Below are 57671 nucleotides of genomic sequence, written 5' to 3'. Positions count from 1 at the left end.
AAGTACCAAAAAAGCTAGTTGTAATTGGAGCTGGAGCAATCGGGCTTGAAATGTCTTCCGTATGGAGCAGGCTAGGATCTGAAGTTACTGTAGTAGAATTTCTCGATAGAATTGCTGCAACAATGGATAAAGAATTAAGTAAGTCTTTACTTTCTAGTTTACAAAAACAAGGAATAAAATTTTTGCTTAGCACTAAAGTTGAGGAAATACAACAAAACAGTAATTCTTTGAGTGTAAAAGTTTACTCTGTTAAAGATGATCAAACAAGTACTATAGAAACTGATAAGGTGCTCATTGCAGTAGGACGTAAACCATACACCGAAGGTCTTGGTATCGATAAAAAAATAGAGAAAGATAACCATGGTTTTATTCAAGTCAACAATAGATATGAAACTAATATGAAAGGAATATTTGCCATTGGTGATGTGATCAATGGAACAATGCTTGCTCATAAAGCAGAAGAAGAAGGAGTGGCAGTTGCAGAGATAATAGCTGGGCAATCTCCTTATGTTAATTATAAAATTATACCTTCGGTCATTTACACTTACCCTGCAGTTTCTTCAATTGGCAAGAACGAAGAAGAATTGAAAAATGCTGATCGAAAGTATAAAATTGGTAAATGTCAATTTGCTGCAAACGGCAGAGCAAAAATTACTGATGATGCTGAAGGATTCGTGAAAGTGTTAACTTGCAGCACAACAGATACAATATTAGGCGTGCATATCATAGGTGCATATGCCGATGTGCTAATTAATGAAGCAGCAGTGGCAATGGCATATGGTGCAGCAGCAGAGGATATATATAGGATTTGTCACTCTCATCCTGATATAAACGAAGCTTTTCGTGATGCGTGCATAGATGCTTTCTTTAAAAAGTAACTGTGGACTTATGTTCAATCATTAAAAATTAGTATAAGTAGCTAAGATGTTGCAGGTCTTATTCACCAATACTTCAGGATCATATATGAGACATTTGAAAGATTTTATCAATTTTCTTGGCTCTCACATTGGTGAAGAAGTAAATATTAGCTCTTTGGAAAAATTGAGTGCGCCTGGAGCTCAGAAGTTAATTTAGTTTTCGCTTTACAAGAGGTGTAAACGCAAGAATTTATGCCAATTTCCACTGTATAAGAAACAGATGACAACAATGAGAAAAAAGCCATACTGAAGTAAGTAAAATAGCGAGGTTTAAATAGCATTAAAACCAAAATTATTGAATGAAAAAGTTGTGGAATTAGAAAAATAAATATTGAAGAAAGTGTAAAATAACATACACGTTAAAAAAAAACTAAATGCTGTAATTGCAGCAAAAAGCACAATATAACAGCCGTAGCAAAAATATGCTGCATTTCAAGAACAGCATCAACTTTATGAATAAAGCACATAAAATTTGAGAAAGAAGAAAAATTATTTACTCCTTAACGTTATAAAAAACTAGATCGAATCTAGGTCAATTTGAATAAATTGCAGTATGGATACAAGAAAATCACAATATTACCATTAAAGAAATAAAATAAGGTCAAGAAAAAATTTAGCTTGAATGCCAGCAAGTTTATAGTACACCGTGACATGCAAAAATGAAATTTTCATGTATCATGTCAAGACTAACTCACAATGAACAGGATAAAAGTAGACAGAAAAAGGTAAAAAACTTAATGCTTATTGGCAAGTATTCTGAACAAAAATTATTTATCTTTGATGAATCGTAGTTTAGCACATATTCAAAAGTTGGATATTTATGTTTATAAAGGGCACTAGAACACAGATTAAAGTAAAATTAGGTAGACAAACTTTTGTCTCTACAGAGTAGTAGATCCTAGAAATGGAGCTAGTTCTAGTTTATTTGCATCTAATATCAATACTGATTATATGAATATATTTCTCACACAAATATCACAGTATTTAAGAACTAAGAAGCCTTTCTTATCATGGATTGTGCTAATTGATATAAGTCAAAAAACTTAAAGGTACCTAAAAATATCGAGATTATATACTTACCACTACTCACTTGAACTTAATCCTATTAAGAGACTTTAGTTATATTCTAAACAGAACATTTTACATAATAAAGTCTATAATAGAATTACTTTGCTTGAAAGCACTTTTGCAAATTTATCATCTCTCTTTCTTATCGCACAATTAAACAATTTTGCAATGTCACTTATTGACTCACTAATAATGAGAATTGGTATAAATTATAATATTTAAGAAATTTACTAAATAGAAAAAAGGGAAAGAAAAGCCATGTAGTAGCTAGTCACTAGCTCTTTAATTTTAAAAATTTGACGTTAAGTGATTTCTTAAACACTTTATAAAGTGCGTTTCAGTTTGAATTAAGTAAAAACCTAAAATTTTATAAAGAAATATGATGCATATAATGCAGAAAATTAAGTAATAGTACACCAAATATAAGACCTCCTTTTCGTTTTAATCTGCACAAAAACTAAGAAAGAAATAAAATAGCCTAATTTTATAGCGTAAGAAAAATAGCAAGGCTTGTCAAGTAGTTTTTAGCCCTGTTTCTGTGACTAAAAAGAGCTAGATCCTAGTTTTAGCTATTTAGGTGCAAGAGGTAATACGCTATTGATTGCACAAGTTCCATCTGTTATATATAGCTTTTTGAATACAAGTAAGTTAATGAATGAGTATGATATTGTAGTTGTAGGTAGTGGTCCTGGTGGTTTTATAGCAGCAATTAGAGCAGCACAGCTTGGGTTTAAAACTGCAATTATTGAAAAGGAAGAAAATTTAGGTGGTATATGTTTAAATTGGGGGTGTATACCAACAAAATCTCTACTAAGAGCGTCCGAGGTCTATAGACTTATAAAAAGATCAGAAGAATTTGGTATAAAAGTAAAGGATGTAAGCTTTGATATACAATCTATAGTAAAATCCTCAAGGAACATTGTTGGTAAATTGTCAAGCGGTGTTGCGTATTTGATAAAAAAAAACGGCATTAGAGCTTATCAAGGTTTTAGTAAACTTGCAGGTAACTGCACTATAAAAGTTTCTAATGATAAAGAGGAACAAGAAATTTCTTCTAAACATATTATTTTAGCAACAGGTGTAAGAGCACGTAATCTGCCTGAAATAGAAGCAGATGGAGATTTAGTATGGAATGCACAGCATGCTATAACCAAGAATAGATTGCCAGAATCGCTGCTAATCATAGGATCTGGTGCGATAGGAATAGAATTTGCAAGTTTTTATAGTACTTTTGGGGTTGATGTAACGATTATAGAGGTAAAAAATACTATTTTGCCGCTAGAGGATAAAGATATCTCAAATTTAGCGCAAGAGATATTCATAAGACAGGGAATAAAAATATATACAAACAGTAGTGTAAAAGCCTTTACTAAAAGTAAGGACTCTATCAAAGTACAACTAAGCAGTGGTGAGAGCAGAGAGTTTGATAGGGTAATTGTTGCAGTTGGTGTTCAAGCAAGCACTGAAAATATAGGTCTAGAAAATACAAAAATTAAATTAAGTACTTCTGGTTTTATTAAAACAAATGAATGGTATGAAACTGATGAATCGAACGTATATGCAGTAGGTGATGTAGCTGGTCCTCCGTGTTTAGCACATAAAGCAAGCCACGAAGCCGTGATTTGCATTGAAAAAATCGCTGGTAAAAATGTTCATGCGTTAAGAAAAGAATGCATACCAAGTTGCACTTACTCTCATCCGCAAATAGCAAGTGTTGGCCTTACTGAAGAACAGGCAATAAAAGATGGATATGATATAAAAATAGGAAAGTTTCATTCCAACTTTAATGGTAAATCTATTTCACTTGGTGAAACTGAAGGGTTGGTAAAGGTGATTATGGATAAAAGAACAGGGGAGCTTCTTGGAGCTCATATGATAGGAGCAGAAGTAACAGAGTTAATTAGCAATTTTGTCCTTGTGAAGCAGCTAGAAGGAACAGACTGTGACATAAAGTCTGCGATCTTTCCTCATCCAACTCTTTCAGAGATGATATACGAATCAGTACTTGCTGCAGATAATGAGTCGTTAAATAGTTAAATCAACGTTTAGTTGTTTTTAGACTATCAATATCTTGAATAGTAGCTTGACTTGATACTTTAATTCCAACAGATTGATTGCTAGCATCAGATCTTTTTATACCTTCTTTCAACCATGCAGCTGCTTCTTTCACTTTATGTTTTTTCTCTGGTTTTAGGCATTCTAGGCTTTTTTCTTTACTATCTAATACTAATTATCATTGTTAGTGACTCAAATAAGCAACATTGCAAAGTTGTTTAATTGTGAAGTGAGTGAGAAGAGAGGTAATGAATTTGCACAAAGCACTTTCAAGTAAAGAAACTTTATTATAGACTTCATTACCCAAATCTCCTATTTTATACACAATTAAAGCCCCTCAATGAAATTGAACTCTTGTGAATATAGTGATAAGTATATAATCTCTATATTCTTGGTGTCTTTAAATTTTTTAACTTATTCTAGCTGATATAATCCATGATAAGAAAGACTTATCGCGTTCTTACATATTACAAACACTTATTTAAGAAATATATTCATATAATCAGTGTTAACATTCTGTGTAAATAAGCTAGAGTTATCTTCACTTCTAAGATTACTATATCGTAGGAGGAAAAAATTCTGTCTACCTAATTTTACTTCAACCAGTGTTCTAACACCTTTTTTAAACTATCCATGTCTAACTCTCGAATATGTGGCCAAACCGCAATTTATCAAAGAAAAATGACTCTTGCTCAGGACACTTACCAATAGTCTCATTAAGTTTTCTTAATTCTTCTTGTCTACCTTATTTTGTTCATTGTAAATTGGTCTTGACGTAGTATACGAAAACTTCATTTTTGTATATTACTGTAGAATTACTGACATTCAAGCCAAGTTTTTCTGGATTCTTGTTCTTATTTTTTAAATAGTAATATTATGGCTTTCTTGTATTCATGCTTCAACTTGTTCAAGTTAACTTGACTCAATCTAGTTTTTCTATAACGTTGACGGGTAAATAACTTTTCTTCTCTTCCAAATTTTAGGCGCTTTATCTATGCAATTAGTACTGTTTCTCAAATAAAACATGTTTTTACTATGCATGTTATGCTGTACTTCTTACTGCAATTACAGCATTTAGTTTTTTGCAACATATACGTTACTTCACACTTCCTTTAGCATTTCTTTTGTTAATTTTATGATTTTTTATCCAATAGTTTTGATTTTAATGTCATTTAAACCTAGCTATTTTACTTACTTTAATATGATTTCCTTTCCATTATTACCTATCCGTTACTTGTGCAGTGAGAATTGGTATTAATAAGATTCTGTGTGTAAATTATTAAATAATAGTTGATAATCTAACATCATTTTGTTATTTACAGATGGATATCATTCTAGCAACAGGTGGTACAGGGGGACACATTTTTCCAGCTATAACCTTAGCAAGAGCAATAAAAAGGCGAGGATACGATAGCATATTATTTACTGATAGAAAAATAGATAAAAATACTGACGTAAAGAACTATATCCTGCCACTAAGTAAACCGAGCGGCAGTAAGTTTAGGTTTTTTCTCCTGTTGATGTACAGCTGTGTGTTAGCATTATATCAAATAAGAAAATTAAAACCAAAGCTTGTCATTGGTTTTGGTAGCTATGCTTCTTTTCCAACTCTTTTTGCAGCAAAAGTTCTTTCTATACCTATAATTTTACATGAACAAAATACAATTTTAGGAAGAGTAAATAAATTCTTTTTCAATAATGCAGAATTAATTGTGACTAGTTTCCAGGAAACTAAGTATGCAAAGGGCAACAAATGTGTTTATATAGGAAATTTTATTGATATAAAAGCAAAGAGCCATTCTGGCAGTGAGAAAGTCCTAACCTTATTAATCATAGCAGGTAGCCAAGGTGCAAATTTTTTTGACAATGTAGTAAGTAGCGTAATTTGTAACCTACCTATTGAAATGAAAAAGAATATTAGAGTAGTGCAGCAATGCACGAAGAAAAATATGAATAAAATATGGAACTTATATAAAAAAGGAAAGGTTAGTTGTGAATTGAGTGAATTTTTTGATGATATAAGAAGTAGATTAATTAATGCTCATTTAGTAATTAGCAGGGCAGGTGCAACTTCAATAGCAGAGATCACTCTTGCTAGACGCCCTGCTATATATATTCCTTACCCTTACTCAAAGGACGATCATCAATTTTATAATGCGAAATGTATTAAAGATTCTGGAGCAGCTGTAATAGTTGAGCAAAATAGTGAGGCAAAAGAGAATTTAGCGAAGTTATTAGTTAATCTATTAAGTGATTCTCAAAAACTATGTGATATGGCTAATAATACTAAGAAAGTAAAGATAAAGAATGGGGTTACTGAATTTACTAGAATAGTGATTCACAAACTTGGTTGATGAATATGGTTGCTGGCTTTTTCTTCAAATACATCCCATAGGTCTTTTTCTAGTGATATATTATATAATTTATTAATATAAACTACCCCTGTGGGTGAAGTTGTGTTAATTTCAAGAAGAAAGTCATCTACAATATCAATACCAACAAATATTAGCCCCCTTTTCTTTAATTCAGGACCAATTTTGTTACATATTTCGTCATCTCTACTGTTCGTTTCAGCTTGTTCAAAACTTGCTCCAAGTCGCAAATTTGTTCTGATTTCTCCACTAATTCTTGGAACTCGTTTCATTACTCCAATTAGTTGACCATCCATCAACAATATTCTTTTATCTTTCTCTAAGTTTTTGCAAAACGCTTGTGCAATTACAGGACATTCATGCTTTGCGATCATGAGTTCCACTACTACTTGAATAGTATTTTCATTTTGTATTCTTATTACATCGCTTCCTCCATAGCTGTACAATGGTTTTAAAATAATATCTCTGTAATCATAATAAAAATCTCTGATCATTGATATATTTTCAGTAATCAAAGTTGGAGGAATTAGTTCAGGAAATAATGAAGTTATCAACTTTTCAGGGCAATTTCTCATTTCTGTTGGATTATTAATTACCAATGCCCTAGTTTTTTCTAAAATATAGGTAGTTGTAATGTAACGCATATTAAAAGGTGGATCCTGTCTAATAAATATGATATTCATTTCATTTAAGTTAATTGCCACATTTTCTTTAGAGGTAAAACCGCAATCATCAACACTAACTTTCTGAGCAAGGGCAATTGGCTGATTTAACTTTAGTGCTAAATTGCTAGGGGCATAAACGAAAACTCTATGCTTCCTTCTTTGCGCTTCTTTTATTAATGCAAATGTAGTATCAATTTCAAAATTTATATTTTCATCCATTTGAAAAGCTACTCTCATTTGCATATTACTTTTAACATAAAAATTACTATCGAAACTAAGTTTTGAAGAAGTTCGTTAATGACGCAACTTGCTATGTCTGTATCGTACATAGCTCACAACTTGTTTTACTCCCTTTACTTTTCTTGCAATTGCTGTTACAGCTTTTAATTCTGCTTTATTTTGGGCTATACCCATCAAGTAAACAACTCCTTCAACTGTATTAATGCTATAGTTAATTGATTTGATGTTTCTTTTCCCAAGAAGTCTTGTTCTTATTTCTGCCGTTATCATGCCATCTACAGTAGTGTCAAGTATGGAAGTAGCTTGAATTGGTGTCACTCTTATCTCATTTATCACTTCTTTAACTTCTTTTTGCTGCCAAGCTATTTTTTCTGCTGTGAGTTGTTTATCAGGAGTATCAACGTTCCCAATAAGCAATACCCTTCCTTCACTTACTCTAACCTTAATAGATGAAAATAGCCCATGTTTTAAGAGTTCCTTATTTATTCTAATAGCCATGGTTGTATCATCAACGATATTTCCCAAAGATTTATCTTGCATTGTTATTGCTGTCGCTGTGGCCACTACACCCCCTATCATAAGGGTCGTACAGCCACTCTGTGTGATCAGAAAAATTGCAAGTGATAAACTTATTATTAATCTCATTATTCGTTTTTAGAATTTAGAGCTCTCACTAAGAAATGTTAATAAGCTTTTTTGATTGTGTAAATATCATAAATTAAGTAAGACTTTAAATCTTGAATATTTTAATAATGTGCACTATAATAGAATGCTAAAGATTTTTGCGGATATGGCGGAATTGGTAGACGTGCCAGGTTTAGGTCCTGGTGAGCTTGCTCATGGGGGTTCAAGTCCCTCTATCCGCACTTTAAGATCATGTGACTTAGGTTTTAAGAAGAAATTTCTAATTACTAGATATACTTTATAATTGTATGAAAAAACCTGTTCTTAAAGATTGTATTTAACTTAAATTCTGATAGAATGACTTTGTTAGAATATAAATTAAAATGTTGATAAATGGATTATAATGTCTAGCAGTATATCTCAAAATGCAGTCGAAGTAGATACATCAAGTAGTATATATACTTATAAGGAACTCAGTGTAGATAAATTAAAGCACGAGTATGAAATCACGATTGGTAGCGATTGTATAGAACAAAAAGTGAATTCTAGACTACAAGAAATAGCAAGAAGTGCAAAGTCGCCTGGATTTAGATCTGGAAAAATGCCCTACGATCTTGTTGTTAAAAATTATAAGAACGAAGCTTTAGAATATGTAGTAAATAATACAATTGACTATTGCTCAAGTGATTTAATGAAAAAAATTGAAGTAAAGTCTCACTTTTGTCCTAAGGTTGATATTATATCGTTACCAAATCTGAACGAAAAGGCTGAGAAGAGCAATTTTGTGTACAAACTGTCTTTTGAATCAATGCCGGAAGTACCGGTAATAGATCTTGATAAGATAAACTTGAAGAAAACTGAAGCAAAAATTGAAGAGGAGGATATAAAAGAGTTTGTCGATTCTATAAAAATAAGATTCCCTAGTTTTGTTTCTATTGATGATCCTTCTTACCAGGCAAAAAATGGAGACAAATTGGTAATTGATTTTGAAGGACGAATTAGGAACAAGATTTTTCAGGGTGGGAGCAATAAAAACTTTAAAGTTATTTTAGGGTCTGGCACATTTATTGATGGCCTTGAAGATCAATTAACTGGTATGAAAAAAGGGGAAATAAAAAGTTTTAAATTAAAATTTTCTAAAGACTATCAAGTTATTTCCCTTGCTGGACAAGAGGCTAATTTTTCTGTTCTAGTTAATGATATTCAAGTTGCTGAAGATTTTGGAAGTGATGATGAAATGGCCAAGAAAATTGGATTTGAAGATTACTCTTCACTAAAAAATCATGCAAAGGAAGTAATTAGTGATCAGTGTAAAAAAATGAGAGATCTCTTAGTTAAGAAGGAGCTATTTGACTATTTAGGTGCTAATTATAGCTTTGATTTACCTACAGATGTAGTAAGACAGGAGCAACAGAGAGTGGGAAGTGAATTAGGTTCTAAGGATGATTCTTGTAAAGAAGCCGAAAGGCGTGTAAAACTTGCAATGTTATTTATGAAGTTTAGTACAGAGCACAAGATATCGTTAACTCAGAATGATATTTTAAATGTCATTATAACTCAATATACCAGTAAAGATGTGCCATTTGATAGAGTGTTAAAGCATTTTAAGTCAGACAGACAATTTCAAGAGTTAGTTAGAGGGCAAGCTCTGGAGTATAAGGTTACGAATTACATAATAGAAAAAGTGAATAAAGAAGAGCAAGTTGTTTCTGTGAAAGAGTTAAAGGAATTATTTGGAAATAATATTTAGTAGAAAAAGGTATGACTCTTATACCAATTGTAATTGAGCAAACTAGTCGTGGTGAGCGTGCTTATGACATATATTCTAGGTTAGTAAAAGAGAGGATAATTTTTGTAACTGGTCCTGTTGAAGACAATATGGCCAGTGTAATAGTAGCACAGCTTTTATTTTTAGAATCGGAGAATCCTGATAAAGATATTTATATGTATATTAATTCACCAGGTGGTGTTGTAACTGCTGGTTTGTCAATTTATGATACAATGCAATATATAAAGCCAGATGTTTCAACTTTATGTATAGGTCAAGCTGCATCTATGGGTTCTTTATTACTTGCAGCTGGCACAGAAGGTAAACGTTACTCTTTACCTCACTCAAGGATTATGATACACCAACCATCTGGTGGTTATCAGGGCCAAGCAACTGATATAGAAATACATGCTAATGAAATTTTGCGAGTTAAGAGAAAACTGAATCAGATTTATGAAAAACATACTGGAAATTCACTAAAAAAAATTGAAGTAATGATGGAAAGAGATAAGTTCATGGACCCTGAAGAAGCAAGAAAAATTGGCTTGATTGATAGGGTAATAGCTGAGCGTAAAGATATTAAAGTCTAGAATATTAAAATTGAACAAAAGGTGAGTTAATGGATAACAACAATGATGATTTACACTACTGTTCTTTTTGTAACAAGGCACAAAACGAAGTAGATAAGTTGATTACTAATTCTTCCGACAGTTTAAAAGTGTTTATTTGCAATGAGTGCATAGAATTATCCCATAAAGCAATAAGTCAAAAAAAAGGTGGATCTTTTCATTCAGATTATATATCTGATGTGAAGTTGTTACTAAAAAAGCCTGAAGATATAAAAAATTTTCTTAGCAAGCACGTTGTAGGTCAAGAGCATGCACAATATGTTTTGTCTGTGGCTATGTATAACCATTGTCAGTCCATGGCACAATTTAATGCTATAAGTGATATTGAAATTGAAAAATCGAATGTGATGCTCATTGGTCCTACTGGTTCTGGTAAAACTTTACTAGCCAAAACACTTGCTAAAGTTTCAGATGTACCATTCGCTATGGCTGATGCAACAACTTTGACCGAAGCAGGTTATGTAGGTGATGATGTGGAAAGCGTGTTATCACGTCTATTGCAAGCTGCAAATTATGATGTTGCAAAAGCACAGCGTGGTATAGTGTTTATAGATGAGATAGATAAAATTACAAGAAAATCTGAAAGCACTTCAATAACACGTGACGTTTCAGGTGAGGGAGTTCAGCAAGCTTTGCTCAAGATCATGGAAGGAACAGTTGCTTATGTTCCACCACAAGGTGGAAGAAAACACCCACAACAAGAGTTTATACAAGTAGATACCAACAACATATTATTTATTTGTGGAGGAGCTTTTGAAGGTCTGGATAAAATTATTGAAGCAAGAAAAAAGGGAACGTCAGTTGGCTTTGGAGCAGATATAAGTCAATCTAAAGAGCAAAAGAAAAAGAATGCTTTGCATGATGTTCAACCTGAAGATTTGATCAAATTTGGTTTAATACCAGAATTCGTAGGGCGGGTTCCAATAACTGCTGTTTTAGATGAGCTAGATCATGAAGATTTAGTACATGTATTAGTAGAGCCAAGAAATGCACTAATAAAGCAATATAAAGCTCTACTTGCTTTTAGCAAGGTAAATCTTGAATTTTCAGATGAAGCAATATCTGCTATTGCTGAAAAAGCAATGAGTTATAAAACAGGTGCAAGAATGTTACGTGCTATCTTAGAATCACTTTTACTTGATGTTATGTATACAGCTGGAAATGGAGGCTTTGAGAGCAGTACAATAATAATCACTAAGGAAATGGTAGAACTAGGAAAAGCAGTGATTAATCATAATAACAAGGGCAATGTTATAACAGTTAATGATTAACTTGAGACATGTATTATGAACGTTGAATGTGCTGTAGATTCTGGTTTTGCTACATTGCCAGTATTACCTTTAAGAGATGTAGTAATTTTTCCAAATATAATGGTACCTTTATTTATAGGCAGGGAAAAATCTATTAATGCACTAGAGTATGCAATTAATAATTGCAGTCGTCAAAATGAGATTTTTCTCGTAGCACAGCAAGACAGCTCTATTGATAACCCAGAGCCAAAAGATCTGTATGGAGTGGGTGTGTTGGCAAATATTGTACATCCGTTGATAAAATTACCTGACAATGCAGTAAAAGTTATAATCCAAGGAATAAGGAGGGGAAGAGTTATAGAGTATATTAACTCTCATGCTTTACTACAAGCTAGAGTAGAGTTAGATAGTTATCATAAATGTGAGGAAAGTGAGGATAATGTTGATCTGGAAGCTTTAAGGCGTGCTGTTATAAATGCGTTTGATAGCTGGTGTAAACTAAATAAAAAAAATCATCCTGAAATTATTGTTAATCCTGTTGAGCAAATTAAAGAAATTGATCAACTTGTGGATACGGTAATTTCGTATTTAAATATAAAAGCATCAGATAAACAAAGTATACTTGAAACTTATGATCTGGGAGAGCGTTTAGAAAAAGCTTTTGCTTTTATTGAAAGAGAAATAAGTATTTTAAACGCACAAAATCGTTTATGTAAAACGATTAAGTCACAAGTTGAAAGCACTCAGAAAGTTTACTACCTTAATGAACAGTTAAAAGCCATACAGAAAGAACTTGGCGAATTTGAGAATGGGGATGATGGAAATATAATAAATGAATTTGAAAAAAAGATAAATGAAACAAAGCTTTCTCAAGAAGCAAAGGAAAAAGCTATGACTGAGTTAAAGAAATATAAAAAAATGAATCCTATTTCTCCTGAAGCTACGGTTATATCTAATTATCTGTATTGGTTGCTTGATCTGCCATGGGGAAGGTACAAAGATACGAAGATTAATTTAAATGCAGCTAAAAAGATCCTAGATGAAAATCATTATGGTATAGAGAAAGTAAAAGATAGGATAATAGAATTTTTAGCGGTATTAAAGAGAGTAAAAAAGATAAGAGGTCCTATACTTTGTTTAGTTGGACCACCTGGTGTTGGTAAAACTTCTTTAGCTAAGTCTATGGCAAGGGCAGTAGGAAGGGACTTTGTCCGCATAGCTCTTGGTGGTGTACGTGATGAATCTGAGATACGTGGCCATAGAAAAACTTATATTGGTTCAATGCCTGGCAAAATCATTCAGCATATGAAAAAAGCTAATTCATGTAATCCACTTTTTTTGCTTGATGAAATAGATAAGATGGGTTCTGATTCGCGTGGTGATCCTGCATCTGCATTGCTTGAAGTTTTGGATACTGAACATAATAAGCACTTCACTGATCATTATTTAGAAGTTGAGTTTGATCTTTCAAGTGTAATGTTTGTAGCTACGGCAAATAGTTTAAATTTACCACACCCTTTGCGTGATAGGATGGAGGTTATACAATTATCTGGTTATACCGAAGATGAAAAAATTAGCATTGCTAAACATCATCTAATTCCCAAATTAAAAAAAGAGCATGGCTTGCGTCAGAAAGAATGGAGCATAACTAATGATGCACTATATGAATTGATACGCTTATATACACGTGAAAGTGGTGTCCGTAGTATGGAAAGGGAGCTTGCAAAGCTCATGAGAAAAGCAGTTAAAGAAATACTAGCAGGTCAAAATAAGAAGATATCTGTAAGAATTGATGACTTACAAGATTATTTAGGAGTGCGTAAATACACCTTTGGTACTGCAGAAAAAGATAATTTAGTGGGAGTAGTAACTGGACTTGCCTATACTGAAACAGGTGGTGATATTTTAATGATAGAATCAGTCCTAATTCCTGGCAAGGGAGAAATAAAATACACAGGAAAGCTTGGAGAGATCATGCAAGAATCTATAAAGGCTGCATATAGTTATATTCGATCAAATTGTCTGTTTTTTGGTATAAAACCTAAAAAATTCCAAAATAATGATATACATTTACATCTACCTGAGGGTGCTGTACCAAAGGATGGTCCTTCTGCTGGTAGTGCAGTATGTACGTCTATTGTTTCTCTTATGACAAACATACCAGTTAACAAAAATGTTGCTATGACAGGTGAGGTGACATTACGTGGTAGAGTTTTAGCTATTGGAGGACTAAGAGAAAAGTTACTTGCAGCGCTCAGAGGATCGATCAAAACTGTGATCATACCTAGCGAAAATGAAAAGGATATACAAGAAATTCCAGCAAATATTAAAGAAAAGGTCAACGTAGTTTTTGTTAAGAACATTGATGAAGTTGTAAAAATTGCTTTAATACGGCCTACTACTCCAATTGAAAGTAATAGTGAAAGCAGTGCACCTTCTTCCTCTATAAAAAATAGAGAAGATGATTTTCCTAAATTAGAAATGCTCAAACATTGAAACACTACTATTTGAATATATAGTATTTTTACTATAATAAACAGTACCGGCGTTTTGCTATTAGTTGTTATACTAATTCTCACTATTATTAGGTCAAATAAGTAACATTGCAGAGTTGTTTAACCAATTTTCACTACACAAAAAAGGAACGAGTAGACAGTAATGAAAAAGAAGCCATATTGAAGTAAGTAAAATAGCGAGATTTAAACAAAAATAACATTGAAACCAAAATTATTGGATAAAAAATTCGTAGAATCAGCAAAAAGAATATTGAATAAAGCTGAAATAACGCATATGTTCAAAAAAACAAATGCTGTAATTGCAGCAAAAAAGCCTAATATAACAGGGCATAACAAAAATATATTTCATTTTTAAGAATGACACTAACTGCATGAATAAAGTACTTAGAATTTGGAAGAGAAAAAAATTATTGCCCTTACTCAAGGTTGTAGAAAAACTAGATTTGAATTAGAATCAATTTGAATAAATTGAAGCATGGAGACAAGAAAATCTCAATATTTTTATTAAAAAATAAGAATAAGAATTTAGGAAAAACTTAGCTTAGATGTCAGCAAGACTACAGTATATTATAATATGAGAAAATGAAATTTTCGTATATTACAGTCAAGGCCAATTCATAATAAGATAGATAAAAAGAGTTTAAAAAAACTTAATGAGCTTATTGATAAGTACCCTGAATAAGAATTATTTTTCTTCGATGAATCACAGCTTGGTACACATTCGAAAATTGGATACAGGCGGTTTAAAAAAGGGTGTTAGAACACAAATTAAAGTAAAATTAGGTAGACAAAATTTTTACCTCTATAGCACAACAGTTAATCTTAAAAATGAAAAGAGTCTCAGCTTATTTGCATCGAATATTCAACACTGATTATATGAATATATCTCTATAAAGTTTATAATACAATTGCCTTGCTTAAGAGCACTTTGTACAAATTTATTATTGCCTTTCTTCTTCACTCCACAATTAAACAACTTTGCAATGTCACTATTTGGACCTATTAACAGTGAGATTAGTATCATTTCTTTAATGGTAAAACTAAAATTTCCTTATATCCATGCTTCAACTTGTTCAAATTAATTCTGATTCAATTTAGTTTTTCTACAACCTTGAGTAAGGGCAACAATTTTTTTTCTCTTCCAAATTCTAAGTGCTTTATTTATGCAGTTAGTCTCATTCTTAAAAAGAAAATATATTTTTGTTATGCCCTGTTATACTAGGCTTTTTTGCTGCAATTACAGCATTTGTTTTTTTTGAGCATATACGTTATTTCAGCTTTATTCAATATTCTTTTTGCTGATTCTACGAATTTTTTATCCAATAATTTTGGTTTCAATGTTATTTTTGTTTAAATCTCGCTATTTTACTTACTTCAATATGGCTTCTTTTTCATTACTATCTACTCGTTCCTTTTGTGCAGTGAAAATTGGTATTAGATGAGCAAAATTAAAGAAAACTTGCATGTAAACTTCTCAAAGAGTAAAATTAAAAATGTTTTAAAATGAATAGGTTAATTATGAATCTTGTGACAAAATCTGCCATCGATTTTACTGCTTCAGCTGTTCTTCCTGATGGAGAAATCGTTGATAACTTCTGTCTGAGTGAGCACATAAAAGGTAAATATGCTGTCCTTCTTTTCTATCCACTTGATTTTACCTTTGTTTGTCCGACTGAATTGATATCATTGAATAACAGAATAAGTGAGTTTGCAAAGCGTGACATTGAAGTAATAGGAATAAGTGTAGATTCAAAATTCTCACATCATCAATGGCGAAAAATTCCAGTTAGTGATGGAGGTATCGGAGAAATTAGTTACACTTTAGTAGCTGATATCAAAAAATCTATATCAAGAAACTATGGAGTGTTATATGATGACTCAGTTGCACTAAGGGCAACTTTTGTTATTGATGATAAATTTATTGTGCGTCACCAATCAATAAATGATTTGCCCCTAGGGCGTAATATAGATGAATTTATTAGAATTGTTGATGCAATTAAACATAACGAAGAGCATGGCGAAGTATGTCCAGCTGGGTGGAAGAAAGGCAAACCAGCAATGCAAGCAAGTAATGAAGGAGTGGCTGATTATCTAAACTCATACAGTGAAGAATTATAGATTCAGTACAAAAGTTCTTATTATTGGGTCTGGAGCAGCAGGTTACACTGCTGCTATATATGCAGCACGTGCAAACTTGAAGCCAGTTGTAGTAACAGGGATGCAGCCTGGTGGTCAGCTTACAATTACTACGGATGTTGAGAATTACCCTGGTTTTGTTTCAATACAAGGTCCAGAATTAATGGGACAAATGAGGTTACATGCAGAAAAGATGGGAGCAGAAATAGTAGATGATGAAATGAAGAGCGTTGAACAGCTTGAGAAGCCTAATGAGGCTAGATTTAAGTCTTCTGGTAATATTAATAACTACTATTCAGATGCAGTTATAATTGCAGTTGGTGCACAAACTAAGTGGCTTAATTTGGAGAGTGAAAAGAAATTTCAAGGTTACGGAATTTCAGCATGTGCAACTTGTGATGGTGCATTTTTTAGAAACAAGATTGTAGCTGTGGTTGGTGGAGGAAATACTGCCGTTGAAGAGGCAATATTCTTAACTAGATTTGCTAAAGAAGTTATATTAATACACAGGCGCAACAAATTGAGAGCGGAAAAGATAATGCAAGACAGGCTCTTCGCAAATAATAAAATAAAAGTTATGTGGAATCATGTCATAGAACAAATTCTTGGAAAAGAGAATCCAAAGAAAGTCACTGATGTTATAATTAGATCAACAGAAACTGATAAAATCCAGAAATTGAAAGTGGATGGAGTATTCATTGCAATTGGGTGTACACCAAATACAGGTATTTTTAAGGGTTTTGTTAAAATGGATGAGCAGGGCTATATAATTACAAAACCTGGAACAACTTTAACTAGTAGAGCAGGAGTATTTGCTGCAGGTGATGTTCAAGATAAGGTATATCGCCAAGCAGTGGTTGCAGCAGGTACAGGGTGCATGGCTGCACTTGATGCAGAGAAATTTCTAGAATGCGCAAGTGAGTAAAAAATTAAAAAATAAAAAATGTACAAGATCACTTTTTAAAGAAGAAAAGGAGATTCATCGCTATTTTCTCTTTTCGCGATATGGTGATAGCAGATTGTTGCAGTAGATTTGATATGCACAGTAATAGGACAGAGATACTACTAAGTTAGTGATTTAGTTTAGCACTTCCTGAACTACTTAATAAATCAACACAAAAGCTATTTCAGGTTATTGATAATGAAAACCTAGAAGATTTTAACTTACTATAGCAGAAGATGCTGATGTTAATGCATTTGATAAAGAAGGTATAATATTTTTGATATCTGTTGCTAATACCTACACAGCTAGAGCAATAACAATATGCACTAAAAGAAATGATTAAATTGCTTATACAAAACAGAAATATTTATATTAATACTCAAAGTAGGCAATCTTTTTCATAAGTAAAGACAGAGGAAAAATTAATTTAGGCGTCCGATATATTTATCTTGTGGCAAGAAGTAGCTAGAGGTGCGGCTAGGTATCACAGATATTATAATAATGACCAAGTTGTAAAAAATAGTGTAAATGCTCAAGGTGAGCATGTATACTTAATTCACTTATGATGGGTATAGTGGAGTCTATTTAAACCTTTAATGTGGAAAATACAGCCTTGCATATTACTTGCTAGATTGGAATTAAGGATATAGTAAAAATGTTGCTTACGCACTTAGATATGAAAACTGATATTAGAAATTATGAATATAGAAACCATCTAAATGGTACTGCAAGAGAATTTAAGGCACAATAAGATTAGAATTCAAAAAAACATAAAAAAAGGATTATTGAATACTTTGCATAACAAAAACACTTATCTAGTTTTGAAAATTCTATTGGACGCAGAACTTAATTATAAGTGCTAAAAAAGAGCCTCAAATCAAGAAATAGAAATACCACTTGGTTCCAGTCATTAAATCTTGTTTAGAGAGTAAAACATAAGATAAACAAGAAGTATTGATAAAACTATAAAAATCTTGACTTTAGTTAAATAAAGTCTACACACTATAATACAGTGTAATATACAATTGAAATAAATAATTGAACGCGAGCTATTATAGAATGATTAACCGATACTATTAGTAGAAATTGTCTCATGAATCATGCAATTGATACTCTAGTATTGAGTAATGTTGATTATCTAATCGCATCTATTATAAATTATCTAGATAAAGAATTCTCTACAAGCGCAGTGTAACATTTAACAAATATAAATGACATAGCGATAGATTTTAAACAGTTTTGTCAAAAGCTTGTAGGTAAACTTAAAACGGATGAATAATAATGGAAAAGAAGCCTTACTTAAAGTAAGTAAAATAACGAAGTTTAAATGGCATTTGAAGTCAAAATTATTGAATGAAAAAGTCGTGTAATCAGCAGAAGAAATGCTATTGTTTACTCACCCAACGTTATAGAAAAATTAGCTTGAATCAAAGTCACTTTGAATAAGTTAAAGCATAGATACAAGAAAACCCTAATATTACCATTAAAGAAATAATAATAAGAATCCAGAAAAAATTTGATTTGAATGTCAGCAAGACTACAGTACACCGCAATATGCAAAAAATGAAGTTTTCGTATATTACGCCAAGATCAATTCAAAATGAACAAGATAAAAGCAAGCAAAAAGAGTTAAAAAAAACTTAATGAGATTATTGATAAGTATCCTAAACAAAAGTTATTCACCTTTGATGAACTAAAGCTTTGTATATATTCAGTATTTGGATACGGTGGTTTTAAAAGGGCGTTAAAACACAGGTTAAAGTGAAATTTTTAAGTAGATAAAATTTTGATCTCTACAGCGCAGTTAATCTTAGAAATGAAGAAGGTTCTAGCTTATTTACACTGAATACCAAACTGATTGTATGAACATATTTCTTGAATAAATGTCACAATATTTAAGAATACAGAAACCTTTCTTATCACATATTGTATTCGTTAACATAAGTTAAAAATTTAAAAATACTTTAAAATATCGAGATTATACACCCATCAAAGCTTAATTCTATTGAAAGATTTTGGTTCTATATAAAATAGAATATTTTACACAATAAAGTCTATAATACAATTGCTTTGCTCGAAGGTATCTTGTGCAAATTTATTACTCTCTTTCTCACTCGCAATTAAATCACCATGTAATGTCACTTATTTAAATCACTAACAATAAGAATTGTATAAGGATGTTTCCCAATTATCTGTCTCTACTAGCCTAAAATACACTCAAGCTAACAATGGACGGTCAGGTATATTACTAACCACATTAATCTGACTTAATATTCTATTAGTGGGGTAAAAATAATTTTTTATAAATTCCCTATATATAGCTGTTAATTTATGTATATCGTTTACTAATACACACTCGTTTACCTGATGTGAAGTTTTATTAACCATCCCAAATTCAATCACCGGACAAACATCTTTAATAAATGCAGCATCAGATGTGCCACCACTTGTGGTCAGCACAGCATCAATATTTGTAACTCTATTTATTGCATCAAGCATAATATCAGTATTTCTATCTGGAATAGAAAGAAAAGCGTCTCTGCTGTTATGCATAAAGAGTTTATAATCGTTAGTTATACTGAAGCATATTTCATCAATCAACTTATATAAAATATTAGGTGTTTGCATATTATTATATCGAATGTTGAAACTTGCAGTTATTGAATCAGGTATTATATTATAAGCATTATTTCCAACATCGATAGTAGTAATTTCGCAATTTGAAGGTTGAAAATATTCATTACCACCATCAAAAGTAGTATCTTTTATCCTATTCAGTATTGATATCATCTTATATATTGGATTGTCTGCTAGATCCGGATAAGCAACGTGCCCTTGTTTCCCATGGCAAACTAACTCAAATGTTGCAGAACCTCTTCTGCCTATTTTTACAGTATCTCCTAACTTCTCACTACTGGTTGGTTCAGCAACTACACAATAATCTATCTTTTTGTGCTTACTCTCCATCCATTTCAAAACAGCCTTTGTTCCATATTCTTCTCTGCTTTCTTCAGCACTGGTAATTAATGCACTTATCGAACCGTTAAACCGAAATTTTTCTGCAACCAAATCAACCATAGCAGTAATAAATGCAGCTAACCCGCTTTTCATGTCAGTTGCTCCTCTTCCATACAACACACCATTTTTAACTTTTGGATTAAACGGATCAGATGTCCAACCTTTTAATTGACCTGGTGGTACAACATCAACATGGCCTGCAAAACATAAGTTTTGTACCCCGTTTACATACTTCGCATAAAGATTTTTAACTTTAGTTTTATTATCACCAAACTCTAAAATCTCACAATTAAAACCACTTTGCTTGAGGATTGCCGCTATACGCTCTATTGCTCCATCATCTCTCGGTGTTATACTCTTAAGGGAAATTAATTCCTTAGTTAGCTCTACAGGGTCAATTTTCATGTCGCCTTAAAATACTTATATTACTATATTGTAAACATTTTATGTATTGTTTAAAACAAATATTACATTAAACTAAATACACCTCATATAGTAATAGCAGATCATTGTCTTGCAGACAATATCTATAAAATATGTACACAATAAGAAAATGGTATTTTTCTAGTTGCAGATAAAAACGCAACAAATCTTGTATAAATAAAAACGTACTCAATAAAACTCCCAATTTAATCATTCCTGGAAACTCTACTGCCTTCCTTGACATCACAAATTCAGTCAAAAATAAAGCAGAAGATAGTAGTCGCATTCGATAATGTGGCACTGTTAATGACACCTGTAAGTAGCAAGCCTACCTAGAGGACAAAGTCTTATATAAATATTTCAACATTAGTAAATGGATATAAAAACTGTTTAAAGCACCCTTTCTCAAGGTAGAGTAACATCAACATCGAGATAATTATCAATGCATTATCGCGCCTTACATTAATGAGTAGATTTGCAAATTTTATCTGTCATTCCAACAGCGTAAATTAAGTGATTACTATTTCACCTATTACTTAGTACAGAATATAATGAATTTACTTTGACCATTCGCCTGTGATCTGGAGTCTCTTTTGCTAAGAGAGTAGCTAATGCTTGCTAAAACAGGCAAAATAAAGTGGTCCTATTACTTATGGAAGCCTTACTGATTTCAGGACTTGGAATGGTAATATTGAAAGATAGATATTCTGTAATCCAAGAATGGCCATATGATAGCTCACGCATATAAGAAAATTAGTATGAAAGATTACTCTTTACTCCATAGCAAAAAAATTGCGCTACAACGATTACCATGGCTAACTTGCAAAGAAAATATTATCAATACTAAATCCCATTAGTCAAATCAACTATTCTAGATGTAGAACATATAGTTAAGTGTTCTGGTAATACTAAATTTAAAAAAATTCCAGAACGAAACAAATTCTGCAGCAAAAAATCAAAGAGAGCAATCATAAGGAATAGAGTAATGCTTCCAGTTTAATCAAACAAAATTTATTACTTGCAAAATGTCCGCAGAAATATTAAACCTTAGACTCTCTATTATGTCATCAGCGGATTCAATAAGTTCAGCACCATCCTTAATTAGATAATTGATACTATTAGACCACGAATATAAAGAAAAATCATAAACCGCAAATATTTTCCTCTCCCGATGCAAAGCAAAACTTGCATTACTAAAAAATTAGAACTTTTTCAATGCTTCAATTACCGTTACACCTAGTAATGGGCCATATACACTCCAATTCCTCTGAAGAAAATTAAGGTTTTAGTCTAGTAGCAAACGGAAGCTCAGTAATTATTAATCAGACATTTTCAGTGATTTTCTTGCATAGATTAAAAATTTTCTCTTGGACACAACACTACATCAATTCCATCCGCTGTAACAGCAATGGTTGAGTGATCTTTGTATATTGCTCTACTCGCCGCACAGTGTCCATTTCTCTTGTAATCCCAGATACAATAACAAAATCAGCTTCGCTTAAATCAAGTGCCAACTTACTGGCAAAAATTCTTCTATTTATTAAAGAGTTGCATCCACCAATTATTAGAATCATCTCACGACTTAATAATAATACGTCATCAAAGCGCAATTGCTACAGAGGAATAATCAGGTATATTTCTTTAAACGTTAGGTAATCTAGATTACATACAGGTATGATTTTAGCTTCAATTTTTCCATACCATTGACTTCTTTTTGCGTATCATGAATACCATATACCTTTTTATCATTGTAAGCCTATTGAACATTTTAACACTTCGTTCAATGGCCTACACATTTTTTCAGCATGCCAAAACTTTGTTAATTCCAAGGTTTTAGCTAAACTAGCCATATTTCCAATTTCTCATTATCCAATTTACTTATCTTTATAAATGGATGCTCTTCCAATTACTTAAAAGATACACAATATTTATCAGCATTTTAAACTAAAATATAACCAAAAGACTTGAATTTCTTATTAGTTTAGTGTACCCAAGATTATAAATATGTAAGTGCTTTATGACGCATTTTGTTACAGATAAATGCATAAGATGCAAATACACGGATTGTGTAGAAGTATGTCCTGTTGATTGTTTCTATGAAGGTAAAAATATGCTTGTAATCAAACCTGATGAATGTATTGATTGTGGAGTGTGCATACCTGAATGTCCAGTAGATGCAATCGTAGCAGATGATTCTATAAAAGATATTTTAAGACTGAATGAAGAGTTATTGAGCAATGAACAAAAAACCCTTAAATCATTTTACAATATAAACATAGAATATTCACAAAAGTGGCCAAATATCACAGCTAAAAAGCAACCTCTCCATACTGCAGAAGAGTATAAAGAAAAAAAAGACAAAATGGCCTATTTTGATGAAAATCTAGAGTAACGCTACTAAAAAAAACTTCTTGCACCTTAATAATTTAGTTGCTGATGGTAGTTATGTTATTTATGTCATTGATAGAATACAAATATTAACTTGAGAATAGGTTAAGTAATATAGAAACTTTACTACTATTTAATTTACTAACAAGTATATTAGGTGATCATATTAGAGGATAAAATGGGTTGTTAAAATATAAATTACGCAAAAATTACTAAAAGTGTTACAACCATATAGTTGACCATATAATATTTCTAGTCTTCTGTTTATCATTTTTCATTAGTTTCATTTTCTTACCATGAAGAACACCCTGTAATTTTCTTAATTATGTCTTTCTTGACACTGATATTGACCTCATATCAAAATAACATAAAATATTATAAAATCTATACTAGATTTACTAGTAGGTTTAACAAGTGACATTGCAGAGTTGTTTAATTGCCGAGTAAGAAAGAGAGATAATAAATTTGCCCAAAGCATTTTTAATGCAAAGCAATTGTATTGTAGACTTTATCACGCAAAATATTCTGTTTTATATATAACCAAAGTCTCTCAATAGAATTAAGCTAAGATGAATACGGTGATAGGTATATAATCTTGATGTTTTTAGGTACCTTTAAATTTTCTGACTTATGCCACTAGCACAATCTATAACAAGAACTGATCTTGGTATAATATACAAAAACTTCATTTTTTGCATATTACGGTGTATTATAAATTTGCTGATATTCAAGCTAAATTTTTCCAGAATTCTTTATTCCTCATTTCTTTTATGGTAACATTATGGATTTCTTGTATCTATACTTCAACTTGTTCAAGTTTGCCCTAATCAATCTAATTTCTTTACGCCATTAACGGCGAGCAAAAAACTTTTCTTCTCTTCTAAATTTTAGGTACTTTATCCATGCAGTTAGTGCTGTTTTCGAAAATGAAACATACTTTTGTTACGGCTGTTATACTGTGCTTTTTGCTGCAGTTACAGTATTTAGTTTTTGCAACATATACATTACTTCACATTTTCCTCAGCATTTCTTCTGCTGATTATACAACTTTTTCATCCAATAACTTTGACTTCAAACGCCATTTAAATTTCATTATTTTACTTACTTTGAGTAAGGCTTCTTTTCCATTATTATCTATCCGTCCCTTATATAGTAGAAATTAGCATAAGCAGACCTCCAAATGGTAGATAAACTCCTCATCAGGCTTAACCTTTATAATTAAAACACTAACTTAATAGTTAGCAATATTTAACTGATGCAGGCAATTTTTTCATGACAAAGTTGCAAGGACAATGGTAATAAACCATAAATCTTCAAGATATTTCTCTTCTGTTTACAAAGTTCGTATATGTAGTTATACTTAATAAAGTTTTTCCCAAAATGCTTATGGCCCCAACTATAGCAATTTTAAGCGGTGGACTTTCTCGTGAAAGAGAAATATCACTGATGAGCGGAAAAGCAGTAAAAAAGGCGCTTGATATCCTTTCATATAAGGCAATAGAAATAGACGTTGACAGCAACACTGCTGAAAAGCTTAAAAAAATTAACCCAGACCTTGCTTTTATTGCTTTACATGGGCCTTATGGCGAAGATGGCTGCATTCAAGGTTTATTGGAAATTCTAGGTATAAAATATACACACTCCGGAGTTATGGCTTCAGCTATTGCTATGAATAAAGCAATGTCTAAGCATATATTCCGATCCCTCGGTATTGACACCCCAAAAGGGTACATAATTAGTCGAGGAGATATATTAAAAAACAATATTAAAATTGATTATCCGTATGTCTTAAAACCCATTAATGAAGGTTCAAGCATTGGAGTTCATATAATTTTCTCACATGAAGATTATTTAAAATCAAAAAACATGCTTAATTTCACTCCAGAGCATGATACTGAAATTCGGAAAGAAGAACCAGTTTGGACAATAAGAGATTTTATAACTATAGAAGAATACATACCAGGTATAGAGTTGCACACTGCTGTATTGCTAGATGAAGCCATTGGCACTATGGAAATAAGGCCAAAAAATAAATTCTATGACTATGAAGCAAAATATACAAACGGGTTCGCAGAGCACATATTCCCTGCTGAAATTCCTGACAATATATATGAAATGACCTTGGAATATGCATTGAAAGTCCATCGATTTCTAGGATGTAAAACTATTTCTCGTTCGGATTTTCGTTATTATCCTAAGGATAATATTCTAAAAATGCTTGAGATCAATACACACCCTGGCCTTACTGAATTATCGTTAGTGCCAGAAATTGCAAAATTAACAAAAGGAATTGATTTTAATGAATTAGTTAAGATTATCCTTAAAGATAGTCAACAGCACAAAAATATTAGAGATTAAGTAAATGTTGAGCAATATTACTAGAAACCAAAGAAATTCTTTACGTAAGCGTGCCTTGGTTATCATAATAGCACTCTTTCTTACGTTGGTATTCTATAGCTCACTTGATAAAATCATAAGTAGATTTAAGCATTACCTTACTTGGTGTAATGACTGTTTATCTAATCTACTATTCAATAGTGGATTGTCAATCGATAAAGTGGTTATAACTGGCAATAAACTTACAAATGAAAAGGACATTTTAAATCTAGTAAATAATAAAACGCAGCCAATTATGTACATATCACTTTCAAAGCTTGCTGATAGCATACAATCCACAAGCAAATGGATAAAACACGTAAGAATTTACAGAATTTTGCCTAATATTCTACACATTAATGTAGATGAACATAAACCTTTTGCCCTATGGAAAGATAACAACAAAACTTCAGTAATTGATTCCGAAGGTAAAGTGATTGTAGATGATTATCCTACAGATAACTTTATTGTAATTACAGGACAAAACGCACTATCAAACTTAAAATTTATTAGAGATATACTAGAAAGTAAAACTCAGTTAAGTGATTACATTTCTTCTTGTGTTTATGTAGAAAATAGAAGATGGAATATCATACTTGATAACATCTCCATAGTAAAACTGCCTGAAGATAATCCTTATAGGGCATGGGATTATTTAAATCACTTACAAAATACAACCAATTTTACTTTTAGCGATTGGAGCACAATTGATATGCGTATTTTTGATAAAATATTTGTAAAGAGGTAATCTCGCTACCTTCTCATCACCCAAACTTCATGCGGTAATGCCACTATAATGTTATCCAAGCATTCGCACCACCATCCACGGTGAACTCAAATTTACAAGCATCAAGAAATTCACTCAATAGTGAAAAGGCAAAAGAAACCATGGTCAATATCTATTTAAAAACATTAGCATTTTTTTATGTTTTAAACACTTATACTAACTCTCATTCTTAGTAAGTTAAATAAGTAACATTGCAGAATTATTTAATTACGTAATGAGAAAAGAGGTAATAAATTCACACAAGGGCTTTCAAGCAAAGCACTGTATTACAAACTTTATTACACAAAATGTTCTATTTTATATAGAACTAAAAAGTCTCTCAATAAGATTGAACTCGGATGAGTATGGTGGTAGGTATATAATCTCAATATTTCTAGATACCTTGAAATTTTTTAACTTATATCAATTAGCACAATCCATGACAAAAAAGGCTTCTCATATTCTTAAATATTGCAACATTCGTTCAAGAAATATATTCATACAATCAATGTTGACCATTAGGTGCAAACAAGAACAGAACCCTCTTTATTTCTAGGATTAATTTAACTGCATTGTAGAGATAATAATTTTATCTTCCTAGTTTTACTAACCTGCATTTTAATACCCTTTCCAAAATATACATACCTAATTTTTAAATGTGTGCCAATTTTACATATTACGTGTACTATAGTCTTGCCGACATTCAAGCTAAGTGTTTTTCCTGGATTCTTATTCTCATTTTTTAGGTAATATTATGGATTTCTTTGTACCCACACTTCAACTTGTTCAAAGTGAATCTGATTCAATCTAGCTTTTCTATGACGTTAATGGGCTGATTACACGACTTTATCATCTAATAATTCTGACTTTAAACGCCATTTAAACCTCGCTATTTTGCTCACTTCAGTACTGTTTTTTTTATTGTTGTTCATCCATTCATTGTAGAGTAGAATTAACACAATATATATAATTTATTAAGTAAATTATGTAATAAATCATAAAATTAGGTGTTAATATTGACCATGTTGTAACCTTTGCAATGCACATAGAACTCATTATCTAGATTCCATTAAAAGCTGAAGAATCATTACACAAGAGCAGATTTTACATCGTCACTTATGAGAAGATAGAAGGCATATCAGAGATAAAAATGTGTTCAATTCCCCAAAAAGTACTAATACTTGATTAAAACCTTAAAATTGCAGCCACGGGAGAAATATTTGAAACAGCAAAAAAGGTAAAACCATATTTGATTAACATAGTGCCGAAAAAAGAGCAGAATTAACAACTGAAAGTAGTCTGGATATAATTAACATGCACAGCAAATTTTGTAGTACGGAAGAGATGCATAGCTTTATGCATAAAGGTTCCACTGTTTATCAACCCAAATATTAATCAACTAAAATATCTCAAAAAATTAGAAACAAATCCTGGCATAGTAGAAGTTCATACAGGAGTTACTGCAACAACCTATTAGAAGAAAAACTAAAATTAACTACCAACACTATAGAGTATATGAATAAACTAAGGATAGAATGCCATGCGAAACATGGCATAACTTATAAACACGCTAAAAAGATGAAAGAAATACCTTACATTTCAGCTCTTAACATAAGCCACTTCTTTAATAAGCAAAGCTATACTTAACAGGTTATACAGCGTAGTAAAAAGAATGAAGATGATAATATCTAACTAACTACTTCTTCTTTCTCCTTATTTAAAATACTTAAAAGAGTCTGGCTTGCCTTAAATTTCACTCTTGTCTTTTGAGGAACAGTCATGATTTCACCATTCTGAGGATTACGACATTGTTTTTCCTGGCTTATAGCAGTAGAAAATGTACCTATTCCATGCAGGCGTATTTCACCTTCTTTATCTAATTTACCCTTTATTATTTTCATAAGTGCATCAAAAACCTTACTCAAATCAGATTTTGTTATTTCTACATCTTGACTAGAACAAGCTTGCTTTAACTTATTTATTATATCTTCTTTACTCATAAATTACCTTAAAATATTGAAAAATTATATAAACAGCATATTACGTTCATACCGATAGTCAATTAAATTTATCACGAAAAGAATATACTATACATTTTTTTAACATTCGTACAATATATATAAAAAAAATATCACCACAAAATAATTATCTCTTAGAAAATTGATATTTCGCCCGAGCTCCACGCTGACCATACTTTTTACGTTCTTTAACACACGAATTTCGTGTTAAGTACTCATTCTTACGTAAGGTAGAACATAAATCTTGGCTTATTTTACTTAAAGCTCTGCTTATTCCATGAGCTAATGCACCTGCTTGACCAGATAGCCCTCCACCTTTTACAGTTGCAAATATATCACATCTACCTAGCATAGACGTCACAATAAGTGGCATTTTCACTACTTGGCACACTGATTCTCTCTTAAAGTAAGAGAGCAGATTGTCCTTTTGATTAACGCTGAATTTTCCACTTCCTGGTTTTATCCATACTCTTGCCGCAGATTCTTTTCTTCTGCCTGTAGCATATAAACGACAAAATAAATCAACTGCCGATTTAGTTACTTTTTTTGATTGATTTATTACAGAACTTTCCATTCTTACTCCATTATTTTTTATTTTTACGATTTAAAGAAGCAAAATCTATCTTTTTAGGCTGTTGACCTTGATGCTTATGCTCTGGACCAGAATAAACATATAAATTTCCAAAGCGTTTACGCGCCATAGGACCATCATCAAGCATCCTTTTCACCGCCATTTTTATTATCCTCTCAGGAAATTTACCATTTAAAATATTAGCTGGGGTAGCTTTTTTTAAACCACCAGGATAACCTGTATGCTTGTAATAAATTTTCTCTTTAAATTTTTTTCCGGTAAAATGCACCTTCTCTGCATTAATGATAATTACATTATCGCCACAATCCATATGAGGCGTATACTCAGGTTTATGCTTTCCACGTAATAGTGTTGCTACAAATGCAGCAAGTCTCCCTACTATTAATCCATCTGCATCTATAACAAACCATTTTTTATAAATTTGTCTCTTTTTTAAGAAAAAAGTCTTCATTACTCTAAATTGAACAACAGTAAGTTATGATACACTTAATTTCTAAGCAGTCAACAATATTAGTTATTGCTTATTCAAGCAATTCATGCTAGTAACTTACTGCACAGCTAATATAATAGATGAAGTAGAATGTTTCAGTTGATTATTGCAATTGCAGCCATTTTTAGTACTGTAAGTTGCTATGCAATTAGCCTTGAAGAAGCTGTAAACAAAGCCATTAAAAATAGTTCAAGGCTTAAATCTCAATTTTACCAATATAAAAGCGCTGAAAAATACTATAAATCTTCAGGGCTAGCTGAGTTCTTGCCAGATGTTAATTTGCGACACAATTTTATTAGCAATTTTAATATTGCCAACAGTACACAAAATCCACGAGGACTCCTTGCATTAAATCAGAAAATAATAGATGGAGGCGGTACCTTTGCTACATTTAGTCAATCAAGCCATCTTCTCAAAGCAGCAAAAATTCAATTTCAAAAGTCAAAGCAAGAGCTTGCACTTAATGCCGTGAAAGTATACGTTGACGTTCTAAGAAGCAGAGCAATATTACAGCTCAAAGAGCATAAAGAACGCGTCTCTTTGGAAAATTTGTCGGAGGTAAAAAAACGTTTTTCTCTTGGAGAAGTAACAAATGCTGAAGTTTCACTGGCAAAAGCAAAATTTTCATCTTCAGTGTCAGAAAGAGTAGATGCCGAAGGCAAATTAAAATCGGCAAACACTGCTTACTTTCACCTAATTGGAGAAGACCCTGATGAACTTTCTGAAGCTAGTGATAAATTACCTTCTATTCCAGAATTAAATGAATGTTTACAGTTAGCAAGAAGCAACAACCTATCTTTGAAAATAGCAGTTTATCAAAAAAAAGCAGCAAGAATGGGAGTGTTTGCCGAAACTTCTAAGTGGCTACCTTCTCTGCATCTTAGCATAAATAAAATTCTTGACATAAAAAATATCAACATCAAAAAGCCCTTAGAAGGTACTAGCATTGCTTTTACTCTCGATATCCCAATTTTAAAAAGGGGAATAAATGCTTTTGGCATTAGCAAAGCTAGAATAGATGCAAAAAAATCCACTTACGATTATTATGAAACAGTGAAAAACATAGAGCAAATGGTTGTAAATGCTTGGAATGATGTGTTGACAGCAAAGGCTATCATTAAAGCAAGTCAGGAAGCTGAAAAAGCAGCATCTCTAGCATTGGAAGGAGTTGAACAAGAAGTAAGTTTAAACTTAAAAAGTATAACTGACCTTTTATATACTGAAGACACGTTATTCAAAGCACGTTCAGATTTAGTTAAAGCGCAAAGCAATTACGTGATTAGTGTTTATAATTTACTTTTTATAATAAATAGTATAAACCTTTAAGTTTAATGATATTAATATTATGAATGACGAACAAAGCAATCAATCTGCAAAAAACATCTTAGAAGATATAAAAAAAGCCACATCTGCTAAAAGCTCAAGTGATAATGCAATGAAAATAGGAGATGTAGTAGAAATAGCAAAGGAGAAGGAAGACGAAAATGCTCTGTACCTTGAGGAGGAGTATTTAGAAGGTTTGGGAGAAGATAGTAAAGAGCAGAATAACGAAAAATAAGATACCAACAATGATCATCGGAGCAAAAAAATAGTTTCTAATAATACTCAATTTAATAATCACAATTATGACTCACAGGAAGAAAAGGACGTTCCACTTGCACTATAATACTCAAATATGTAATAAAAAAGTGAATAACAGTGATTTAGAAGCACAAAATAGCGATCATCTAATTTTAAAAGAGAAGATATTAAGAGATTAAAGAGCTACTTAAAAAAATGCAAAATGAATTACAGCACAAACAACAAAAAAAATTCAACTTCACTGTTGAAGGATTAGTTACATCTCTTTTAAAACCTCAATTGTCAGAGTGGCTAAAAGAGTTCAAAGATATCATCAATAATAAGTGATTTTTACAAGGTATTAGCAATAAAAACTAGAGTAAAAACAGCTAAAGGCAGAAAATTATCCTCAACAAGGTGGCTGCATCGTTATTTAAATGACCAGTATGTACAAAAAACTAATAAGGATGGTTATAGATCACGCTCAGCATATAAATTGATAGAAATAGATAATAAATTCAAATTACTCCAAGCAGGGCAAAAAATTATTGACCTTGGTGTTTCTCCTGGTGGATGGTCACAAGTTGCATCTCAGAAAGGTGCAAAAGTGGCTGCTATTGATATAAAGCCAGTAAACTCAATTAATGGAGTGGAATATATACAATGTGATATCAATGAACTTGAAACTTTAAGAAAAAGATTTAAAGATCAAAAATTTGATGTAATTCTATCTGACATGGCCCCAGAATCTTGCGGATTAAAATCTTTGGACCATATTAGAATCATGCTTTTATGTGAAGCAGCATTAAATTTTGCAAAACATTTTCTAAATCATGGTGGTAAGCTTGTAATAAAAATCTTCCAAGGAGAATCTGACAAAGAATTTTATAACGAATTAAAAAAAATGTTCAAAACAGTAAAATACTTTAAACCAAAATCAAGTAGATCTGAATCTGCAGAAATGTATTTGGTAAGTTTAGATTTCATCAGCAACAGTCCAATTATATAAGAGCAATGGCAAAACTTTTTAATCTTGCTCTACAGCAAATTTCAATGCCATATGAGTAGCTATAGTACTATTAACTATTAGAATGGCAAAGATTAAAGCAGTAATAAATAACATATGAATACTTAAAAATAAACTTTCAAAATGAACTAGTAACTTAAAATATATAAATGTTGGCATTATAGTTGGCAAAACAAGAATTTGTGATATTCCTAATGCTAAGTCGTTTCGACCAATCATTAACGCATTTCCAGTAGCTGAGATATTAACTATTATCAGTGCGTTAAGTAATAAAGAGAAACCTATTGCTATTGAATGTTCAATGTTATTACCCAGAACCACAAGATTAAATATAGAAGAAATTACCGAGATTGGCAGTCCGAACAATAACCAGTGAATAAAAATTTTATAAGCAATTATAACCCTAGAAGAAAATGGCTGTATAAAGATTTGCTCCAATATTCCATCATGATAATCAGAGATAAATAAATTACTTGTAGAGATTTGCAAGATAAGCGCAACACATATCCATATTAACGTTAACATGACCTCTTGCTTACTGTTGCTTTCAAGTGCAAATGAAGATAGACTTAACATTATAATAAAAACACATATTGTATAGACAAAATTTTTACTATTTATTGCTAATCTTCCTATTGAGACAATCATACTAGTCTTTTAAATATTTATTATAAATTATAATGTCTAATTTTAGATAGTATAATTTCTTTACTCAAAAAATTACACACAATTTACTACTTAATTAATAGTATAATTATGAAAGAGTCACCAAAAATAAAATTACCAAAAAGTTACACTCCTTCAGAAGACGAAGAATACATGAGCATAAAACAGTTGAAATACTTCAACTCAAAGTTAAGATCAATGCTTGCTGAGCTAGAAAAACAGGAACTAGAAGATAGTGTATACTATACTGATGAAGACGGTGAAAATGAAAAATTAATTAAGCACAGAAAAGATAAAAAAGAAAAAATCAAGGAGGCGTTAGAAAAAATAAAACTAGGTACCTATGGCTATTGTGATAGAACAGGAGAAGAAATAGGAGTTGCAAGACTAAAAGCTAATCCGCTTGCTGTGTATTGCATTGAAGAGCAAGAGAGATTAGAAAAGGAAAAGAACGTATATAACATTGATGACTAACTGTCATATAATTATCTAAACCCTCAATCTTTTAAGCCTTTCTTTATCTAATATAGAGCTTATCTCTTCTACGCTCTTATCAATATCATCATTGATTACTACATAATCATATTTATCGCACTTACTTACCTCTTTTTGAGCTTCAGCTAACCTGCGTTCTATTTCACTTGCACTGTCACTATTACGTTTTTGCAAACGCAACCTAAGTTCCTCCATTGAAGGAGGAAGTATAAAAACACTTACAACTTTTTCCCTCATAACCTCAAATAAATGAAATGCTCCTTGCCAATCTATACTTAGTAAAACACTTATTCCACTGTTCAGGTTCTGTTCTATAAAGCTTCTTGGCACGCCATAAAAATTTTCAAAAACTCTGGCGTACTCAAGCATTTGACCAGCTTTGCACAACTCATAAAATTCTTTCTTAGCAACAAAAAAATAATCTTTTCCATTTATTTCACCGGAACGAGGTTTGCGTGTAGTCATAGAAACTGATCTAACTAAGTTAGTTGATCGCCCAAGTAATCTCTCTAATATAGTAGTTTTGCCAGCTCCAGAAGGAGAAGATAAAATCAATAACACACCTTCATTCTCTATAGTCATTTTCCTCTTCTAAGCACAAGTTAACAAGCACACTACAAAGTTCTTCATTTGATTAGGACTTTACATTTTCTAATATGGCACTTTTCAAATCAGCTTTGAAAAAGCTAGAATGATCTAAATTAGAACCAGATAAATTAGTATCAATAAGAGAAGAATTATTGAAAATAGCATGGCGCAAATCCGACTTTTCAAGGTTCGCTTTATCTAAATTAACATTTATAAATTTCGCCCTGCTCAATATCGAATTAGAAAAATCTACATTTCTTAGATTCATATCCTTAAACTCAAAGTAAGAATAATTTACATTAAACTTTTCACCTTGCAATATCTTTTCTTGCAACTTCTCAATTGAAGTTATAGCACTTTCTAAGCCAGCAAGTTTCTCTTGCCCTTTATTATCAATCAAAATCGAATGATCAAACTTACAATTTACTAGATGAGCATCAATAACTGAGCCTTTATATATGCTAGAAGAATGAAAAGACGTATCACTGATCGTTGAATTGCTGAAATTACTCAGAAAAAAACTGGTTTTCTCAAAGGTATTATCACGAAGTAAAGAAGACTCAAAGTTATTTTTAACAAAATTTGAACTAGTTACTTTTAGAGTAGACCAGTTTGAATTACTTGCTATTAAATTAAAAAATGTTGAATTTTCTATCTCACTAGAATCAATGCTATTGTAAAAAAGTCTACTATTATAAACTTGAGAGTCTCTTACTTTTACTTTATACATCGAAGTTGAGGAAAGGTCTGTACCTTCTATCTTCGCAAAGGTAAATAATGAATGGTCAAAAAACGAACCATTCATATTAGAATGTGCAACTCTAGTATCACGAAATTTTCCATAGCGAATGTCAGAATCAGAAACATCAACTTGATGTAGTTCGCTAAAACTAAAATCAATATTGAATAAATCAGCGTCTTGAAAACTGACTTGAGAAACATATGAATATTTTACTTTGGAATCACTCAACATAGATTGAACAAAACTTGAATTATCATCATTTACATAAGAAATTTGAGTTTTGCTTAAATTAGCTCTACTAAAATTGCTGTCAATGATAGTGGAAGAATTAAGGCAAACATTAGAAAGATTGCTACCTGTGAAATCCGATTCTTTTATTTCAGCGCCATATATATTAGCATTTTTCAATGAGGAAAATTGTATTTTTAGTTTATATGAATCCACTCCCAAAAAATTCGCATTATCAAGAATGCTTCTTTGCACAATAGTATTGTTTATTTCACTGTCACTAAAATTTACATAGCCCACATTTGAGTCTAATAAGCTGAAAAAACTCATTTTCACATCTAAAAAATTAGCATGCAAACCAGTCATATTGTGCATTCTCACTTTTTTGAGGTCAGAGCTGACAAATTCAGCACAACTAATATCAGACTGATCAAATATAATATCTGTCAAATTTGCAGAAACAAATTTTGCAAAACTTAAATTCGTACCTTTTATTTTTATACCTTGCAAATTAGCATTAGAAAAATTAGCCCCACGTAAATCAGAATTAATAAAGGATACACCTGACAAATCAGTATGGGAAAAATCAGCACCAATTAGACTTACTCCATTAAAAATAGATCCATTGAGGTACAATTTACTAAAATCCGCTCCATTTAAATTATGGCCAAAACCTTTTTTAAAATCCTCTTGAGTACCTTCCTTGTGGCACTGCACTAGAAATTTAGCAAAGTCTTTTTTACTATAAGACATATACTTTATCTTATGCAAAGTATCTAAAAAATCACTAACTGGATTTTTTACATCATTTACTTCATTTCCGTAACACGAATAACCAACTAAAATTAATATCAAAAATTTAATCATTTGCTCAGTCTTCATTGCACTGTAATCCATTATCTTCTTTTGTCTTCACAGCTCAATTATACATTTTACTTTTATCATTATCTATTTCCTTATATTCTAAAAGATATGGTGCATTTCAGCAATTGTATTTATTATATCAACTTGCCCTCTCTCAATTGCTATATTAATAGAGAATTGAAAATTATTATTAACTACCTTAGGATTACACCTCGTAACAAGAGAAAGCGTATTATACCTATCTCATATTGTTTAATTCATAAATTAGAGGAGTATACCTAAAAGTTTACTTCTAAATTCTAATATCTCTGTTAATACAGTAAAAAAGCTGTTTACTGCAGAGTCATCAATAAACGTGATTATCGGAAGATGCTCATTGCTCTGTGCGCTTCTTCTATGATACCATTCCTTTATTGCTTCCCTACTTAGTCTTATCCATTTTTTTAGATTCCTCCTTTCCTGTTGTTTACTTTCTTCACCTTTCTTACAGAGATAGGTCTTTCTTCGATTTTTCCATTGTAGTACACAGTTACCTTTTTCACTTCTTCTTTTCCTACTTAATCTTCCTCATTTTCTTTTTTCTTCTCCAATAATTGATTTACATTACTTTTTAAAGGCTCACTTTCCTCTACGTCAACCTTTTTATTAACTTATTGATTAGTTATACCTTCATTTAAATGAACACTTAAAGACTCTGTTTTTACATCTCTTTTTACTTCCTCACTCTGGCCACATCCAGTAAATATTAAGCAAACCCATCTGTACTTCTTTCAAGGAGGTTATTACCAAGGCCTGGCAAACCTTTACCAATTCTCTCATTTCTATTCATAATTTCTTCAATTATATGGGCTTTGCTCTCACCGTGTTGCAATTTTTTTATTGGTCGCTCCTTCAATTTTAGTATCTTGTGTTCCTTTTTGGAAGATTTCAGCTTGTCTGCTTGTTGGATCGTATTTTTGAGTGAATCTTGTTTTAGGTTTTTCCCCATACCTATATCTTCATGTACAGAACTAACCAACTCATCTATATCAACTCTTTTTCTTTAGCTAGCAAATTTTGTTTAGACCTTTCTTTACACCTACATTTTCATACACAGAATCAACTGATTTATCTACATCAATTTTTTCTCTTCAACCTGCTCCACAGCAAACAGGTTTAGTGATTCAAACACAATTAACAATAATGTAAAGTATGAAACACTTCTCATAAATATTCTAAAAGTAGAGGCTCAATCAAGATTGATACTATAATCAAATAATTAATCTATAGTAAAAAATTAGAATAAGAAATAAAGAGCAATTAATACCAATTTTCATGAACAAGAAACAGGCAGACAAATAATAGAAAAAGCCTTACTGAAGTAAGTAAAATAGCATTGAAATCAAAATCATTGCATAAAAAATGCTGTGAAATTAGTAAAGGAAGTACGAAATAATGCATATGTGCAAAAAACTAAATGCCTATAATTTCAACAAAAAAGCACAGCAGTATAGCAGCCGTAGCAAAAATATGTTGTATTGTTAATTTGAACAAGTTTAGTATAAATACAAGAAAATTCCAATATTACCATTAAAAAAATAAGAATAAAAATTTAGGAAAAATTTGGTTAAATGTCAGCAAATCTACAGTACATCTTAATTGCAAAAATGAAGTTTTAGTATATTACGTCAAGATAAGTTCATAATAAATAAGATAAAGGTAAGCAAAAAGAGTTAAAAAAAACTTAATGAGACTATTACTAAGTACTATAAACAAGAGTTGTTCATCTTTGATGAATCGTGATTTAGTACGCATTCGAAAATTGGACATGTATAATTTAAAAAGAACGTTAAAACACAGATTAAAGTAAAATTAGGTGGTAAAATTTTTATCTCTACAATGCAGTTAATCTTAGAAATAGAGTGAATCATAACTTACTTGCATTGAATATCAATATTGATTGTATGAATATATTTCTTGAATAAGCATTTTTGCATAGATTGTGCTAAAAAAATATCGTGGTTATATACTTGCTACCATCGTTATCAGAGCTTAATCCTATTGAAAGACTTTGTTATATAAGACAGAATATTTTGTATAATAAAGTCTATAATACAATTGCTTTGCTTGAGAGCGCTTTATACAAATTTGTTACCTTTTCTTTTTCGCTCCACAATTAAACAACTCTACAATTGTCACTTATTGATCCAATATAACCGATGAGAATTAGCATTAACAATGCCTCATTAAGTTTTTTTTAACTCTTCTGCTTACCTTTATCTTGTTCATTATGAATTTATCTTGGCGTGATATACTAAAACTTCATTTTTTGCAATTAAGATATACTGTAGACTTACTGACATTCAAGTTGAATTTTTCCTGAATTTTTATTCTTATTTTTTTAAAAGTAATATTAGAATTATCTTGTATTCAAACTAAACTTGTTCAAATTAACAATACAACATATTTTTGCTACGGCTGCTATACTGTGCTTTTTTGTTGAAATCATAGCATTTAGTTTTTTGTGCATATGCATTATTTTGCACTTCCTTTAGCATTTCTTTTACTGGTTCTACGACTTTTTTTTACAATGATTTTAATTTCAACGCTATATATTTTCCCCAGAATTATTCATAAAATTCTCATATACTTAAAGTAATGTTCAGCTAACAAGGCTATAATACTTTATTGTAATAGGCTCATCAATATTACTTACCATAGTCCCCTGTACAGTAGAAAATTAGTATAAGAACACAAAGAGCCCACCTTGCATAGATTGTGCTAGTTGGCATAAGTCAAAAAATTTAAAGGTACCTAAAAATATTGAGATTATATACTATCACCCATGCTCACTAGAGCTCAACTCTATTGATTGCTTTGCTTGAGAACGCTTTGTATAAATTTTTCCATTCTTCACTAAATAACTTAACAATGTCACTTATTTGACTCATTAACAATGAGGATTACTATAAGAACTTTTATAGAGGAGCATATATGGGGCCACAAAAAAATATAAAACTCCATTTAAATTCCACAGCTTCACAAAAAACTCAAAAGGTAGAAATAGGTTGATACAGTAAATCTTATACTACGCTAATAACATGTGGAAGGAGAGGGATTCGAACCCTCGATACGACTTTTCAATCGTATAACGGTTTAGCAAACCGCCGCCTTCAGCCGCTCGGCCATCCTTCCAAATCTTGAGTCTTCAAGACAAATACTCTATATAATACCAAGACTTCATAACCTGTCTAACCTTTTAATAGTAGCACCTTATATTAGGAATAGAATAGATTCTTCAAACCGTTAATAACCATGATTTTACTATAACCCAATAACTAAAATTAATATGCATTAATCTCCACTTTTAATAGCATTCCCAACAATTCTTTTCGCTTTTTCTGCATCAACCCACTTTCCAATTACCACTGTCTTCTCTTCCTCTAGATCTTTATAGTGTGAAAAGAAGTGAGTAATTTTATCCAGTAGGTTTTTAGGCAAGTCAGAAAAGTTTTTTATATGATCATAATAGCTATCAACACTGGAAATAGGCACAGCTAATATTTTTTCATCTTTTCCTTTTTCATCCTTAGTAAGCAAAGCACCTACCGGACGCACCGATATTAAAACACCAGACGCTAAGGGAAATTGAGTTAATACCAGAACATCCACGGGATCGCCATCACCAGCACAGGTATTTGGCACAAATCCATAATTGCAAGGATAGACCATCGCAGTAGATAAAAACCTGTCAACCCGTAATAATCCGAATTCTTTATCAAATTCATACTTTACAGGCTCAGCACTTGCACTTATTTCAATTACCACATTTACTGCATCTAATGCTATAGTTAGCTTACTTAAATCCATAAATTATCCCTTACTTTAAGAGTAAGCATTATATAATAGACTTCCTGTATAATCTAGAAAAAAGACAATTATTTTTATTGGCGTTTTTATAAGGTTGCTGCTCTTAAATTTCTTTAGTTGCAATATTAAAAAAAATTTACTAAATCAAAAAAGACAAAAGAAGTACTTGCTAACTTATTATACATATTTTCCCTTGTTTATCTATCTAAATCAACTTAGATAAATAAATAGCAGCTTTGCAGCTTGTTTTTATAAATGAAGACAAAACATTGTATCCAAGCGCACTTTCGGCATTCTGTTCAATTGCAATATTTCTGTGTTCTAGCTCTTCATCACGAAATCTACTTATTGTTTCTTTTAATTCCTCATCTTCTAAATATGAAATTTGTTCTCTGTAGTGCTCTCCAATCACTTCTTCAACTGCAGCAGTGCAAGCCATAGCAGCTTTTTTGCCCATCATTGCAGTAATAATACCAAGTGATAATCCTAGCACATACCAAACTGGCAATAAAACAGTAGGGCGAACTTTTTGCTCTTTAATTTTACCATTAAAATAATGAAAATGTTTCTTCTCCTGCTCTTCCATTTCAATTATCTTGTTGATTATAGAAGATTTCTTAAGAACAAATTTTTGACCGGAATAAACACAAATAGCGCCATATTCTCCAGCATGATTTACTCTAATTGCTTGGTGCAAGAACTTACTATTGCTATACCTTAATCTATTTAGATCTCTTCTCTTCTTCACAATAAATTTTACCTGATAAGAACAAAGCTACTATAAGATAAATAAGATTCCACATTGCTAGAGAAATACCTAAAATATAACGAGGTCTGTCGCAAGATGGAGAGTAATTAATGTTTAACAAATTATCTCTCAACTCTTCTACGCTAGCGTTACCACTTGCTTGCTCTGTACAGCCTAAAAGATCATAAAATAAGTGAAATTCAAGACCCATATGGTAAAAAGATATTACTACACCCATAAGATAGCTGCAAAACATTGCATAAATTAAAATTTTGTTGTTTTCAAGCATATACACCACAGCAAGTAATCCTACAATATAATAAATTATCCGCTCATATATACATAACTTGCATGGTAGCATATTGAAGAAATATTCCAGTACATACGCAAAAATTAAAGCAACAGCAGCTGACAGTAGAAAGACTATAGAAACTCTAGAGTTATTATACATAACTTTAAGTGTATTATTATACATAACTCTGAAAGTATAAAGCAGAGTCTTCATTTTGCATAGGGATTTTTATTCTTTCTTAAAAGAAGTTTAACAGGTATACCATCTATAAAGAAATTCTTCCTAAGACCGTTAATTAAATAGCGTTTATAACTCTCATTAACACCTTCAGGCACATTACATATTAAAGAAAAAGCTGGAGGTTTAGTACCAATTTGAGCAATATATCTCATCTTAATTGCCCTACCTTTTACAAACGGGTGAGGATGCCTATCTAAAATATCAATTAGCCACTTATTCACTTTTGCAGTGCTAACTTTTTTATTCAAGGATTCATTCACTTCAAGACACTTCTCTATTACATCATTGCAACGAATACCTTTCAGGGCAGAAATCGTTATAGTTGGCACTTTCAAGAACAACTTAGTTATCTCTTGTTGTCTTACAAACTTTATCAACCTGCTTCTATCATCTTTATTTATTAAGTCCCATTTATTTAAAACAATAATAATTCCCTTTCCTTCCTTAATTGCAGCTTCACTAATTGATAAATCTTGCTGCTCAATGCCAAGTAGAGAGTCTAGCATCAAAATTACTACATGAGAGCGCTTTATTGATTCCATGCTTTTTCTAATAAACTTTAACTCTAAATCATCTACAATATTCGCCCTTCTACGAATTCCCGCAGTATCGATGAGAGTAATGAGTTTTCCATTATGATCATATGTAATATCCACGGAGTCACGCGTGGTGCCAGGTTCTGAACTTGTTATTAATCTATCTTCTGAAAGTAAACTGTTTAAAAAAGTTGACTTTCCAACATTTGGACGGCCAATTATTGCAACCCTCAGTCTATTAGGTTTATTAGATTGATTCCCAATGCACAACGCTGGAATCTGCTCATCTTTTTTCTGAATCTTAGTGTCGGCTACTTTGATGATAGGCAAGGATTTTGGAATAATAGAGGAGGAATAATTTATAGAAGAATCAATAACATCAGCCAATGTACTATAAAGATCAGCCATGCCAAGATTATGTTCAGCTGAGATGTATACCGGGCCTATAAAATCAAAAAACTGCAAGTAATCAACATTTTCAGATTTATAACTTTCACATTTATTTGCTATAAGTATTACAGGCTTATTTGTTTTTCCTTTTAGCCATTTTGCAAACTCTTTGTTTCGCTCATTTTGGACTTTTGCGTCAACAAGAAAGAAAATTATATCTGCACTAAATAAAGAAAATTCTATTTGTTCAACAACCTGAATAGAGAAATTAGTTCGACCATTCCACCCTCCCGTATCTATAACTTTAAACTCCAAATCACTAATTCTTCCAATTTCCTCTCGTCTATCTCTTGTCACTCCAGGAATGTTGCTAACTACTGCTGCTTTTCTTCCTACTAGCCTATTAAATAAGGTTGATTTACCAGCATTTGGCAAGCCTACTATAGTGATTTTTAGCATAGTTTAAGAGCATGTCCTATATGAAGCAAATTATAACTGAAACTTTTCAATTAACTATGGACTTTGTAGATTACATCAGTATCCTAAAATCAGCATTTTATCTTAACTTCGTTATGTACAATAGGGATAATTATGCAAGATTATAGAAAATAGAAAGTACAAGTAAACGAAAAACCAAAATAATTAGAGTATTCAAAAAAACGAGGAAATTACAATCAAGCATAATAGTTTATGAATAAGTTAATAAATATATAGAAGAAAATATCTTAAGTACGTTGCATGAAATATATATACTCTCCATCTTATATAATAAATCAAAAAAACTACCTGACTATATACTATAGAAGGAGAAAAGTTATCAATAATAGACTATTCAATGCGGATCTTACAAACATCCTATGGAGAACGATACAAATACTACTGAAACTGAGAAAAGAAAATTACAGCTTTTTGATTAGAAATATCTAATCTAGTTTCAATAAGGTAATAATATAAGTACAAGAGCCTAATAAGATGTTCAGAAGAAAGTGTTGTGGTCCCTGCAAAATTTCTAAAAAATCCGGAATTTTAAGATTTAGATGGAGCATTTTAAGGAGATGATATAATTCGATGAAAATATCTCAGACTTTAACAAAATAATGATACACGTAGACGACAAAAATCGTAAAAATTTTTCAAAGTCTTATAAAGAATTAGCAAAAAGAACCACGTATAAGCAAGATCGTTGAGGACGCAAAGGTTTTGCACAAACGAAAAGAATGAAATCTACCTCTTCCGCTTTAGAAAAAGTTAATAAATTGTAGCATTTTCAGAACAGTGGATGGAATTTATCAGAAAATTAACCATTATTATACGTACACTATTGCACACAGCAAAGGTGTATGTGTATAGTTAGTGTAGTTTATAAACTTAATAAATTTTATAATTAATTCAAAAGCTATTTTATTACATGCAAGATTTTAAAATATTAGAAAATTTACAGGCCAAAACGCTAGAAGCTGAAAAAGGTGGTGGTCTTGATAAGATTAATAAGCAACATGAAAAAGGGAAATTAACTGCTAGAGAAAGGCTTAGTATATTGCTCGACGAAAATTCTTTCGAAGAATACGATAAATTTATGAAGCATCATGCAACTGACTTTGGTATGCAAAATACTAATTTTTTAGGCGATGGTGTTATAATTGGCCATGGCACCATTTATGGTAGAAAAGTCTTTGTTTATTCTCAAGATTTTACTGTTTTTGGTGGGTCACTTGGCGCATCACACGCAAAAAAAATATGCAAAATTATGGATATGGCAATTAATGCTAGAATTCCTATTCTTGGATTAAATGACTCTGGTGGAGCAAGAATTCAGGAAGGAGTAAATTCTCTTGCAGGTTACGGAGAAATCTTTCAAAGAAATGTAAATGCATCAGGTGTGATACCACAAATTTCCTTAATCATGGGTCCGTGTGCTGGTGGTGCAGTTTATTCCCCAGCGTTGACTGATTTTACCTTTATGGTAAAAAACAGTTCATATATGTTTATAACCGGACCAGATGTAGTGAAAAAAGTTACTTATGAAGACGTAAATTACGAAGATCTCGGCGGAGCAAAAATTCATACAAGTAAAACAGGAGTGGCAGATTTTGCGTTTAATAATGACATTGAAATGTTGCTAAAAATACGTGAATTCTTTACCTTTCTACCAGCAAATAATCAAGAGCTACCAAAATCTGTACCAATCTGCAATGATGTTGATGACATTAATGAATCTTTAAATACCCTAATTCCTCATAATCGCAATACCCCTTATGATATGTATGGACTCATTGAAAAAGTTTGTGATGAAAGGAAATTTTTTGAATTAAAACCTGATTTTGCTCGTAATATCATAATTGGGTTCGGTAGAATTAAAGGAAATACTATTGGTATAGTTGCAAACCAACCTATGCATCTTGCAGGATGTTTGGATATTAACTCTTCAAGAAAAGCTGCAAGATTTGTAAGGTTCTGTGACGCATTTAATATTCCCATTACCACATTTATTGATGTGCCAGGGTTTCTACCAGGTACAAATCAAGAACACAATAATATAATACAACATGGAGCAAAGCTGCTTTATGCTTATGCTGAAGCGACTGTACCAAAGATTAGCCTTATTACCAGAAAAGCATATGGTGGCGCATACATTGTGATGAGTTCTAAACACCTAAAAGGTGACATAAATTATGCTTGGCCAACTGCTGAAATAGCCGTAATGGGCCCAGAAGGTGCAGTTGAGATTATATTTCGGCATGAAAAAGATCAACAAACATTGATTAAAGAATATAAAGAAAAATTTGCTAATCCATTTTTTGCTGCATCGCACGGATACATTGACAACATAATAGTGCCAAGCAAAACAAGGTATTATCTTTATAAAGCATTAGAGTTACTAACAAACAAGAAAATAGAAAGAATATGGAAAAAACATGACAACCTACCTCTGTAACTCTCTTCTAAGTCTTTATTATGTGGTATGTAATACTATACAGCGTGCCGTTACCAAGACTCGAACTTGGGACCTCGTCATTACCAATAACGTACTCTACCACCTGAGCTATAACGGCAGTATTCATATATAATGATAATGAATAATATAAAAAAGAATAAAGAAAAAGAAGAGGAGAGAAAAAGATTAGTAAGAGCTCTAAAGCAAAATATTGTAAAAAGAAAAAAACAGCAGCAGGTTAGACAAAATGCCAGAGCTCCCAGAAGTGGAAATAATTTCTAATTTTTTGTCTAATGAGATCAAAAATAAGCAAATAAGCGGTGTCACAGTCAATAATTGGAATTTGCGTATACCAATCACACAAAATATAGACGATTTATTAAAGGGCAAAATCATAAATAATATCAAGCGTAGAGGCAAATATATAATTTGGCACATAGACAACGATATAGCTGTCATCATACACTTTGGCATGAGCGGAAAGCTCATATATGCTAAAAATAATCAAGCTCAGAATAAACATGACCATGTGGTATTTTTATTTTCCGACAATACTTCAATAATCTTTAATGACCCAAGAAGATTTGGATCAGTTATTATTTTAAATAAAGAACAAGAAATAAGTTTTTTTAATGATTTTGGGATAGAGCCCCTCACAGAGGAATTTAATGGAGATCATTTACAGAAGTTACTGAAAAATAAAATGATCAATATCAAGTCAGTATTAATGAATAATAAATTAATAGTTGGCATAGGAAATATATACGCTTCTGAGAGCTTGTTTAGAGCTCACATATCACCACTGAGGTCAGCACAAGATTTGACGTATAAAGAGTGCAAAAAACTTGCTACTGAGATAAAAAATACTCTGAGTGATGCAATCATAGCCGGTGGGTCGACGCTGAAAAACTATACACAGCCATCTGGATCTCGTGGACATTTTCAAAATAGTTTCTACGTATATAATAAAGTTCAAAAACCTTGCAAAATCTGCAATAACATTATAACACTTATACGACAAAATGGTCGTAGCACTTATTTTTGTAATGTATGTCAGAATTAAGATTTCACTTTGGATACAACGTTTTTGCCTGTAAAAGATCCGTTTGATCTTTTTTAAATGGTATAAGGCAGTACTAATTCTCTATGTAAACAACCAACTGCATAACGCTAGCAACTTGTAACAAAGATTACACTCCATTTACAATGGGTAGTATTGCTAAATGAATATAGCAAAGAAGCTTTTGTGTTCTTCACTAACATGAATAGTAGAAAAGGGAAAAAGAATTCACTAAAAATTCTAAGACTGCACTAGTACTTTACTGGATAGAGTTTTTAGGCAAGTTCAGATTGAAGGCTAGACTAAATCTCTAGATAGAGTGAAAGAATTGGCAAATATTTCTCCTCTCGAATACACAATAGTTAAATTAGTGCATGGTGTCAAAACAATCAAGCATTTAAAAAAATTGGCAAGACTTCGAGCAAGTTATTAAACTAAAGGAGAAAGAACTCTACAACACAAAAGTCCCAAGTCCTGATTTTTGGGTAGGGCTTTGGCATTATTCCCCAAATAATCTAATTCTGGCAAGAAGGTAAGCACAGAAGACATACTAAATTTAGGCACACTCTCTTTGAGAGAAAAAATTGGAAAATAGAGCAGCTATATCCTTGAGTTATATTATTTTAGATGAGTCTTAGCAGACCAGGCAAAGTTTTCCACACATCGCCACCATTAATATGGTGGTATTTCCAAGATATTTTATCTATATAAGATATATTGCAATTATTTTCCCTTTAGGATTATGCTTTTTACATAAGCAAGAAACCCAACTTCATCACTATTTATATATCAATTTTCACTGTGCAAGTAATAGATAGAAAATAATGAAAAAGAAGCCATGCTGAAGTAAGTAAAATAGTAAGATTTAAATGGCATTGAAATCAAAAACAATTGGATGAAAAGTCATGGAATCGGTAAAAAAAGTGTTAAAAAAACTAAATGCTGTAATTGTAACAAAAAAGTACAGTATAACAGAGCCTTAGTAAAAATATGTCGCATTTCATCAGAACAGTACTAATAACTGTATGGATAAAGCACCTAAAATTTGAAAGAGAAGGGAAATTATTTACTCCCTCTTAACGTTATAGAAAAACTAAGTTGTGAATCAGAGTCAATTTGAACGAATTGAAGTATTGATACAAGAAAATCATAATATTATCATTAAAGAAGTGAGAACAAGAATCTAGAAAGATTTTTTTTGAATGTCAGTGAGTAGCATAGTACACCGCAATATGCAAAAAATGAGATTTTTATATATTATGCTAAGACTGATTCATAATTAACAGACAAAGGTAAGCAAGAAGAGTTAAAAAAAACTTAATGGGCAGTACTACTAATTCTCATTATTAGTGGATCAAATAAGTGACATTGCAGAGTTGTTTAATTGCGGAGTGAGAAAAAGAGGTAATAAATTTGCATAAAGCGCTCTCAAGCAAAGTAATTATATTATAGTCTTTATTACACATAATATCATATTATGCATATAACCAAAATCTCTCAATAGGAGAGAGCTCAGGTAAGTGTGGTGGCAGGCATATAATTAGATATTATGGGGTACATTTAAACTTTTTGCCTTATATTAACTAGCATAACTTCTGATAAGAAATGGTTCTTGTGTTCTTAAGTGTTGCAACCTTTGTCAAGAAATATATTCATACAACTAATGTTGCACATTCGATGCAAAAGAGCAAAAATTTTATCTACCTGATTTTACTTTAACCTGTGTTCTAACGTCCTTTTAAAATCATCCATATCCAACTTTTGAACATGTGCAAAACTGTGATTCATCAAAGATGAATAACTTTTTTGTTTAGGATGCTGACCAATAGTCTCATGAAGTTTTTTTTAAACCCTTCCTGTCTACCTTTATCTTATTCACTGTAAATTGGTCTTAGCGTATATACAAAAACTTCATTTTTTGCATATTAATGGTATGCTGTAGAATTGCTACATTCAAGCGAAACCTTTCCAAATTCTTATTCTCACTTCTTTAATGATAGTATTATGATTTTCTTGTATCAATACTTCAATTCGTTCAAATTGACTCTGATTCAACTTAGTTTTTCTATAACGTTAAGAGGGAGTAAATAATTTCCCTTCTCTTTCAAATTTTAGGTGCTTTATCCATACAGTTATTAGTACTGTTCTGATGAAATGCGACATATTTTTACTAAGGCTCTGTTATACTGTACTTTTTTGTTACAATTACAGCATTTAGTTTTTTTAACACTTTTTTTACCGATTCCATGACTTTTCATCCAATTGTTTTTAATTTCAATGCCATTTAAATCTTACTATTTTACTTACTTCAGCATAGCTTCTTTTTCACTATTTTCCATCTATTACTTGCACAGTGAGAATTGATGTAAGCTATGACGATTACAGAATTTAACATTTTTAAAAATCTTCATCCTCCTTGACCATGTTAATTTTACAAAACTGCCGTATTGGCAGTAAACATCCAACATCAACCAAGTTCACCTTATATTATAGTGCCAGTTTTGCTAATATGAAGAACTTTTTTTGTACTTACTTTCTTATTCAACCTGCTCATACATTTCTTCGCATTTTGAAGCCGTTTCATGCTCACTATTTGATATACTACCCAACACCTTGTTCACATTGAAAATGTCATTTGCGATACTTACTATACCCCCCCTGCATCACTTTATATCACTCTAAGCTAGGATAATAGCAAACAGGTATACTTTAACTTAAGCCAACTTCTAAATTTTCCACTGTCAATATTGATGATTTATTTAAAAAGCTGTCAACATCAGTAATACTACCTATATTTTTTGTACTGATGGATTGATCAATTCTTTTGACTAAATTAGATAAAACTTTATTAGGTCCAATTTCGATAAATTTGTTAATGCCACTACTTGCCATATGTAAAATCATTTCTCTCCATCTTACTCTACTCACAATTTGCTTAGCAAGTAAGGTCTTTATAATTTTTGGATCACTTTCTTCTTTAGCTGTAACATTTGATACAAAAGGAATTGAAGGATGAGTTATATCAATACTCTCTAGAAATTTCAAGACCTTTTTATCAGCAGGCTTCATAAGAGATGAGTGAAAAGGCCCACTAACTTGCAATTTGATTAATTTCCTCACACTCGAATTTTTGAACAAATCAGGTAATATTTTAAGGGAATCTGCAGTACCACTTACCACTACCTGTTCACCACCATTATCGTTCGCAATTTCATAAATTCCATCAATTTGAGCTGATTCTAATATATTTTCCACTTCGCTTATCTTTGCACCAAGCAACGCAACCATTCCACCTCTACATCTTAAAGAAGCTTGACGCATTGCTTCGCTACGAGTTTTCAGTAACTTAACTGTAGACTCGAGTGTCAATGCTCCTGCGGCACATAGTGCTGTATATTCACCAACTGAATGTCCACAAATATATCTAACACCGTAATTAGAAAAAAGAGATTTACCTAACATATGCTCCATAACACGTAGCGTTGCAATTGACACTGCCGTTATAGCTGGCTGAGCATTTTCTGTAATGGTTAGCTCTTCGATAGGACCATTGAAAATCAAATGAGATAACTTCCTACCTAGTATGCTATCTACTTCATCAAATACTTGTCTTGCAATGGCAAATTGACTATACAAGTCTCTTCCCATTCCTACAAATTGGGAACCCTGGCCAGGGAAAGCAAAAATCATAACAATAATTCTTGATTCTTTATTAAAAATACTACTTTATTTATCTTTTGTCAATGTTCAATAATAATAATTGACTTAATGAATTGAATACACTAGAGTAATAAATAACCAAAAGTTTATAAGAGCTCATGTTAGAAATTGATTATCATAAAATCACTATAGTCATGACAAATGGCCAAGAGTTTGAAACCCGTTCAACTTATGGGAAGGAGGGAGATAAGATAAAGCTTGATAGAGATCCTCTCACTCACCCTGCATGGACTGGAAGTTTGACAAGTGGATCAACAAATAAAACTAGCAAAATAGCTAAATTTAACGATAGGTACGGAAATATTTTCTAATTTTCCCTCTTTAAGTTTTAGGCTAGGGCATGCATAAGTATAAAAATATAGGCTATGTTGCTTCTGGACCACCAAAATCGCAAGAAGTATCTAAATTATTACAGAAGCTTAATTTTATTAGCGTAACAGAGAAAAATAAATCTGAAATTGATCTATTAATAGTTGTTGGTGGCGATGGTTTTATGCTACGCACCTTGCATAACCATATCATAGGAAACAAAGACATACATGTATATGGAGTAAATACTGGAAACGTTGGATTTTTGATGAATAAATGCTTCAATAGCAGCAAAGATTTGATTGATAATATAGAATACGCAACTTCAGCTCAGTTAACTTTGCTAAAGATGGAAGCTACAGATCTGAGTAGCAAAAAATATCACCATGTAGCGGTAAATGAAGTGTACATCTTTAGAAAGGCAAATCAGATAGTAGAGATGAATATTACTATCAATAATAAATTTAAAATGGAAAAATTCAGAGGAGATGGAATAATATTATCTACTCCCACAGGTAGTACTGCATATAACTTCTCCGCCGGCGGTCCAATTTTACCACTCAACTCAAACTTATTCGCACTTACCTCTATCAATAGCTACTACCCGAGGCATTGGGATGGAGCGCTGATCTCAAATGATACGATTGTGCAAATTGATATTAATGACGCACAAAATCGTCCAGCACTTATAGTATCAGATTACAAGGAGTTCTACAACATATCACAGATAAAAATGCAGAAAGACCATGAAAATACAGTTACTCTGCTCTTTGATAAGGATTATTCTCTAGACGAAAGAATCTTTGAAAGACAATTCTCATATTAAACTTTTCTAGTATTAGTCTCAAATTAGCATTTACTACATCTTAATAACTATAGTGTAATCAACACAACAGTAGTAATTAATTTTGGAGGGTAAGTATGCTAGAATTTAAAGATAAAATATCAGAAGAAGCACCAAAAACAGACCCACCATCGCCTGGAGTGGCAACAAATTCTATTTCAGATACATTGGGTGCAGCGCCATCAAAGCCACTGCGTATACAGACAAGGTTGTATAAAGAAGGACCAGATAATGAAGAAATGAACCATATTAGAAATGGTAGAACAGATAACCAAAGCTCAAATATGGAAAGAGCAGCTTTTGAAAGAACGCTGTTTAACAAAACTTGGAATAATAAAACATCAGAAGGTTGGAAAAAATTATTAAATAACAAGTCTAGTAATAATTCAGATACACCTCTAACTCCTTTTACACTGAGAGATAATTCTTACATTAAGAATAGTGAAGCAAATTCAACAACTTTTTTAATCAGCTCAGGCAAGAAAATAAACAGAGTCCAGCTACGGATAAAATACGCCATACAGCAAAAGGAAGTTATAATTTTTGGTGCAAATGCTATTATATTATGCACATCTGTAGCTTTAGCATATTTACAAGATAAAGCAAAATTTATCGCGTCTTTTGCAAATAGCCCACTCTATACCACTACATCAGTTATTGCATTTGCTTCACTGCTTGCGAGTAATTCGATATCCTGTGCAATAAAGCAATTTAGAAATTCTGAGGAATATCAAATCCAAAAAGGAAATGCAAATGAAATTTTGGATAAAGTGTTAAAGAACCAGCCAAAAGACAAGATAATAAAATCTGTAAGACTGGAATATAGCAATGGCACTCATTCAAATTTTGAACTTAACGCTTGGGAAGCTAAAAACAATTTTATTAACATTGGCGAAAAAGCAATTAGTAGAACTAATAAAATAAAATTAGTAATTAACAATAGGCCACTATTCACTGCATTATTAACTGGCATAGTTGCTGCAAATATAGTTTTTCCCTTAGGGCTACTTACAATAGATGGCGTTAATAATGTGAAAAAGTTTTACCAGAACCTTTTGAAACATAACATAGGATTGTCATTACTCATAGGTTCAGCTATATTTGCATTTTCGGCCATATGTCTTGGCGTACATTATTATAAGAAAACAAATTGTATTAACCTCATATATTTTCAGGAAAAGATTAACGCTGAAAGCATTAACAAGGAATTTATTAAGAAAATAGAACAAGAAAGAACAAATGCTCTCAAGAATAATCACGGCAAAGACGCTAAATGCAGTAGCTTAACGCTTGAACAAGTTGTAGTTCAATCTCACAATTACAAAGACACCTTTTACAGTATTGATGGATAAAGCACGCAGTAAAATCTCTTACATGATTTCGATGTCCCTTATACAAATCCCCTTTGCACAAGGAAGTGTAAAAGCAAAAATATGCTGCATTTCAAGAATAGCATTGACTGCATGGATAAAGTACCTAAAATTTAGAAAAGAAGAAAAATTGTTTACTCCCCCTCAATATCATAAAAACTAGATTAAATCAGAATCAATTTAAACAAATTAAAGTATGGATACAAGCAACCACAATATTACCATTTAAGAAATGAGAATAAGAATTTGAAAAAATTTAGCGTGAATGTCAGCAAGCTACGGTACATCGCAGTATGCAGAAAATGAAATTTTAGCACATTACGCTAAGACCAATTCATAATGAACAAGATAAAAGTAGACAAGAAGAGTTAAAAAAAACTTAATGAGATTATTGGTAAATATCCTGAATAAGAGTTATTTTTCTTTGATGAATCACGGCTTATATACATCTGAAAGTTGAATACAGGTAGTTTAAAAATGGCGTTAGAGCACAGGTTAAAGTAACATTGGGTAGACAAAATTTTTATCCCCTACAGGGCAGTTAATCCTAGAAATGGGAAAAGTTTTAGCTTATTTCAACTAAATACAATAGTGATTGCATGAATATGTTCCTCGAACAAAGGTCACAATATTTCAGAAAATAATAAGCTTTTTTTATCATGCATTGTGCTAGTTGACATAAGTCAAAAAATTTACAGGCACTTATATCGTGATTATATACTTACCACATGCTCATCTGAGCACAATCATATTCAGAGACTTTGGTTCTATATAAACAAGAACACTTTACGTAATAAAGTCTATAATACAATAGACCTACTTGAGAGCGCTTTGTACAAATTTATTACCTCTCTTTCTCACTCTGCAATTAAACAACTCTATAATATTATTTATTTAACATATTTACAATGATAATTAGTATAATTATCAATTAATACCAGCTTTTGTTTAACGCAATATCTATAGGCTATAGCTAAAACAACTGTTACACAAGAGATCTATTGAAAATAAGCAATGAAAAAGTAGAATAGATTAATAATAATTGTGTATTAAAAGAAATTATGAGCAATAGAAAGGACTTGCTAAGCGTTCTAGACCTTACAGTCAATAATGTGAAAAACATAATTGAATTAGCTGAGCAATACCTAAAAAATGAAGTTAAAAATAGCCGTATTTTGGAAAAAAAAACAGTAATAAATTTATTCTTTGAAGATTCAACACGTACGCTTGCGTCCTTTGAAATAGCAGCCAAAAGTCTTGGGGCAAACGTCGTAACTCTGCCAATAAAATTTTCTTCTATCAATAAAGGAGAAGATTTAATGGATATGATAAAAACGTTAAATGCAATGAATCCTGACTGTATAGTACTTAGGCAAAAAGACAGCGGTATTGTAAATATCTTGGCTAGCTATGTTAGCTGCCCACTAATTAATGCAGGTGATGGAAGTAGTGAACACCCAACTCAGGCTCTTGCAGATTATTTTGTAATCATCAGTCATAAAAAGCAAATAAAAAATCTTAAAATTGTTATATGTGGAGATATTTTGCACAGTAGAGTTGCAAGATCAAATATAAGATTGCTAAAAATGTTCGGAGCAAAAATATGCTTGATTGCACCGCCAACTTTGATTTGCAAACATTTTCCTGAGGTAGATTCAATCCATTATTCATTAATTGATGGTATAAAGGATGCTGATGTAATTATGCTTCTAAGGTTACAAAAAGAGCGCATGAATAGTAGTTGTTTTGTTCCTTCAAATAGAGAATATTTCTATTTGTATGGACTTGATTCACAAAAGTTGCTATATGCAAAACCAAATGTAATTATTATGCACCCAGGGCCAATAAATAAAGGGATTGAAATTAGCAGCGATATAACAGATCGTGTTATTTTACAACAGGTGGAATTTGGATTGGCAATACGTAAAGCAGTGCTGCACTATTATAGACCCTGCTAGTATCAAAAAAAGTATATAGCTTTATAATGATTTACATTTAATTTAACATGGCAGCTTTACACGCATTAAAGATGCTACTCTACTCAAGCAAAAATCTTTACATATTCGTTAGATTAAGCCTAATTATGGTTAATATGATCCGCCACACGATCAAAAATATTCTCACTAAGCTATATAGTAACTCATATCTTAAGTTGTCTATTTCAGCAATACTACTTATGAACTTACTCTTCTTATTAAAGAGAAGTAAATCATAACGATTGCCATCCTTCATTATCTTGATAGAATTTTATCTTCAGTAATATTCTACAAGCTTTTCCACGTTATCATCATGAATTACGAATGTATGATCCTTATATTCTGATCCAAGCCAACTTGTGCCAAAACTTTAACACAGATTACTTTTACGCCACCAGCTCTTTCTACCATACAATGCTTTTACACCATAATAATCTATGGTTACATTTGCCTTATGCTCCTTCTCTTAATCTTGCTCACGGCTTTTTTCCATTTTAGAACTGCATCTTTTAGAACAACACTTTCTCGCCACTCATTAAGACCACGTTTTGTCTTTTTCATTACCCACTACTTGTTACTAAATTAGCTATAGCAAGACTTAATAGCGTTATCTTCTACACTTGAGCAAGTCTTTACCCAATTAGAAACACTCCTCTTTTTGGATTTTGTCTTCTCCGCTTTGGTAGATCTTTTTCATCCTCTTCCTAAAAGAAAAACGACCATTCATGGATTTCCTATCTTCTGTTGCTGTATAAAGTAAATTATCAATAAAACTTAGGATAAGTCTCTCCTACTATATCTGCAATAATTGCTATTCCCATCTGATAATGATCATAATAGCTCTTTTGATTGTCTCTCCAAGATAGGTCTCTTATACTCTTTACCAAAAAGTCTTGCAAAATCAGTCAGTTTTTCTTCTTTTATTAGATGCATTACGTATTCTGCTAACCCCATCATTAAAACTTTGGCAAAATCCAACTTAGAAATCAAATAGAACGTTAATATATAAACAAGTTCTACTTGATAACGTAGTTGCAATCCTTATAATTCTCTCCTTTATTACCGCTAAGAGCACTTCCAGCTTTTTCAAAAGCATGAGAGAGTATATATTACTGATATAGTTATTGTCAGATGATTGTGCTATACCATTACCCGATATACAAGGATCATGACCATCACTTTAATATTTTTAGTAGCCTTCTTTTCTTTCAATAAAGAACAGTTTAAAGCAGAAACGTTTTCATGTGCTAGAAATGTATTATTATCTTTTTCATTTCAAAGATTTTATTAAACATTTTCAAAATGTCTTCTAATGATTTTAGGAAACTTTCGTTATTAATAATAACATCGCTATTTAAATCAGTAAGATCTTCAAAATTTTTGTCCGAAATAGGTCAACATTCAGGTTAAACTCATTATCAGCATTATCATCAGCAACGTTTAGATTTATCCCACTCTAGAATGTTTAACCTGTTTTTTGTTCATAATATTTGCTAGATCTTGCCTCTTCCTGTACTTTTTTTAAACCTTTAAACTCACTCTCTGTTAGATAGAATTATACTATATTTAGTATATATCTCCTTAATTCAATTAACACTCATACCAATATATACAAGCTCTTCAGAAATTTTCTCATATAACACATAATATTCTACGTCTGTATATCCTTTATTCACTGGATCACTGAGCTATTCTTTTGAGACTTCCTCTTATTTGCACCTCAGTTTAGCTTCCTTGAGCTTTTCAAAAGCATTTGAGATAATGGGCTTTTTTACACATAAATCCATAATACGCAATATAATCTTGATAACTTTGATGATTGACTAAATCCTCTTTCATATATGAGTCTTTAATATTGACCTAATCAGCAATATATCCGTGATCATGATTTTTACTGAATTTGTTTCATAATCTACGTAACATTTTATGCCCTCTTTTGGCACAAGAATAAGCAACTCATTTACCATAAATGAAAGAATACCATTTTTTCACAGAAGTCATGTATTTCCTTAATAGTAAAAGGTTCTTTATCATCTTCTCGGAGCTAGCATAGTATAGCGAATTAAACTGCTTCACTAAAAAATCTCTGTGAGCTTTTTTTTTCATAAATGAGTTTGTAAAAAGTATGGTCATTTGTGACCTTTACATTTTCAACAAGTTGACCATCATTTGCTCTGATCCTACTTTCAGACATTTTACCCATTTTACATTCAATTTTTAAATACAAGTTTCACTCTTAACATAATCTCTTTTAAAAAGCTTAAATTTTCATAATAACATATTCTATCTTAATAGAAGATACAAATAGTCAATTTAATATGTAAATATGTGGGACAATTAAAGCTTTATAATTTAGTTACAGCTAATGCCAATTTTCACTGCATTAAGAAAAGGATAGATAATAATGGAAAAGCCCCATTTGAAGTAAGTAGAACAGCAAGTAAAATAGCGTTAAAATCAAAAAAACTAATAGATAAAGCACCTAAAATTTTGGAGGAGAAGAAAAATTATTTTTTCTCCCCCCAACGTTATAGAAAAACTAGATTGAATCATAATCAATTTGAATAAGTTAGAAATATGGATACAAGAAAATCCTAATATTACCTTAAAAAATGAGTAATAATCCAGAAAAATTGGACTTGAACGTTAGCAAGTCTACGGTACACGTAATATATAAAATTAGTAAGTATCATGAATAGAAGTTCTTTTTTGAAGAATCACAATTTAGCACACACTTGAATATGGATGGTTTTAAAAAGGCATGAGAATACAGCTCAAAGTGAAATTAATTAGACAAAATTTTTGTTTTTACAGTTTTTGTATTGAGTGTCAACACTGCTTATATGCATTCATCTCTTGAACAAATATAGCAATATTTAAGGACATAAGAAGCCTTTCTTATCATGAATTGGGTTAATTAGCACAAGTCAAAAAATTTAGAAGTATTTAAAAATATGAGATTATATACCTACCAGAGCTCAATCTTATTGAGAGACTTCGTGGTAAAAAATAGAATATTTTGCGTAACACAAAGTTTATATAGAATGAATTACCTTGCTTGAGAGCTCTTTGTGCAAATTTAAATTACTCCTTTCTCACTCCTTAATTAAATAACTCTGCAATGTCACTCATTTGACCTACTAATAATGAAAATTAGTATAAATTCTGGCATTACATTAAATAATGCAATAAGGACAAAAATTTAAAAGCAAATTGACTTTTATCCTGCTGAAGCACTATACTAAAAACATGATGGGTAATTAGCTCAGTTGGTAGAGCACTTGCTTGACGTGCAAGCGGTCGCTGGTTCGAGCCCAGTGTTACCCACGCTTTTGTTCATAAAAAGATTTCATATGACAGCAGTACATAACGGCAAACATTCAGTAGCAGAGTCCAAGCGCTTAATCTATTCCATAATAATAGTTGCAATAACAATGTTTACAGAAATAGCAGGTGGAATAATCTCACGTTCATTAGCTCTGCTATCAGATGCAGGACATATGCTTACTGACCTCTTTGCCTTGGTTTTAAGCTGGATAGCACATAAATTTTCAGCCAAGAAATCAGATTTGCAAAGGTCATACGGATATCATAGATTGCAGATAATTGCAGCTTTTGTTAACGGTTTAACTTTATTCCTCATTGCAATGATCATTATAATTGAATCGGTAAAGAGATCTATTTTTCCAGTCAATATTGAGTGGAAAATAATGTTAATAATAGCCACACTTGGGCTGATTGCTAATATCTCAGTCTTTTTCATACTACATAACAAATGCGAAAGTAATATAAACATAAGGAGTGCTGTACTGCACGTGATAGGAGATATTTTAGGTTCTATAGCTGCTATACTCGCATCCATAATTATTATGCTTACCGGATGGCAAATAGTGGATCCAATTTTATCAATATTTGTTAGTGTGCTAATCCTAAATAGCGGCTATAAAATTCTAAAGAATTCTTATCATATCCTCCTTG

48 protein-coding genes, 4 tRNA genes and 6 pseudogenes (2 of these 58 running past the window's edge) are annotated in these 57671 nt (G+C 31.6%); 36 read left to right on the top strand and 22 right to left on the bottom strand.

Annotated elements, in window-relative coordinates; translation table 11 throughout:
- The 3 genes and pseudogenes from lpdA (GOY07_RS00960) to lpdA (GOY07_RS00945) all read left to right on the top strand — a co-directional run.
- On the top strand, window positions 1-878 hold the 3' portion of the coding sequence (lpdA, locus tag GOY07_RS00960) for a dihydrolipoyl dehydrogenase (protein WP_175837519.1). It extends 511 nt beyond the left edge of the window; 878 of the gene's 1389 nt are visible here — the last part of the coding sequence; its start codon lies off the left edge, out of view; the stop codon is at window positions 876-878.
- 367 nt (window positions 879-1245) lie between these two features.
- Window positions 1246-2167, top strand: a pseudogene (locus GOY07_RS00950) (IS630 family transposase).
- A 469-nt stretch (window positions 2168-2636) separates the two neighbouring features.
- Window positions 2637-4022 (top strand): dihydrolipoyl dehydrogenase, encoded by a 1386-nt coding sequence (lpdA, locus tag GOY07_RS00945; RefSeq protein WP_175837518.1) that lies wholly within the window; start codon window positions 2637-2639, stop codon window positions 4020-4022.
- A 1-nt stretch (window position 4023) separates the two neighbouring features.
- On the opposite strand, the gene GOY07_RS04495 is transcribed toward lpdA (GOY07_RS00945), so the two are convergent.
- Window positions 4024-4155: a hypothetical protein gene (locus GOY07_RS04495; RefSeq protein WP_256359456.1), complete on the bottom strand. Its 132-nt coding sequence runs from the start codon at window positions 4153-4155 to the stop codon at window positions 4024-4026.
- 1207 nt (window positions 4156-5362) lie between these two features.
- Here GOY07_RS04495 and GOY07_RS00940 point away from each other — a divergent pair.
- Window positions 5363-6394: a UDP-N-acetylglucosamine--N-acetylmuramyl-(pentapeptide) pyrophosphoryl-undecaprenol N-acetylglucosamine transferase gene (locus tag GOY07_RS00940; protein ID WP_175837516.1), complete on the top strand. Its 1032-nt coding sequence runs from the start codon at window positions 5363-5365 to the stop codon at window positions 6392-6394.
- Here GOY07_RS00940 and gshB read toward each other — a convergent pair.
- Both gshB and GOY07_RS00930 read right to left on the bottom strand, forming a co-directional pair.
- On the bottom strand, window positions 6379-7314 hold the full coding sequence (gene gshB, locus GOY07_RS00935; protein ID WP_175837514.1) for a glutathione synthase: 936 nt from the start codon (window positions 7312-7314) through the stop codon (window positions 6379-6381). The genes GOY07_RS00940 and gshB overlap by 16 nt on opposite strands.
- 57 nt (window positions 7315-7371) lie before the next feature.
- The gene (locus GOY07_RS00930) at window positions 7372-7962 is read right to left on the bottom strand and encodes a BON domain-containing protein (protein WP_175837512.1); all 591 of its coding nucleotides are present in this window, start codon (window positions 7960-7962) and stop codon (window positions 7372-7374) included.
- Window positions 7963-8101: 139 nt separating this feature from the next.
- On the opposite strand from GOY07_RS00930, the gene GOY07_RS00925 reads away from it, so the two are divergent.
- From GOY07_RS00925 to GOY07_RS04600, 9 genes are all read left to right on the top strand, one after another.
- Window positions 8102-8183: transfer RNA gene (locus GOY07_RS00925), tRNA-Leu, on the top strand.
- 161 nt (window positions 8184-8344) lie between these two features.
- Window positions 8345-9691, top strand: coding sequence for a trigger factor (gene tig, locus GOY07_RS00920; protein ID WP_175837511.1), 1347 nt, complete (start codon window positions 8345-8347; stop codon window positions 9689-9691).
- A gap of 11 nt (window positions 9692-9702) precedes the next feature.
- Window positions 9703-10299 carry an ATP-dependent Clp endopeptidase proteolytic subunit ClpP gene (clpP, locus tag GOY07_RS00915; RefSeq protein ID WP_175837509.1) on the top strand — a complete coding sequence of 199 codons (597 nt, stop codon included), beginning with the start codon at window positions 9703-9705 and terminating at the stop codon, window positions 10297-10299.
- 29 nt (window positions 10300-10328) lie between these two features.
- Window positions 10329-11609: an ATP-dependent Clp protease ATP-binding subunit ClpX gene (gene clpX, locus GOY07_RS00910; RefSeq protein WP_175837507.1), complete on the top strand. Its 1281-nt coding sequence runs from the start codon at window positions 10329-10331 to the stop codon at window positions 11607-11609.
- Between the two features lie 15 nt (window positions 11610-11624).
- The gene (gene lon, locus GOY07_RS00905) at window positions 11625-14084 is read left to right on the top strand and encodes an endopeptidase La (RefSeq protein ID WP_175837505.1); all 2460 of its coding nucleotides are present in this window, start codon (window positions 11625-11627) and stop codon (window positions 14082-14084) included.
- A 219-nt stretch (window positions 14085-14303) separates the two neighbouring features.
- Entirely contained in the window at window positions 14304-14459 is a 156-nt protein-coding gene (locus tag GOY07_RS04155; RefSeq protein WP_218938974.1) for a hypothetical protein, read from the top strand.
- A gap of 1163 nt (window positions 14460-15622) precedes the next feature.
- A complete protein-coding gene (locus GOY07_RS00900) occupies window positions 15623-16222 on the top strand; it encodes a peroxiredoxin (protein ID WP_175838476.1) in 600 nt (199 codons plus the stop codon).
- Window positions 16209-17165 (top strand): thioredoxin-disulfide reductase, encoded by a 957-nt coding sequence (gene trxB / locus GOY07_RS00895; protein WP_175837503.1) that lies wholly within the window; start codon window positions 16209-16211, stop codon window positions 17163-17165. Before GOY07_RS00900 ends, trxB begins: the two co-directional genes overlap by 14 nt.
- Before the next feature lie 1539 nt (window positions 17166-18704).
- On the top strand, window positions 18705-18827 hold the full coding sequence (locus GOY07_RS04600; RefSeq protein WP_369800432.1) for a winged helix-turn-helix domain-containing protein: 123 nt from the start codon (window positions 18705-18707) through the stop codon (window positions 18825-18827).
- Window positions 18828-19400: 573 nt separating this feature from the next.
- Here GOY07_RS04600 and dapE read toward each other — a convergent pair.
- Both dapE and GOY07_RS00880 read right to left on the bottom strand, forming a co-directional pair.
- On the bottom strand, window positions 19401-20606 hold the full coding sequence (gene dapE, locus GOY07_RS00885) for a succinyl-diaminopimelate desuccinylase (RefSeq protein WP_175837501.1): 1206 nt from the start codon (window positions 20604-20606) through the stop codon (window positions 19401-19403).
- A gap of 1397 nt (window positions 20607-22003) precedes the next feature.
- Entirely contained in the window at window positions 22004-22198 is a 195-nt protein-coding gene (locus GOY07_RS00880; RefSeq protein ID WP_175837499.1) for a hypothetical protein, read from the bottom strand.
- A gap of 443 nt (window positions 22199-22641) precedes the next feature.
- On the opposite strand from GOY07_RS00880, the gene GOY07_RS00875 reads away from it, so the two are divergent.
- Complete coding sequence (locus tag GOY07_RS00875; RefSeq protein ID WP_175837497.1) at window positions 22642-23016, top strand: ferredoxin family protein; 375 nt, start codon at window positions 22642-22644, stop codon at window positions 23014-23016.
- 403 nt (window positions 23017-23419) lie between these two features.
- On the opposite strand, the pseudogene GOY07_RS00870 reads toward GOY07_RS00875, so the two are convergent.
- Window positions 23420-24039: pseudogene (locus GOY07_RS00870) on the bottom strand (transposase).
- A gap of 353 nt (window positions 24040-24392) precedes the next feature.
- Here GOY07_RS00870 and GOY07_RS00865 point away from each other — a divergent pair.
- Both GOY07_RS00865 and GOY07_RS00860 read left to right on the top strand, forming a co-directional pair.
- Complete coding sequence (locus tag GOY07_RS00865; RefSeq protein WP_175837495.1) at window positions 24393-25370, top strand: D-alanine--D-alanine ligase; 978 nt, start codon at window positions 24393-24395, stop codon at window positions 25368-25370.
- Window positions 25371-25374: 4 nt separating this feature from the next.
- Window positions 25375-26136 carry a cell division protein FtsQ/DivIB gene (locus tag GOY07_RS00860; protein ID WP_175837493.1) on the top strand — a complete coding sequence of 254 codons (762 nt, stop codon included), beginning with the start codon at window positions 25375-25377 and terminating at the stop codon, window positions 26134-26136.
- A gap of 336 nt (window positions 26137-26472) precedes the next feature.
- Here GOY07_RS00860 and GOY07_RS04595 read toward each other — a convergent pair whose 3' ends face one another.
- A complete protein-coding gene (locus GOY07_RS04595; protein ID WP_369800438.1) occupies window positions 26473-26535 on the bottom strand; it encodes a hypothetical protein in 63 nt (20 codons plus the stop codon).
- 616 nt (window positions 26536-27151) lie between these two features.
- Here GOY07_RS04595 and GOY07_RS00850 point away from each other — a divergent pair.
- Window positions 27152-27850 (top strand): annotated as a pseudogene (locus GOY07_RS00850) (pyridoxine 5'-phosphate synthase).
- Here GOY07_RS00850 and GOY07_RS00845 read toward each other — a convergent pair.
- From GOY07_RS00845 to rplM, 3 genes are all read right to left on the bottom strand, one after another.
- The gene (locus tag GOY07_RS00845; RefSeq protein WP_175837491.1) at window positions 27843-28154 is read right to left on the bottom strand and encodes an HU family DNA-binding protein; all 312 of its coding nucleotides are present in this window, start codon (window positions 28152-28154) and stop codon (window positions 27843-27845) included. The pseudogene GOY07_RS00850 and the gene GOY07_RS00845 sit on opposite strands and share 8 nt — an antisense overlap.
- A 145-nt stretch (window positions 28155-28299) precedes the next feature.
- On the bottom strand, window positions 28300-28746 hold the full coding sequence (gene rpsI, locus GOY07_RS00840) for a 30S ribosomal protein S9 (protein ID WP_175837490.1): 447 nt from the start codon (window positions 28744-28746) through the stop codon (window positions 28300-28302).
- A 10-nt stretch (window positions 28747-28756) separates the two neighbouring features.
- Window positions 28757-29215 carry a 50S ribosomal protein L13 gene (gene rplM, locus GOY07_RS00835; protein ID WP_175837488.1) on the bottom strand — a complete coding sequence of 153 codons (459 nt, stop codon included), beginning with the start codon at window positions 29213-29215 and terminating at the stop codon, window positions 28757-28759.
- A gap of 129 nt (window positions 29216-29344) precedes the next feature.
- On the opposite strand from rplM, the gene GOY07_RS00830 reads away from it, so the two are divergent.
- From GOY07_RS00830 to GOY07_RS00820, 5 genes are all read left to right on the top strand, one after another.
- The gene (locus GOY07_RS00830) at window positions 29345-30580 is read left to right on the top strand and encodes a TolC family protein (RefSeq protein ID WP_175837486.1); all 1236 of its coding nucleotides are present in this window, start codon (window positions 29345-29347) and stop codon (window positions 30578-30580) included.
- 19 nt (window positions 30581-30599) lie between these two features.
- Window positions 30600-30812 carry a hypothetical protein gene (locus tag GOY07_RS04310; RefSeq protein ID WP_246224432.1) on the top strand — a complete coding sequence of 71 codons (213 nt, stop codon included), beginning with the start codon at window positions 30600-30602 and terminating at the stop codon, window positions 30810-30812.
- A gap of 67 nt (window positions 30813-30879) precedes the next feature.
- Entirely contained in the window at window positions 30880-31014 is a 135-nt protein-coding gene (locus GOY07_RS04490) for a hypothetical protein (RefSeq protein WP_256359455.1), read from the top strand.
- A gap of 16 nt (window positions 31015-31030) precedes the next feature.
- Window positions 31031-31162: a DUF2497 domain-containing protein gene (locus tag GOY07_RS04305; RefSeq protein ID WP_246224430.1), complete on the top strand. Its 132-nt coding sequence runs from the start codon at window positions 31031-31033 to the stop codon at window positions 31160-31162.
- Window positions 31163-31235: 73 nt separating this feature from the next.
- A complete protein-coding gene (locus GOY07_RS00820; RefSeq protein ID WP_175838471.1) occupies window positions 31236-31823 on the top strand; it encodes an RlmE family RNA methyltransferase in 588 nt (195 codons plus the stop codon).
- 18 nt (window positions 31824-31841) lie between these two features.
- Here the strand turns inward: GOY07_RS00820 and GOY07_RS00815 are convergent, their stop codons facing one another.
- Window positions 31842-32417, bottom strand: a complete 576-nt coding sequence (locus GOY07_RS00815; RefSeq protein WP_369800437.1) for a heme exporter protein CcmB — start codon at window positions 32415-32417, stop codon at window positions 31842-31844.
- Between the two features lie 180 nt (window positions 32418-32597).
- On the opposite strand from GOY07_RS00815, the gene GOY07_RS00810 reads away from it, so the two are divergent.
- Window positions 32598-32981: a TraR/DksA family transcriptional regulator gene (locus GOY07_RS00810; RefSeq protein ID WP_175837483.1), complete on the top strand. Its 384-nt coding sequence runs from the start codon at window positions 32598-32600 to the stop codon at window positions 32979-32981.
- 15 nt (window positions 32982-32996) lie between these two features.
- Here GOY07_RS00810 and gmk read toward each other — a convergent pair whose 3' ends face one another.
- The 3 genes from gmk to GOY07_RS00795 all read right to left on the bottom strand — a co-directional run bounded on the left by gmk (window position 32997) and on the right by GOY07_RS00795 (window position 36442).
- Window positions 32997-33584: a guanylate kinase gene (gene gmk, locus GOY07_RS00805; RefSeq protein ID WP_175837481.1), complete on the bottom strand. Its 588-nt coding sequence runs from the start codon at window positions 33582-33584 to the stop codon at window positions 32997-32999.
- Between the two features lie 52 nt (window positions 33585-33636).
- Window positions 33637-35427, bottom strand: coding sequence for a pentapeptide repeat-containing protein (locus GOY07_RS00800; RefSeq protein ID WP_175838469.1), 1791 nt, complete (start codon window positions 35425-35427; stop codon window positions 33637-33639).
- Between the two features lie 742 nt (window positions 35428-36169).
- The gene (locus GOY07_RS00795; protein WP_218938973.1) at window positions 36170-36442 is read right to left on the bottom strand and encodes a hypothetical protein; all 273 of its coding nucleotides are present in this window, start codon (window positions 36440-36442) and stop codon (window positions 36170-36172) included.
- Between the two features lie 376 nt (window positions 36443-36818).
- Here GOY07_RS00795 and GOY07_RS04590 point away from each other — a divergent pair.
- Window positions 36819-37583: pseudogene (locus tag GOY07_RS04590) on the top strand (transposase).
- Window positions 37584-38507: 924 nt separating this feature from the next.
- Here GOY07_RS04590 and GOY07_RS00790 read toward each other — a convergent pair.
- The 5 genes from GOY07_RS00790 to der all read right to left on the bottom strand — a co-directional run bounded on the left by GOY07_RS00790 (window position 38508) and on the right by der (window position 41938).
- A tRNA-Ser gene (locus tag GOY07_RS00790) sits at window positions 38508-38598 on the bottom strand.
- 159 nt (window positions 38599-38757) lie between these two features.
- Entirely contained in the window at window positions 38758-39273 is a 516-nt protein-coding gene (gene ppa / locus GOY07_RS00785) for an inorganic diphosphatase (RefSeq protein ID WP_175837477.1), read from the bottom strand.
- A gap of 205 nt (window positions 39274-39478) precedes the next feature.
- On the bottom strand, window positions 39479-40021 hold the full coding sequence (locus GOY07_RS00780; RefSeq protein WP_175837475.1) for a demethoxyubiquinone hydroxylase family protein: 543 nt from the start codon (window positions 40019-40021) through the stop codon (window positions 39479-39481).
- Window positions 39996-40526: a disulfide bond formation protein B gene (locus GOY07_RS00775; protein ID WP_175837473.1), complete on the bottom strand. Its 531-nt coding sequence runs from the start codon at window positions 40524-40526 to the stop codon at window positions 39996-39998. Before GOY07_RS00775 ends, GOY07_RS00780 begins: the two co-directional genes overlap by 26 nt.
- Window positions 40523-41938, bottom strand: a complete 1416-nt coding sequence (gene der, locus GOY07_RS00770; RefSeq protein ID WP_175837471.1) for a ribosome biogenesis GTPase Der — start codon at window positions 41936-41938, stop codon at window positions 40523-40525. The genes GOY07_RS00775 and der overlap by 4 nt, the downstream gene beginning before the upstream one ends.
- A gap of 949 nt (window positions 41939-42887) precedes the next feature.
- Between der and GOY07_RS00765 the strand changes: the two genes are divergently transcribed.
- The gene (locus GOY07_RS00765) at window positions 42888-44414 is read left to right on the top strand and encodes an acyl-CoA carboxylase subunit beta (protein WP_175837469.1); all 1527 of its coding nucleotides are present in this window, start codon (window positions 42888-42890) and stop codon (window positions 44412-44414) included.
- A gap of 45 nt (window positions 44415-44459) precedes the next feature.
- Here the strand turns inward: GOY07_RS00765 and GOY07_RS00760 are convergent.
- Window positions 44460-44532 (bottom strand) — tRNA-Thr (locus tag GOY07_RS00760).
- A gap of 20 nt (window positions 44533-44552) precedes the next feature.
- Here GOY07_RS00760 and GOY07_RS04150 point away from each other — a divergent pair.
- The 3 genes and pseudogenes from GOY07_RS04150 to GOY07_RS04300 form a co-directional block, all read left to right on the top strand.
- A complete protein-coding gene (locus GOY07_RS04150) occupies window positions 44553-44696 on the top strand; it encodes a hypothetical protein (protein WP_218938983.1) in 144 nt (47 codons plus the stop codon).
- Complete coding sequence (mutM, locus tag GOY07_RS00755; RefSeq protein WP_175837467.1) at window positions 44662-45477, top strand: bifunctional DNA-formamidopyrimidine glycosylase/DNA-(apurinic or apyrimidinic site) lyase; 816 nt, start codon at window positions 44662-44664, stop codon at window positions 45475-45477. Before GOY07_RS04150 ends, mutM begins: the two co-directional genes overlap by 35 nt.
- 558 nt (window positions 45478-46035) lie before the next feature.
- Window positions 46036-46086 (top strand): annotated as a pseudogene (locus tag GOY07_RS04300) (hypothetical protein); the annotation flags it as partial.
- 1754 nt (window positions 46087-47840) lie between these two features.
- On the opposite strand, the pseudogene GOY07_RS04585 reads toward GOY07_RS04300, so the two are convergent.
- Both GOY07_RS04585 and fabD read right to left on the bottom strand, forming a co-directional pair.
- A pseudogene (locus tag GOY07_RS04585) lies at window positions 47841-48125 on the bottom strand (IS66 family transposase); the annotation flags it as partial.
- Between the two features lie 58 nt (window positions 48126-48183).
- Window positions 48184-49164 (bottom strand): ACP S-malonyltransferase, encoded by a 981-nt coding sequence (fabD, locus tag GOY07_RS00745; RefSeq protein WP_175837466.1) that lies wholly within the window; start codon window positions 49162-49164, stop codon window positions 48184-48186.
- Between the two features lie 128 nt (window positions 49165-49292).
- Here fabD and rpmE point away from each other — a divergent pair, with 128 nt between their 5' ends.
- The 8 genes from rpmE to GOY07_RS00705 form a co-directional block, all read left to right on the top strand.
- Window positions 49293-49505 (top strand): 50S ribosomal protein L31, encoded by a 213-nt coding sequence (gene rpmE / locus GOY07_RS00740; protein ID WP_175837464.1) that lies wholly within the window; start codon window positions 49293-49295, stop codon window positions 49503-49505.
- 29 nt (window positions 49506-49534) lie between these two features.
- Window positions 49535-50329, top strand: coding sequence for an NAD kinase (locus GOY07_RS00735; protein ID WP_175837462.1), 795 nt, complete (start codon window positions 49535-49537; stop codon window positions 50327-50329).
- A 95-nt stretch (window positions 50330-50424) separates the two neighbouring features.
- Entirely contained in the window at window positions 50425-51699 is a 1275-nt protein-coding gene (locus GOY07_RS00730) for a hypothetical protein (protein WP_175837460.1), read from the top strand.
- Window positions 51700-51730: 31 nt separating this feature from the next.
- On the top strand, window positions 51731-51880 hold the full coding sequence (locus GOY07_RS00725) for a hypothetical protein (protein ID WP_218938972.1): 150 nt from the start codon (window positions 51731-51733) through the stop codon (window positions 51878-51880).
- 898 nt (window positions 51881-52778) lie between these two features.
- Window positions 52779-53675, top strand: a complete 897-nt coding sequence (locus tag GOY07_RS00720) for an aspartate carbamoyltransferase catalytic subunit (RefSeq protein ID WP_175837456.1) — start codon at window positions 52779-52781, stop codon at window positions 53673-53675.
- Window positions 53676-56021: 2346 nt separating this feature from the next.
- Window positions 56022-56261 carry a hypothetical protein gene (locus tag GOY07_RS00715; RefSeq protein ID WP_175837454.1) on the top strand — a complete coding sequence of 80 codons (240 nt, stop codon included), beginning with the start codon at window positions 56022-56024 and terminating at the stop codon, window positions 56259-56261.
- 686 nt (window positions 56262-56947) lie between these two features.
- Window positions 56948-57020: transfer RNA gene (locus tag GOY07_RS00710), tRNA-Val, on the top strand.
- 26 nt (window positions 57021-57046) lie between these two features.
- Window positions 57047-57671, top strand: partial view of a cation diffusion facilitator family transporter gene (locus GOY07_RS00705; protein ID WP_175837453.1) — the 5' portion only. 272 nt of this gene lie beyond the right edge of the window; the window shows 625 of its 897 coding nt (coding positions 1-625); the start codon lies at window positions 57047-57049; the stop codon falls past the right edge of the window.

The organism is Wolbachia endosymbiont of Litomosoides sigmodontis, assembly GCF_013365435.1.
GTDB lineage: Bacteria > Pseudomonadota > Alphaproteobacteria > Rickettsiales > Anaplasmataceae > Wolbachia.
Note: the sequence above shows the minus strand (reverse complement) of the source record. Positions and strands in the feature narration are given on the sequence as shown.

What these genes read in the sequence shown, in the direction of transcription:
- lpdA (WP_175837518.1), top strand. Translation starts at nt 2,637, where the DNA reads ATGAATGAGTATGATATTGTAGTTGTAGGTAGTGGTCCTGGTGGTTTT.
- GOY07_RS00940 (WP_175837516.1), top strand. Translation starts at nt 5,363, where the DNA reads ATGGATATCATTCTAGCAACAGGTGGTACAGGGGGACACATTTTTCCA.
- gshB (WP_175837514.1), bottom strand. Translation starts at nt 7,314, where the DNA reads ATGAGAGTAGCTTTTCAAATGGATGAAAATATAAATTTTGAAATTGAT.
- GOY07_RS00930 (WP_175837512.1), bottom strand. Translation starts at nt 7,962, where the DNA reads ATGAGATTAATAATAAGTTTATCACTTGCAATTTTTCTGATCACACAG.
- tig (WP_175837511.1), top strand. Translation starts at nt 8,345, where the DNA reads ATGTCTAGCAGTATATCTCAAAATGCAGTCGAAGTAGATACATCAAGT.
- clpP (WP_175837509.1), top strand. Translation starts at nt 9,703, where the DNA reads ATGACTCTTATACCAATTGTAATTGAGCAAACTAGTCGTGGTGAGCGT.
- clpX (WP_175837507.1), top strand. Translation starts at nt 10,329, where the DNA reads ATGGATAACAACAATGATGATTTACACTACTGTTCTTTTTGTAACAAG.
- lon (WP_175837505.1), top strand. Translation starts at nt 11,625, where the DNA reads ATGAACGTTGAATGTGCTGTAGATTCTGGTTTTGCTACATTGCCAGTA.
- GOY07_RS00900 (WP_175838476.1), top strand. Translation starts at nt 15,623, where the DNA reads ATGAATCTTGTGACAAAATCTGCCATCGATTTTACTGCTTCAGCTGTT.
- dapE (WP_175837501.1), bottom strand. Translation starts at nt 20,606, where the DNA reads ATGAAAATTGACCCTGTAGAGCTAACTAAGGAATTAATTTCCCTTAAG.
- GOY07_RS00880 (WP_175837499.1), bottom strand. Translation starts at nt 22,198, where the DNA reads ATGATTCTAATAATTGGTGGATGCAACTCTTTAATAAATAGAAGAATT.
- GOY07_RS00875 (WP_175837497.1), top strand. Translation starts at nt 22,642, where the DNA reads ATGACGCATTTTGTTACAGATAAATGCATAAGATGCAAATACACGGAT.
- GOY07_RS00865 (WP_175837495.1), top strand. Translation starts at nt 24,393, where the DNA reads ATGCTTATGGCCCCAACTATAGCAATTTTAAGCGGTGGACTTTCTCGT.
- GOY07_RS00860 (WP_175837493.1), top strand. Translation starts at nt 25,375, where the DNA reads ATGTTGAGCAATATTACTAGAAACCAAAGAAATTCTTTACGTAAGCGT.
- GOY07_RS00845 (WP_175837491.1), bottom strand. Translation starts at nt 28,154, where the DNA reads ATGAGTAAAGAAGATATAATAAATAAGTTAAAGCAAGCTTGTTCTAGT.
- rpsI (WP_175837490.1), bottom strand. Translation starts at nt 28,746, where the DNA reads ATGGAAAGTTCTGTAATAAATCAATCAAAAAAAGTAACTAAATCGGCA.
- rplM (WP_175837488.1), bottom strand. Translation starts at nt 29,215, where the DNA reads ATGAAGACTTTTTTCTTAAAAAAGAGACAAATTTATAAAAAATGGTTT.
- GOY07_RS00830 (WP_175837486.1), top strand. Translation starts at nt 29,345, where the DNA reads ATGTTTCAGTTGATTATTGCAATTGCAGCCATTTTTAGTACTGTAAGT.
- GOY07_RS04310 (WP_246224432.1), top strand. Translation starts at nt 30,600, where the DNA reads ATGAATGACGAACAAAGCAATCAATCTGCAAAAAACATCTTAGAAGAT.
- GOY07_RS04490 (WP_256359455.1), top strand. Translation starts at nt 30,880, where the DNA reads ATGACTCACAGGAAGAAAAGGACGTTCCACTTGCACTATAATACTCAA.
- GOY07_RS04305 (WP_246224430.1), top strand. Translation starts at nt 31,031, where the DNA reads ATGCAAAATGAATTACAGCACAAACAACAAAAAAAATTCAACTTCACT.
- GOY07_RS00815 (WP_369800437.1), bottom strand. Translation starts at nt 32,417, where the DNA reads ATGTTAAGTCTATCTTCATTTGCACTTGAAAGCAACAGTAAGCAAGAG.
- GOY07_RS00810 (WP_175837483.1), top strand. Translation starts at nt 32,598, where the DNA reads ATGAAAGAGTCACCAAAAATAAAATTACCAAAAAGTTACACTCCTTCA.
- gmk (WP_175837481.1), bottom strand. Translation starts at nt 33,584, where the DNA reads ATGACTATAGAGAATGAAGGTGTGTTATTGATTTTATCTTCTCCTTCT.
- GOY07_RS00800 (WP_175838469.1), bottom strand. Translation starts at nt 35,427, where the DNA reads ATGATTAAATTTTTGATATTAATTTTAGTTGGTTATTCGTGTTACGGA.
- ppa (WP_175837477.1), bottom strand. Translation starts at nt 39,273, where the DNA reads ATGGATTTAAGTAAGCTAACTATAGCATTAGATGCAGTAAATGTGGTA.
- GOY07_RS00775 (WP_175837473.1), bottom strand. Translation starts at nt 40,526, where the DNA reads ATGAAGACTCTGCTTTATACTTTCAGAGTTATGTATAATAATACACTT.
- der (WP_175837471.1), bottom strand. Translation starts at nt 41,938, where the DNA reads ATGCTAAAAATCACTATAGTAGGCTTGCCAAATGCTGGTAAATCAACC.
- GOY07_RS00765 (WP_175837469.1), top strand. Translation starts at nt 42,888, where the DNA reads ATGCAAGATTTTAAAATATTAGAAAATTTACAGGCCAAAACGCTAGAA.
- GOY07_RS04150 (WP_218938983.1), top strand. Translation starts at nt 44,553, where the DNA reads ATGAATAATATAAAAAAGAATAAAGAAAAAGAAGAGGAGAGAAAAAGA.
- mutM (WP_175837467.1), top strand. Translation starts at nt 44,662, where the DNA reads ATGCCAGAGCTCCCAGAAGTGGAAATAATTTCTAATTTTTTGTCTAAT.
- fabD (WP_175837466.1), bottom strand. Translation starts at nt 49,164, where the DNA reads ATGATTTTTGCTTTCCCTGGCCAGGGTTCCCAATTTGTAGGAATGGGA.
- rpmE (WP_175837464.1), top strand. Translation starts at nt 49,293, where the DNA reads ATGTTAGAAATTGATTATCATAAAATCACTATAGTCATGACAAATGGC.
- GOY07_RS00735 (WP_175837462.1), top strand. Translation starts at nt 49,535, where the DNA reads ATGCATAAGTATAAAAATATAGGCTATGTTGCTTCTGGACCACCAAAA.
- GOY07_RS00730 (WP_175837460.1), top strand. Translation starts at nt 50,425, where the DNA reads ATGCTAGAATTTAAAGATAAAATATCAGAAGAAGCACCAAAAACAGAC.
- GOY07_RS00725 (WP_218938972.1), top strand. Translation starts at nt 51,731, where the DNA reads ATGTCCCTTATACAAATCCCCTTTGCACAAGGAAGTGTAAAAGCAAAA.
- GOY07_RS00720 (WP_175837456.1), top strand. Translation starts at nt 52,779, where the DNA reads ATGAGCAATAGAAAGGACTTGCTAAGCGTTCTAGACCTTACAGTCAAT.